The organism is Streptomyces sp. NPDC058579, assembly GCF_042718575.1.
Taxonomy (GTDB): Bacteria; Actinomycetota; Actinomycetes; order Streptomycetales; family Streptomycetaceae; genus Streptomyces.
On the sequence record NZ_JBHXPI010000022.1, the window covers coordinates 55795 to 113465 of the forward strand.

The 57671-nt window shown below is 73.1% G+C and carries 48 protein-coding genes (2 of these 48 only partly in view); 23 read left to right on the forward strand and 25 right to left on the reverse strand.

What is annotated here, in order from left to right; all coding sequences use genetic code 11:
* A protein-coding gene (locus tag ACFWRO_RS23350) for an Ig-like domain-containing protein (protein ID WP_384513036.1) crosses the window boundary here: on the forward strand, positions 1–123 show its 3' end. 1074 nt of this gene lie to the left of the window's left edge; the window shows 123 of its 1197 coding nt (coding positions 1075–1197); its start codon lies beyond the left edge, outside the window; its stop codon occupies positions 121–123.
* Between the two features lie 110 nt (positions 124–233).
* On the opposite strand, the gene ACFWRO_RS23355 is transcribed toward ACFWRO_RS23350, so the two are convergent.
* Positions 234–899 (reverse strand): pirin family protein, encoded by a 666-nt coding sequence (locus ACFWRO_RS23355; protein WP_384512990.1) that lies wholly within the window; start codon positions 897–899, stop codon positions 234–236.
* Between the two features lie 269 nt (positions 900–1168).
* Here ACFWRO_RS23355 and fasR point away from each other — a divergent pair, with 269 nt between their 5' ends.
* The 5 genes from fasR (at position 1169) to fabF (ending at position 6066) form a co-directional block, all read left to right on the forward strand.
* Positions 1169–2350: a fatty acid biosynthesis transcriptional regulator FasR gene (gene fasR / locus ACFWRO_RS23360; protein ID WP_384512991.1), complete on the forward strand. Its 1182-nt coding sequence runs from the start codon at positions 1169–1171 to the stop codon at positions 2348–2350.
* 89 nt (positions 2351–2439) lie between these two features.
* On the forward strand, positions 2440–3369 hold the full coding sequence (locus ACFWRO_RS23365; protein WP_384512992.1) for an ACP S-malonyltransferase: 930 nt from the start codon (positions 2440–2442) through the stop codon (positions 3367–3369).
* Positions 3370–3386: 17 nt separating this feature from the next.
* On the forward strand, positions 3387–4418 hold the full coding sequence (locus ACFWRO_RS23370) for a ketoacyl-ACP synthase III (RefSeq protein WP_384512993.1): 1032 nt from the start codon (positions 3387–3389) through the stop codon (positions 4416–4418).
* A 57-nt stretch (positions 4419–4475) separates the two neighbouring features.
* Positions 4476–4724 carry an acyl carrier protein gene (locus tag ACFWRO_RS23375; protein WP_362015156.1) on the forward strand — a complete coding sequence of 83 codons (249 nt, stop codon included), beginning with the start codon at positions 4476–4478 and terminating at the stop codon, positions 4722–4724.
* Between the two features lie 79 nt (positions 4725–4803).
* The gene (fabF, locus tag ACFWRO_RS23380) at positions 4804–6066 is read left to right on the forward strand and encodes a beta-ketoacyl-ACP synthase II (RefSeq protein WP_384512994.1); all 1263 of its coding nucleotides are present in this window, start codon (positions 4804–4806) and stop codon (positions 6064–6066) included.
* 234 nt (positions 6067–6300) lie between these two features.
* Here the strand turns inward: fabF and ACFWRO_RS23385 are convergent, their stop codons facing one another.
* A complete protein-coding gene (locus tag ACFWRO_RS23385; RefSeq protein WP_384512995.1) occupies positions 6301–7887 on the reverse strand; it encodes a PQQ-binding-like beta-propeller repeat protein in 1587 nt (528 codons plus the stop codon).
* Positions 7888–7959: 72 nt separating this feature from the next.
* Positions 7960–8454, reverse strand: coding sequence for a DUF3145 domain-containing protein (locus ACFWRO_RS23390; protein ID WP_384512996.1), 495 nt, complete (start codon positions 8452–8454; stop codon positions 7960–7962).
* Between the two features lie 279 nt (positions 8455–8733).
* Between ACFWRO_RS23390 and ACFWRO_RS23395 the strand changes: the two genes are divergently transcribed.
* The gene (locus ACFWRO_RS23395) at positions 8734–9630 is read left to right on the forward strand and encodes an SGNH/GDSL hydrolase family protein (protein ID WP_384513037.1); all 897 of its coding nucleotides are present in this window, start codon (positions 8734–8736) and stop codon (positions 9628–9630) included.
* Between the two features lie 11 nt (positions 9631–9641).
* Positions 9642–10574 (forward strand): aldose epimerase family protein, encoded by a 933-nt coding sequence (locus ACFWRO_RS23400; protein WP_384512997.1) that lies wholly within the window; start codon positions 9642–9644, stop codon positions 10572–10574.
* A 68-nt stretch (positions 10575–10642) separates the two neighbouring features.
* Here ACFWRO_RS23400 and ACFWRO_RS23405 read toward each other — a convergent pair whose 3' ends face one another.
* Positions 10643–13078, reverse strand: coding sequence for a glycoside hydrolase family 3 protein (locus ACFWRO_RS23405; protein WP_384512998.1), 2436 nt, complete (start codon positions 13076–13078; stop codon positions 10643–10645).
* A gap of 169 nt (positions 13079–13247) precedes the next feature.
* Between ACFWRO_RS23405 and ACFWRO_RS23410 the strand changes: the two genes are divergently transcribed.
* The 3 genes from ACFWRO_RS23410 (at position 13248) to ACFWRO_RS23420 (ending at position 15991) form a co-directional block, all read left to right on the forward strand.
* Positions 13248–13856: a TetR/AcrR family transcriptional regulator gene (locus tag ACFWRO_RS23410; protein ID WP_384512999.1), complete on the forward strand. Its 609-nt coding sequence runs from the start codon at positions 13248–13250 to the stop codon at positions 13854–13856.
* A gap of 114 nt (positions 13857–13970) precedes the next feature.
* A complete protein-coding gene (locus ACFWRO_RS23415; protein ID WP_384513038.1) occupies positions 13971–15185 on the forward strand; it encodes a pyroglutamyl peptidase in 1215 nt (404 codons plus the stop codon).
* A gap of 92 nt (positions 15186–15277) precedes the next feature.
* Positions 15278–15991: a carbon-nitrogen hydrolase family protein gene (locus ACFWRO_RS23420; RefSeq protein WP_384513000.1), complete on the forward strand. Its 714-nt coding sequence runs from the start codon at positions 15278–15280 to the stop codon at positions 15989–15991.
* 9 nt (positions 15992–16000) lie between these two features.
* Here the strand turns inward: ACFWRO_RS23420 and ACFWRO_RS23425 are convergent, their stop codons facing one another.
* The 3 genes from ACFWRO_RS23425 to ACFWRO_RS23435 all read right to left on the reverse strand — a co-directional run bounded on the left by ACFWRO_RS23425 (position 16001) and on the right by ACFWRO_RS23435 (position 18419).
* Positions 16001–16819, reverse strand: a complete 819-nt coding sequence (locus ACFWRO_RS23425) for an EI24 domain-containing protein (protein ID WP_384513001.1) — start codon at positions 16817–16819, stop codon at positions 16001–16003.
* A 94-nt stretch (positions 16820–16913) separates the two neighbouring features.
* Positions 16914–17336 (reverse strand): organic hydroperoxide resistance protein, encoded by a 423-nt coding sequence (locus ACFWRO_RS23430; RefSeq protein WP_384513002.1) that lies wholly within the window; start codon positions 17334–17336, stop codon positions 16914–16916.
* A gap of 63 nt (positions 17337–17399) precedes the next feature.
* The gene (locus tag ACFWRO_RS23435; RefSeq protein ID WP_384513003.1) at positions 17400–18419 is read right to left on the reverse strand and encodes an NADP-dependent oxidoreductase; all 1020 of its coding nucleotides are present in this window, start codon (positions 18417–18419) and stop codon (positions 17400–17402) included.
* Positions 18420–18516: 97 nt separating this feature from the next.
* Between ACFWRO_RS23435 and ACFWRO_RS23440 the strand changes: the two genes are divergently transcribed.
* A complete protein-coding gene (locus ACFWRO_RS23440; protein ID WP_384513004.1) occupies positions 18517–18951 on the forward strand; it encodes a MarR family winged helix-turn-helix transcriptional regulator in 435 nt (144 codons plus the stop codon).
* Between the two features lie 26 nt (positions 18952–18977).
* On the opposite strand, the gene ACFWRO_RS23445 is transcribed toward ACFWRO_RS23440, so the two are convergent.
* The gene (locus ACFWRO_RS23445; protein WP_384513005.1) at positions 18978–19778 is read right to left on the reverse strand and encodes a hypothetical protein; all 801 of its coding nucleotides are present in this window, start codon (positions 19776–19778) and stop codon (positions 18978–18980) included.
* Between the two features lie 122 nt (positions 19779–19900).
* Here ACFWRO_RS23445 and ACFWRO_RS23450 point away from each other — a divergent pair, with 122 nt between their 5' ends.
* From ACFWRO_RS23450 to ACFWRO_RS23475, 6 genes are all read left to right on the forward strand, one after another.
* Positions 19901–20467 (forward strand): hypothetical protein, encoded by a 567-nt coding sequence (locus ACFWRO_RS23450; RefSeq protein WP_384513006.1) that lies wholly within the window; start codon positions 19901–19903, stop codon positions 20465–20467.
* Between the two features lie 139 nt (positions 20468–20606).
* A complete protein-coding gene (locus ACFWRO_RS23455) occupies positions 20607–21650 on the forward strand; it encodes a rod shape-determining protein (RefSeq protein WP_384513007.1) in 1044 nt (347 codons plus the stop codon).
* A gap of 36 nt (positions 21651–21686) precedes the next feature.
* On the forward strand, positions 21687–23270 hold the full coding sequence (locus tag ACFWRO_RS23460) for a GAF domain-containing protein (RefSeq protein ID WP_384513008.1): 1584 nt from the start codon (positions 21687–21689) through the stop codon (positions 23268–23270).
* 121 nt (positions 23271–23391) lie between these two features.
* On the forward strand, positions 23392–24579 hold the full coding sequence (locus ACFWRO_RS23465; protein ID WP_384513039.1) for an MFS transporter: 1188 nt from the start codon (positions 23392–23394) through the stop codon (positions 24577–24579).
* Between the two features lie 50 nt (positions 24580–24629).
* Positions 24630–26102: an acyl-CoA synthetase gene (locus ACFWRO_RS23470; RefSeq protein WP_384513009.1), complete on the forward strand. Its 1473-nt coding sequence runs from the start codon at positions 24630–24632 to the stop codon at positions 26100–26102.
* Entirely contained in the window at positions 26095–27447 is a 1353-nt protein-coding gene (locus tag ACFWRO_RS23475) for a carboxyl transferase domain-containing protein (RefSeq protein WP_384513010.1), read from the forward strand. Before ACFWRO_RS23470 ends, ACFWRO_RS23475 begins: the two co-directional genes overlap by 8 nt.
* Positions 27448–27577: 130 nt before the next feature.
* Here ACFWRO_RS23475 and ACFWRO_RS23480 read toward each other — a convergent pair whose 3' ends face one another.
* The 4 genes from ACFWRO_RS23480 to ACFWRO_RS23495 all read right to left on the reverse strand — a co-directional run bounded on the left by ACFWRO_RS23480 (position 27578) and on the right by ACFWRO_RS23495 (position 37094).
* Entirely contained in the window at positions 27578–31246 is a 3669-nt protein-coding gene (locus ACFWRO_RS23480; protein WP_384513011.1) for a S8 family serine peptidase, read from the reverse strand.
* Between the two features lie 149 nt (positions 31247–31395).
* The gene (locus ACFWRO_RS23485; RefSeq protein ID WP_384513012.1) at positions 31396–32673 is read right to left on the reverse strand and encodes an MFS transporter; all 1278 of its coding nucleotides are present in this window, start codon (positions 32671–32673) and stop codon (positions 31396–31398) included.
* On the reverse strand, positions 32670–33113 hold the full coding sequence (locus ACFWRO_RS23490; protein WP_384513013.1) for a GNAT family N-acetyltransferase: 444 nt from the start codon (positions 33111–33113) through the stop codon (positions 32670–32672). The genes ACFWRO_RS23485 and ACFWRO_RS23490 overlap by 4 nt, the downstream gene beginning before the upstream one ends.
* A gap of 648 nt (positions 33114–33761) precedes the next feature.
* Positions 33762–37094: a BTAD domain-containing putative transcriptional regulator gene (locus ACFWRO_RS23495; RefSeq protein ID WP_384513014.1), complete on the reverse strand. Its 3333-nt coding sequence runs from the start codon at positions 37092–37094 to the stop codon at positions 33762–33764.
* Between the two features lie 151 nt (positions 37095–37245).
* On the opposite strand from ACFWRO_RS23495, the gene ACFWRO_RS23500 reads away from it, so the two are divergent.
* The 3 genes from ACFWRO_RS23500 to ACFWRO_RS23510 are packed head-to-tail and all read left to right on the forward strand — an operon-like array spanning position 37246 to position 40161.
* Positions 37246–38019, forward strand: a complete 774-nt coding sequence (locus ACFWRO_RS23500) for an SDR family oxidoreductase (protein ID WP_384513015.1) — start codon at positions 37246–37248, stop codon at positions 38017–38019.
* A 40-nt stretch (positions 38020–38059) separates the two neighbouring features.
* Positions 38060–38671 carry an NAD(P)H oxidoreductase gene (locus ACFWRO_RS23505; protein ID WP_384513016.1) on the forward strand — a complete coding sequence of 204 codons (612 nt, stop codon included), beginning with the start codon at positions 38060–38062 and terminating at the stop codon, positions 38669–38671.
* Positions 38668–40161, forward strand: a complete 1494-nt coding sequence (locus ACFWRO_RS23510) for an MFS transporter (RefSeq protein WP_384513017.1) — start codon at positions 38668–38670, stop codon at positions 40159–40161. The genes ACFWRO_RS23505 and ACFWRO_RS23510 overlap by 4 nt, the downstream gene beginning before the upstream one ends.
* 74 nt (positions 40162–40235) lie before the next feature.
* Here the strand turns inward: ACFWRO_RS23510 and ACFWRO_RS23515 are convergent, their stop codons facing one another.
* The 3 genes from ACFWRO_RS23515 to ACFWRO_RS23525 form a co-directional block, all read right to left on the reverse strand.
* Positions 40236–40706 carry a hypothetical protein gene (locus tag ACFWRO_RS23515; protein ID WP_384513018.1) on the reverse strand — a complete coding sequence of 157 codons (471 nt, stop codon included), beginning with the start codon at positions 40704–40706 and terminating at the stop codon, positions 40236–40238.
* A gap of 254 nt (positions 40707–40960) precedes the next feature.
* Entirely contained in the window at positions 40961–41809 is an 849-nt protein-coding gene (locus ACFWRO_RS23520; RefSeq protein ID WP_384513019.1) for an aldo/keto reductase, read from the reverse strand.
* 134 nt (positions 41810–41943) lie between these two features.
* The gene (locus tag ACFWRO_RS23525; RefSeq protein WP_384513020.1) at positions 41944–42441 is read right to left on the reverse strand and encodes a MarR family winged helix-turn-helix transcriptional regulator; all 498 of its coding nucleotides are present in this window, start codon (positions 42439–42441) and stop codon (positions 41944–41946) included.
* 116 nt (positions 42442–42557) lie between these two features.
* Between ACFWRO_RS23525 and ACFWRO_RS23530 the strand changes: the two genes are divergently transcribed.
* Positions 42558–42974 (forward strand): organic hydroperoxide resistance protein, encoded by a 417-nt coding sequence (locus ACFWRO_RS23530; protein ID WP_362015100.1) that lies wholly within the window; start codon positions 42558–42560, stop codon positions 42972–42974.
* A gap of 94 nt (positions 42975–43068) precedes the next feature.
* On the opposite strand, the gene ACFWRO_RS23535 is transcribed toward ACFWRO_RS23530, so the two are convergent.
* From ACFWRO_RS23535 to ACFWRO_RS23580, 10 genes are all read right to left on the reverse strand, one after another.
* Complete coding sequence (locus ACFWRO_RS23535) at positions 43069–43845, reverse strand: phosphate ABC transporter ATP-binding protein (RefSeq protein ID WP_384513021.1); 777 nt, start codon at positions 43843–43845, stop codon at positions 43069–43071.
* 8 nt (positions 43846–43853) lie between these two features.
* Entirely contained in the window at positions 43854–44777 is a 924-nt protein-coding gene (locus ACFWRO_RS23540; RefSeq protein WP_384513022.1) for a sortase domain-bontaining protein, read from the reverse strand.
* Between the two features lie 41 nt (positions 44778–44818).
* On the reverse strand, positions 44819–46762 hold the full coding sequence (locus tag ACFWRO_RS23545) for a WxL protein peptidoglycan domain-containing protein (RefSeq protein WP_384513023.1): 1944 nt from the start codon (positions 46760–46762) through the stop codon (positions 44819–44821).
* A gap of 109 nt (positions 46763–46871) precedes the next feature.
* The gene (locus ACFWRO_RS23550; protein ID WP_384513024.1) at positions 46872–48446 is read right to left on the reverse strand and encodes an Ig-like domain repeat protein; all 1575 of its coding nucleotides are present in this window, start codon (positions 48444–48446) and stop codon (positions 46872–46874) included.
* A gap of 13 nt (positions 48447–48459) precedes the next feature.
* Positions 48460–49455, reverse strand: a complete 996-nt coding sequence (locus ACFWRO_RS23555; protein WP_384513025.1) for a hypothetical protein — start codon at positions 49453–49455, stop codon at positions 48460–48462.
* A 95-nt stretch (positions 49456–49550) separates the two neighbouring features.
* Positions 49551–52142, reverse strand: a complete 2592-nt coding sequence (locus ACFWRO_RS23560; RefSeq protein WP_384513026.1) for a hypothetical protein — start codon at positions 52140–52142, stop codon at positions 49551–49553.
* Positions 52139–53875: a phosphate ABC transporter substrate-binding protein PstS gene (gene pstS, locus ACFWRO_RS23565; RefSeq protein ID WP_384513027.1), complete on the reverse strand. Its 1737-nt coding sequence runs from the start codon at positions 53873–53875 to the stop codon at positions 52139–52141. Before pstS ends, ACFWRO_RS23560 begins: the two co-directional genes overlap by 4 nt.
* A 51-nt stretch (positions 53876–53926) precedes the next feature.
* A complete protein-coding gene (gene pstA, locus ACFWRO_RS23570) occupies positions 53927–55237 on the reverse strand; it encodes a phosphate ABC transporter permease PstA (protein WP_384513028.1) in 1311 nt (436 codons plus the stop codon).
* Positions 55234–56247, reverse strand: coding sequence for a phosphate ABC transporter permease subunit PstC (gene pstC, locus ACFWRO_RS23575; protein ID WP_384513029.1), 1014 nt, complete (start codon positions 56245–56247; stop codon positions 55234–55236). Before pstC ends, pstA begins: the two co-directional genes overlap by 4 nt.
* Complete coding sequence (locus ACFWRO_RS23580; protein WP_384513030.1) at positions 56244–56660, reverse strand: hypothetical protein; 417 nt, start codon at positions 56658–56660, stop codon at positions 56244–56246. Before ACFWRO_RS23580 ends, pstC begins: the two co-directional genes overlap by 4 nt.
* Before the next feature lie 870 nt (positions 56661–57530).
* Here ACFWRO_RS23580 and ACFWRO_RS23585 point away from each other — a divergent pair.
* Positions 57531–57671, forward strand: the beginning of a protein-coding gene (locus ACFWRO_RS23585; protein ID WP_384513031.1) for an AAA family ATPase. It continues 2721 nt past the right edge of the window; only the first 141 of its 2862 coding nucleotides appear in the window; the start codon lies at positions 57531–57533; its stop codon lies beyond the right edge, outside the window.

Here is a 57671-nt window from a genome sequence, read left to right on the forward strand (position 1 = left end):
CCGGGCGACCCGTTCGAGATCAAGGGCGCGGACACGAAGGGCACGGTGGCGGAGGGCAACGGGTACGGGGCGTGGAACGTGAGCTGGGAGGGATGGCGCACGAAGAGCGCGACGGCTCGCTGACGCGAGCGGGGTGGGGGGTTAGGCGTGGGTGCGCGGTCCCGGCCGCGCCCGCCCTGCGGGGCCGGCGCGGTGCCTCCGCGCCGGAGCCTTTTGCCCCGGTGCGGGTCGGCTCAGGCCGCTGCGCGCATCTCCCAGAAGAGGACCTCCGCGTCCGAGGTCGCCAGGACGGCGAGGTCTCGGGCGGCGGTGACGCGGGCCGCGTCGCCGGGGGTGAGTTCCTCGCCGTCGAGGCGGACCGTGCCTCGCACCACGTGCGCGTAGACGAGGTCCGCGTCAGGGACGGCCGTGCGCTCGCCCTGTTCCAGGCGCCGGACGTGGAGCATCGCGGCGGCCTCCGGGAGGGCGTACGGGGTGGAGTCGGCGATGCCCCGGACGATCTCGTACGCGGGGTCGCCGCCCGGCTCCAGCGGGGCGAGCCACATCTGGACGAAGACCAGCGGCACGTCGGCGTCGTTGCGCTCCTCGTGCCGTACGCCCCCGGCGGAGCTGAGCCGCTGGACGTCCCCGGGGCGGACGACGGTGGTGTGTCCTGCGGCCGTGTCGTGGTGGGTCAGCTCGCCCTCGACGACCCAGGTGACGATCTCGGTGTGCCGGTGCGGGTGCTCGGCGAAACCGGCCCCGGGCGCGAGCCGCTCCTCGTTGCAGGCGAGCACGGCGCCGAAGCGGAGGTTGTCGGGGTCGTAGTGCGGCCCGAAGGAGAACGCGTGCCGCGTCTCGATCCCGGCCACCTCGTCACCCCCGGGGTAACGGTCACCGGCCCGCTGAATACGAATCACGCCCCCACGGTAGCCCGCCACACTCTCGCCAACCGGCCCGCCGGATCCCCGCCCACGAAGGGCGTACGGCAGCCACGGCAGCGAGCCGGTGGGCCCGCTGGCCCGCCCGCCCGGCCCCGCGGAGGCCCACCCGGGCAGGCCCGCCCCGCGGAGGCCCGCCCGACAGAAACCCCCGCGGGCCCGTCCCGCGCCACGCCCCCGACGGGTCCGGCGCAAGGAAACGGCCCCGACCCCGCACCTGGGCGTCCCGATAAGGCAGTCTTGTCCACGTGCCTGAACCCACGAACGCCGCTCATCCGCATTCCGCGACCCTGAAGCGCCTCGAACAGTCCTCCGGGCGGCTCGCCGCCAACGCCATTGCCCGTATGGACGAGACGCTGCCGTGGTACCGGGCGATGCCTCCCGAGAACCGGTCGTGGATCGGGCTGGTCGCGCAGGCGGGCATCGCCGCGTTCACCGAGTGGTTCCGGCACCCGGAGACCCCGCAGGCCATCTCCACCGACGTCTTCGGCACCGCGCCCCGCGAGCTGACCCGCGCGATCACGCTGCGGCAGACCGTCGAGATGGTCCGCACCACCATCGAGGTCATGGAGACGGCGATCGAGGAGGTCGCCGCCCCCGGCGACGAGTCCATCCTCCGCGAGGCCCTCCTCGTCTACGCCCGCGAGATCGCCTTCGCGACCGCCCAGGTCTACGCCCAGGCCGCCGAGGCCCGCGGTGCCTGGGACGCGCGTCTGGAGTCCCTCGTCGTCAACGCGGTCCTCTCCGGCGAGGCCGACGAGGGCGCCGTCTCGCGGGCCGCCGCCCTCGGCTGGAACTCGCCGGACCACGTCTGCGTCGTCCTCGGCACCGCCCCCGACGGCGACAGCGAGCTGACCGTCGAGGCGATCCGCCGCGCCGCCCGGCACGCCAAGCTCCAGGTCCTCACCGGCGTCCTCGGCGACCGGCTCGTCGTCATCGCCGGGGGGAACGACAATCCGCTCGCCGTCGCGAAGGCGTTGATCGGGCCGTATGCGGCGGGGCCGGTTGTCGCCGGGCCCGTCGTTCCCGACCTGCTCGCCGCCACCCGGTCCGCGCAGGCCGCCGCCGCCGGGCTCAAGGCCTGCTCGGCCTGGCAGGACGCCCCGCGACCGGTCCTCGCGGACGATCTCCTGCCGGAGCGCGCGATCGCCTCCGACCCTTCTGCGCGGGACCAGTTGGTGGAGGAGATCTACAGACCACTCGAAGAAGCGGGATCGGCGCTGCTGGAAACTCTGAGTGTCTACTTGGAGCAGGCGAGCAGCCTGGAAGGCGCGGCGAGGATGCTCTTCGTGCACCCGAACACCGTGCGCTACCGGCTTCGACGTGTGACAGATGTCACCGGCTGGTCACCCTCCGATGTCCGGTCGGCCTTCACGCTGCGGATCGCCCTCATTCTGGGGCGCTTGGCCGACGGAGATTCGCAGTCCTAGACTTTTGTCGAACACCAACAATTCCCCCGACGGTTCTTCGTCCTAGTCCCCACGGGCGCTCGGAGCCGTCCCCAAGAGAGAGTGTGAGGGTGCTCGTACTCGTCGCTCCCGGCCAAGGCGCTCAGACGCCCGGCTTCCTGACTCCCTGGCTCGAACTCCCCGGCGTCGCCGACCGTGTGGCGGCCTGGTCCGAGGCCATCGGACTGGACCTCGTCCACTACGGCACGAACGCCGACGCGGACGAGATCCGTGACACCGCAGTGGCCCAGCCGCTGCTCGTCGCCGCCGGTCTGCTGTCCGCCGGCGCGCTCCGCGAGGCCGTTCCCGGCATCGCCCCCGGCGCCGTCGCGGGCCACAGCGTCGGCGAGATCACCGCCGCCGCGTTCGCCGGTGTCCTCGACGAGGTCTCCGCGCTGCGTCTCGTACGGGCCCGTGGGCTCGCGATGGCCGAGGCCGCCGCGATCACCGAGACCGGCATGGCCGCGCTGCTCGGCGGCGAGCCCGACGTCGTCTTCCCGCACCTGGAGAAGCTCGGCCTGACCCCGGCCAACGTCAACGGCGCCGGCCAGGTCGTCGCCGCGGGCACGCTGGAGCAGCTGGCCGCGCTGGCCGAGGACAAGCCCGAGGGCGTCCGCCGCGTCGTCCCGCTGAAGGTCGCCGGCGCGTTCCACACGGAGCACATGGCCCCGGCCGTGACGAAGCTGGAGGCCGCCGCGAAGGAGCTGACCGTTTCCGCTCCGACCGTGCGCTACGTCTCCAACCGGGACGGCGCCGTCGTCACCGAGGGCGGCGACGTCATCCGCCGCCTCGTCGGCCAGGTCGCCAACCCGGTCCGCTGGGACCTGTGCATGGACACCTTCAAGGAGCTGGGCGTGACCGGGCTGATCGAGGTGTGCCCCGGCGGCACCCTGACCGGTCTCGCCAAGCGCGCGCTCCCGGGCGTGGCGACCGTCGCCCTGAAGACCCCCGACGACCTCGACGCGGCCCGCACGCTCGTCGCCGAGCACACTGCAGCCTGAGTAAGGAGCCGTAGAGCATGTCGAAGATCAAGCCCAGCAAGGGCGCCCCGTACGCACGGATCATGGGTGTCGGCGGCTACCGCCCCACCCGGGTCGTGCCGAACGAGGTGATCCTCGAGAAGATCGACTCGTCCGACGAGTGGATCCGCTCGCGCTCCGGCATCTCCACCCGTCACTGGGCCTCCCCCGAGGAGACCGTGACCGCGATGTCCGTGGAGGCCTCCGGGAAGGCCATCGCCGACGCCGGGATCGCCCCTGAGCAGATCGGCGCCGTCATCGTCTCGACGGTCTCGCACTTCAAGCAGACCCCGGCCGTCGCCACCGAGATCGCCGACAAGATCGGCGCGGGCAAGCCGGCCGCGTTCGACATCTCCGCCGGCTGCGCGGGCTTCGGCTACGGCCTGACCCTCGCCAAGGGCATGATCGTCGAGGGTTCGGCAGAGTACGTACTTGTCATCGGCGTCGAGCGGCTGAGCGACCTGACCGACCTGGAGGACCGCGCGACGGCCTTCCTGTTCGGCGACGGCGCCGGCGCGGTCGTGGTCGGCCCCTCCGACGAGCCGCACATCGGCCCCACGGTCTGGGGTTCGGAGGGCGACAAGTCCGAGACGATCAAGCAGACCGTCCCGTGGAACGAGTTCCACAGCGGCGACGACACGAACCTCCCGCTCAACGAGCAGGGCGAGATCAAGTTCCCCGCCATCACGCAGGAGGGTCAGGCGGTCTTCCGCTGGGCCGTCTTCGAGATGGCGAAGGTCGCCCAGCAGGCGCTGGACGCCGCCGGAATCTCGGCGGACGACCTGGATGTCTTCATTCCGCACCAGGCGAACATGCGGATCATCGACTCGATGGTGAAGACTCTGAAGCTGCCGGAGCACGTCACGGTCGCGCGTGACGTCGAGACCACCGGCAACACCTCGGCCGCGTCGATTCCGCTCGCGATGGAGCGGCTCCTTGCGACCGGCAAGGCGAAGAGCGGCGACACGGCTCTCATCATCGGCTTCGGGGCGGGTCTCGTCTTCGCCGCGTCGGTCGTTACTCTCCCCTAGGCACCTCCGGATCTTCCGGAAGCCGTTTATCAAAGCAATCACAGAAGGAGCGCCACAATGGCCGCCACCCAGGAAGAGATCGTCAAGGGTCTCGCCGAGATCGTCAACGAGATCGCCGGCATCCCGACCGAGGACGTCCAGCTGGACAAGTCCTTCACGGACGACCTTGACGTCGACTCCCTGTCCATGGTCGAGGTCGTCGTCGCCGCCGAAGAGCGCTTCGACGTCAAGATCCCGGACGAGGACGTCAAGAACCTGAAGACGGTCGGCGACGCGACCGACTACATCCTGAAGAACCAGGGCTGATTCGGCCCTTGCTGACTCGGTAAGCCACCCGGCGGTGGCGCCGTATTTCGACCATCACACACGTGGAGAAAGAATTCCTGTGAGCTCGACCAATCGCACCGTGGTCGTCACCGGTATCGGCGCAACCACACCGCTGGGTGGCGACTCCGCATCGACCTGGGAAGGTCTGATCGCGGGGCGCTCCGGCGTCAAGCCCCTCGAGGGCGAACGATTCGCCGAACTGCCCGTAAAGATCGCGGCGCTCGCCGCGGTCGACCCGGGTGACGTTCTGCCCCGCCCGCTCGCCCGCAAGCTGGACCGCTCGGCGCAGTTCGCGCTGATCGCGGCCCGTGAGGCGTGGGCCGACGCGGGCTACACCGCCCCGGCCGGCGAGGACGGGAGCATCGCGCCCGAGCGGCTCGGCTCCGTCATCGCGTCCGGCATCGGCGGTGTAACGACTCTGCTGGACCAGTACGACGTGCTGAAGGACAAGGGCGTCCGCCGTGTGTCCCCGCACACCGTGCCGATGCTGATGCCGAACAGCCCCTCCGCCAACGTCGGCCTGGAGGTGAACGCCCGGGCGGGCGTCCACACCCCGGTCTCGGCGTGCGCGTCGGGTGCCGAGGCGATCGGCTACGCCGTCGAGATGATCCGTACCGGCCGGGCCGACGTGGTCGTGGCCGGCGGCACCGAGGCGGCGATCCACCCGCTGCCGATCGCGGCCTTCGCCAACATGATGGCGATGTCCAAGAACAACGACGAGCCGACGAAGGCCTCGCGTCCGTACGACACGGGCCGTGACGGCTTCGTGCTCGGCGAGGGCGCGGGCGTGGTGATCCTCGAGTCCGAGGAGCACGCGAAGGCCCGTGGCGCGCGGATCTACTGCGAGGTGCTCGGCCAGGGCCTGTCGGCCGACAGCCACCACATCGCGCAGCCCGAGCCGACCGGCCGGGGCATCGCGGCCGCGATGCAGAACCTGCTGGACGCGACGGACCTCAAGCCCTCCGAGGTCGTCCACCTCAACGCGCACGCGACGTCGACGCCGCAGGGTGACGTCGCCGAGATCAAGGCGCTGCGCAAGGTGCTCGGCGACGACCTGGACCACGTCGCGATCTCCGCGACGAAGTCGATGACGGGTCACCTGCTGGGCGGCGCGGGCGGCATCGAGACCGTCGCGACGGTCCTGGCGCTCCACCACCGCCTGGCCCCGCCGACGATCAACATCGACGAGCTGGACCCGGCGGTCGAGGCGGACATCGTCCGCGACGAGCCCCGCGAACTCCCGCAGGGCACGATCGCCGCGATCAACAACAGCTTCGGCTTCGGCGGCCACAACGTGGTGCTGGCGTTCCGCACGGTGTGACCGAAAGCAATGTGTGAGGCCCACTCCGTGCGCGGGGTGGGCCTCAGCCACGTCCGCCGGACGGAGTCCGGCACAGCGTTCCGAAGCCCGCGAAGCGGCGCGAGGGGCGCACGGGGGAGGGGCCAACAGCTTCGGCTTCGGCGGCCACAACGTGGTGCCGGCATTCCGCACGGTGTGACCTGAAGCGATCTACGGCAGAGGCCCATCCCTTGCGGGGTGGGCCTCTGCCGTATGTCAGCGGAGGGCGAAGACGGCCGATTGTGGGGGCGAGGCTACGCGGTTGACGACCACGTGGCCGCCGGTGGCGGGGAGCAGTTCGGGGCGGATCGCGACGGCGGCAGCCGTGTCGTTCGTGGCGATCCCTCCGCGTACGGCTCCGGTGGCGGCGTCGAGCAGGACGATCTCCGACGCGCCCGCTCCCACGACGAGGACCCCGAGACGGCCGTCGGGTCCCAGGGCGATCGCTTCGAACCTCAACCGGTCGGACCTGTGCTCCCACACCGTGCGGCCGTCCTTCAGGGAGAGGGCGACCACCTTGTCCTCGCCGGCCGAGCCGCTGGCCGCGAGCGTGATCAGCAGCTCACCGGCGACGACAGGACGGACCCAGTCCCCGGTCCTCGACACCTGCTCGGGGACGCCGAGCGTCCCGGCAGGGCCGGTGATCGGCACGGTCAGCGTGGGCGTGCCGCCGTCGTCGTAGGCGAGCAGCGCGTGCGTGCCGCGCGTGTCCTCCTCGTCCACCGCGACGACCACCGGCGTCACCGAGAGCACCGCCGCCGCGATCTCCGACTCGACGGGCAGCGCCCGGGCCCACTGCTCCTTGCCGGTACGGGTCTCCAGGGCGACCAGCCGGGCGCCGCTGCCGCACTGCTCCACGAGGAGCGCGCGTGCCGCGTCGGCGTCCAGCGCCCGGACCGCGCATCCCTTGTCCAGGGGCCGCTGCCAGCGCTGTTCCCCGGTCTCGGCGGAGCGGCCCCGCACCACCCGGTCCTCCGCCGCGACGGCCGTGGACCCGCCGACGGCGAGACCGTACGGGGCGAGCCCCGCGCCCTTGACGGGCTGCCGCCACAGCACCTTGCCGGTCGACGTGTGGACGGCCGCGAGCGTCGCGCAGGGCTTCTCGTGCCGCCCGAACGCCACCACCCCGACGTTCCCCGCGACTTCAGGGCCCATCGCGCACACGGCCTCGCGCGCGGGCGCCGGCACGCTCCAGCGGACGGCCCCGTCGCGGACGTCGTACGCCGAAAGGCCGTCGAGCCTGACCTGGACGGCGACGTCCCCGAGCCCCCAGGCGCCGGGCCCCGTGTCGTACGGGCCTCCGACGGGCGGGACCTTCCAGGCGACGGCCGCGCTGCCAGACGCTCCCGAAGCCGAGGCCGAAGGCGCGGCCGACGGCGGACCGGAGGCCTCGGCTTCCGGGCGTGTCGCGGTCGAGGGCCGCAGCGCCTCATAGCCCCCGATCCCGAGGACCCCTCCGGCGACGAGGCCGAGCACCCCGAGGACGAGGACGAGGGCGTGGAACCCGTCGCCCTTGCTCGCGCCCTCGGCCGGCTCCGCCGTACGCGCGGACTCCGCCTCCTGCCCGTCCTTGGGCTCCCCCGCTTCCGCCTTGCCGTCCTCCTCGTCCGGCCGCATCTCGCCGAAGAGGGCGAACAGCCCCAGGGCGACCACCACCAGAAGGACGGCCCACCCGATCAGAGCGTCGACCTCCTCGCCGTTCACGGCCTGGTACACGAAGCCCGCGAGCAGCACCAGTGCCGAGCCGAGCGCGGTCGCGCTCAGCACCGCGGCGATCGCCGCGACCACACCGCGCAGACGCATGAAGTCCCCCACCCCCGCGCGCCCCCTGCGCGCCCCGGGCGGAATGTACCCCTGCCGGGTTACGGGGAGGGGTCAGACGACCTGGTGCAACCAGCGGACCGGGGCGCCCTCGCCGGCGTAACGGAAGGGCTCCAGTTCGTCGTCCCAGGGCTTGCCGAGGAGCTTGGCGATCTCCGCCTCCAGCTCCGTCTCGCCGCGCACGGAGCGGGCCAGGGCGGCCCGCAGGCGGTCCTCCGGGATCAGGATGTCGCCGTGCATGCCGGTGACGGCGTGGAAGATGCCCAGCTCGGGGGTGGCGCTGTAGCGCTCGCCCTCTGCGGTCGGGCAGGGTTCCGCGGTGACCTCGAAGCGGAGCATCTGCCAGCCGCGCAGCGCGGAGGCGAGCTTGGAGGCCGTACCGGTCTCGCCCTTCCAGGAGAACTCGGCTCTCCACGTGCCGGGCGACGCCGGCTGACGGATCCAGTCGAGCTGGACCCTCGCACCGAGGACACCCGCGACCGCCCATTCGACGTGTGGGCACAGCGCGCGCGGTGCGGAGTGTACGTACAGGACTCCACGTGTCGTCACCGGGACCTCCAGTGTGGGACGAGGTTCGCCTTTCCCAGCGGCCTCAGTAAACAGCATCGGGAGTAAACTCCGTAAACCCCCGAAAAGGGGACAGCATGTGACGTGATGTAATTTACCGGAGCCGATTGGCAAAGGTGCCTCTGGTTCGACGGGGGAAAAGCTACCGTGCCGCACTGCCCTTGGGGTGACGTACGGTCGGTCAGGGGGCCGGCGGACACGAAGCTTTCACTCGCCAGGACGCCGACCGGGCGGGAAAAGAGGGGCCAGGGGATGCGCCGAATGATGCGCGGCACACGACGATTCCGGACCGGCCTCACCGCAGCGGGGGCCGTCGCGCTGCTGTGCGTCGGCTCCCTGACGGGGTGTGAGGTCGCGAAGCCCGAAGCCTCCGCCTCCCCCAGGCCGACCCCGACCCCCACCCCCGTCTGGGACCGCACCCCCGCCTCCGTCGCCGCCGTGGGCGACTCCATCACCCGCGCCTTCGACGCCTGTACGGTCCTGGCGGACTGCCCCGAGGCGTCCTGGGCGACCGGCACTGACACCCTGGTCAACAGCCTGGCCCTGCGGCTCCTCGGTCCCGAGCGCGTCGCCGAGCGCAGCTGGAACCTGGCGAAGACGGGCGCGCGGATGGCGGAGCTGCCCGAGCAGATGGCCCGGGCGGGCGCCCGGAAGCCGGAGTTGGTGACGGTGATGATGGGCTCCAACGACGCCTGCCGGGCCCGGGCCGAACTGATGACGCCGGTCGCGGAGTTCCGCGCGGACTTCGAGGCGTCCCTCGCGAGCCTGCGCAGGGCCGCGCCGAAGGCGCAGGTGTACGTGTCGAGCGTGCCGGATCTGAAGCGGCTCTGGTCGTCCGGCAAGGACAGCGCCCTGAGCCGGCAGATCTGGAAGCTGGGGATCTGCGGCTCGATGCTGGCCGACGCGGAGGACCTGAGCGCTCCGGCCGAGAAGCGCCGGACGGCCGTACGGGACCGGGTGGTCGCGTACAACACGGTCCTGGAGGAGGTCTGCGCGAAGGACCGGCGCTGCCGGTACGACGGCGGCGCGGTGTTCGGCTTCCCCTTCGACGGCGAGCAGCTGAGCCGCTGGGACTGGTTCCACCCCAGCAAGAACGGGCAGGCGCGGCTCGCGGAGCTGGCGCATCGGCAGGTGACGGCGCCGGAGGGGCCCGCGTAGGGTTTCGGATCATGAGGATCACGGGTGAGCCCTTCGGTTCGGTCGACGGTACGGACGTCACGCGCTGGACCCTCCAGCGGGACGCCGTACGGGTGCGGGTGCTGACGTACGGCGGCATCGTCCAGTCGGTCGTCGTACCGGACCGGGACGGCGTGCCGGACGAGGTGGTGCTCGGCTTCCCGGATCTGACGGGCTATCTGAAGCATCCCGAGCCGTACTTCGGCGCCCTGGTGGGGCGGTACGCCAACCGGATCGCGGGCGGCTCCTTCACCCTGGACGGCACGACGTACCGCCTCGCCCGCAACGGTGGGCCGAACTCCCTGCACGGCGGGGAGCGCGGCTTCGACAAGCGGGTGTGGGACGCGGAGGAGGTCGACGGCGGGGTACGGCTCTCCCGGGTCAGCCCGGACGGCGAGGAGGGCTTCCCCGGCCGGCTCGCGGTCTGGGTGACGTACACGCTCGACGCCGACGGGGCGCTGCGGATCGGGTATCGGGCAGTGACCGACGCGCCGACGGTGGTGGCGCTGACGAACCACACGTACTGGAAGCCGGGCGGCGGGGCGCACGAGCTGCGGGTCGCCGCAGGGCGGTACACGCCGACGGACCCGACGGGCATCCCGACCGGGGAGTTCGCCGAGGTGACGGGCACGGAGCTGGACTTCCGCGCCGGCGGGCCGCTGTCGGTCCCGCTGGACCACAACTTCGTCCTCGACGGGTACGGTTCGCCGGCGGCCGAGCTGTACGCGCCCGACACCGGGCGGACGGTGACCGTGGAGACCACCGAACCGGGGCTGCAGGTGTACGGGAACCCGGACCTCGGCGGGGTCGCCCTGGAGACGCAGGCCTTCCCGGATTCGCCGAACCGGCCGGAGTTCCCGTCGACCGTGCTGCGGCCGGGTGAGGTGTACGCCTCGGAGACCGTGTTCCGCTTCGGCACGCGCTGAGGAAGGTGGGGAAGCCCCGGGGCGGTTGTCAGGTTCCGCCCCGGGGCCGGTCAGGGGAGCGCGGGACCTCAGATGTCCAGCGTCGCGGTGAGGCGCGTGTCGGCGAGCGAGTGCGCGGCGCGGACCTCGTACGTACCCGAGATGTGCGCCCAGTCGTTCCGCTCCTCGTCCCAGATCTCGAAGGCGCGGGCGGGCAGCGGGATCTCGGTCTCGACGCTCTCGCCGGGGCCGGCCTCGACGCTCGCGAAGGCGGCCAGCCAGCGGGCCGGGCGCTCGACAGCGTCCGCCGTGGGCGCCAGGTAGATCTGGACGACCTCGCGGCCGGTGCGGGTGCCGGTGTTGGTGATCCGGACCTTCGCCGCGGTCGGGGTGACTTCGAGGGAGTCGTAGGCCCACGTGGTGTAGCCGAGGCCGTGACCGAAGGCGTACGCGGGGGTGGCGCCGGCCTTGTCCCAGGCGCGGTAGCCGACGAACACGCCCTCGGTGTAGTCGAGTTGACCGTCGGTGGGGGTGACCTCGGTGACCGGAACGTCGGCTAGGGCGACGGGCCAGGTGGTGGGGAGCCGGCCGCCGGGCTCCTCGGCGCCGGTGAGGACGTCGGCGAGCGCGGCGCCGCCCTCCTGGCCGGGGAACCAGCTGAGCAGGATCGCGGCGACCTCCTCGCGCCAGGGCATCTCGACCGGGGAGCCGGCGTTGACGACGACGAGGGTGTTCGGGTTGGCGGCGGCCACGGCCCGGACCAGCTCGTCCTGGCGGCCCGGCAGGGCGAGGTCCTTGCGGTCGAAGCCCTCGGACTCGACGCGCTCGGTGGTGGCGACGACCACGACGGCGGTGTCGGCGGCGCGGGCGGCCTCGACGGCTTCGGCGATCAGTTCGTCGGGGTCCCGCTGCGGCCCGAGGTGGACGAAGGAGAACATCACTGCGGGCAGCGGGGCCGCGAACTCCTTGTCCAGCGGGTGGAGCAGGGAGACCTCGACGCTCTCGCCCGCGGTGAGGGCGACCTTGGCGCGCTCGACGGGTGAGCCGAAGAACGCCTCGAAGGGGTCGCTCTCGGGGCCCATCGCCTGGAGCCCGTCGAAGACGGTCTTCCCCGCGATGCTGAGGGTGAAGGCGCCGAGGCCGCGGGTCCCGAAGGAGTGCTCGCCGGACTCGCGCGGGGTGAAGGTGCCGGTGACCTCGATGGAGGCGAGGGCCTCGTGGGTGACGCCGGCCGGGAGGTCGTCGCCGATCCACTGGACCTGGCCGTTGGGCAGGGAGCCCTCGCCGAGGACGGTGCCGTCGGCGTCGCGGCAGACGGCCCGGAGGGTGAAGCCCTGGTCGGCGGGGGTGAGTTCGTCGCTCGGGTCCGCGCCGATGGTGAAGGTGAGGGCGCCGTCGGCGAGCGCGGCGGTGAGGCCGTCGAGCGGGGAGACCGTGTGGTCGGGGAAGACCTGGGCGGAGCCGCCGCCGAGGACCCGGGCGTCGCGGGCGGCGGCGCCGGAGAGGGCGACCGTGCCGTTCTTGAGGGGCAGCGCGCCGTTCTCGTTGCGGACGAGGACGACTCCGCGCCGGGCGACCTCGCGGGCGAGCGCGTCGCCGTCGATCGTGGCCGGGGGCTCGGTGACGACCGCCGGGGCGCCTTCGAGGGCGCCGACGCGGGCGGCGAGCCGCAGCACGTTCCGTACGGCCGCGTCGACCAGCGACTCCTCGACCTCGCCGGCCCGGACCGCGGCGGCGAGCGCCTCGCCGTAGACGGTCTGGGGGCCGGGCATGGCGACGTCGAGGCCGCCTTCGATGTCGCCCTTGGTGGAGCGGGCGGCCATCCAGTCGGAGACGTTGGCGCCGTCGAAGCCCCACTCGCCGCGCAGGACCTCGTTGACGAGCTCGTGGTGCTCGCTCATGGTCACGCCGTTGACCTGGTTGTAGGCGGTCATGATGCCCCAGGGGTGGGCGTTCTTGACGATGGCCTCGAAGGGCGCGAGGTAGAGCTCCCGCAGCGGGCGCGGGGCGATGACGCTGTCGACGGTGAAGCGGTCGGTCTCGGCGTCGTTGCCGACGTAGTGCTTGACCGTGGTGCCGACGCCGCCGTCCTGGACGCCCTGGACGTAGCCGGTGCCGATGACGCCGGTGAGGTACGGGTCCTCGCTGTAGGCCTCGAAGTGGCGGCCGCCGAGCGGGGAGCGGTGCAGGTTGACGGTGGGGGCGAGGAGGACGTGGACGCCCTTGCGGCGGGCCTCCTGGGCGAGCAGGCGGCCGGTGCGGCGGGCGAGGGCCGGGTCCCAGGAGGCGGCGAGGGCCGTCGGGGAGGGCAGGGCGACGGACGGGTCGTCGGCGGTCCAGCGGACGCCCCGGACGCCGATCGGGCCGTCGGACATCACGATCGACCGCAGGCCGATCTCCGGCACGGCGGGCAGGGACCACATGTCCTGGCCGCCGAGCAGCCGGGTCTTGGTGTCCAGGTCGAGCTTGCCGAGCGCCGTCTCGACGGCCTGCTCACGAACGGTCTCCGCGCTGTGCTCCGCCATGGCCATGTCTCCTCGCTGAAGGTCGTGTGCGGCCCATGGTGGACCCGATACCTGTAGATCGGTAGGTTACGTTACTGTTTCGTAATCATGTCATGCCGTACGGTCCTGGGAACGAGGGATCTTCGAGGGACCTTCGGCGGACGGACGGCAGGGAAAGGGGGCCACGGCGATGGTGCGGGCCAGGAGCGAGGAGCGGCGCTCGGACATCGTGCGCGCGGCCCTGGAGGTGATCGCCGAGCGCGGCTACCGGGGCGCGTCGCTCGGCGCGGTCGCGGAGCGGGTCGGCCTGACGCAGCAGGGGCTGCTGCACTACTTCCCCACGAAGGAGGCCCTGCTCGTCGCGGTGCTCGCGGAGCGCGACAAGTGGGACACGAGCGGCGCGGGTTCGCGCGAGGGCTGGCGGCTCGACCTGATCGACTCGCTCGTCGAGTACAACGCGATGCGGCCGGGGATCGTGCAGACCTTCTCGGCGCTGCTCGGCGAGAGCGTGACCGAGGACCACCCGGCACGCCGGTTCTTCACCGAGCGCTACACCCAGGTCCGTACGGAGATGGCGACCGTGCTGCGCCTGGAGTTCGGCGAGCGCCTGCCGAGCGGCCTTACACCCGAGCGGGCGGCGCCGATCCTGACGGCCGTGATGGACGGGCTTCAATACCAGTGGCTGCTGGACCCGTCGGCGGTGGACATGCCGGCGGCGTTCCGGGACTTCCTGCGGCTGCTGAACGGCGGAGAAGACGCGAAGGGTACGGAGGGCGTGGAGGACGCGGGCGGCAAGTGAGGGCACCGTAGCGGGAGTTGCGGGTGAGCCGGGATACTGCGCGGGCCGGTTTCCGACGCGACGGAGGTCCCGCCCGTGCTGTCCCGCTTACGTCCCGCAGCGCTCGGTCTCGCGCTGATCACCGCCACCCTGACGCTCGGCGCACCGCCCGCCACGGCCGCGGGTTCCGTGACCGCGGCGACCGTGGAGGAGGCCCGGCTCGACCGGGCCGTGCCCCAGGAGATCCTGCGGCGCGGCGGATTCGCCTCCGTGGCACCGGAGTTCGCCCGGGCGCTGGCCGGGGCGGAGTCGTACGGGGAGGCCGAACGGGCGGTCGTACGGCACGGGGAACGGCTCTGGCGCGACGCCGTCGACCGGGCGCAGGGACGCCGGGTGCGCGGGGACCTGAGCAAGGACGACGACCGCCCGCTGTACTGGGCGCGGCTTGCGATGACCCGCGAACTGCGGGGCTGGCAGCCGGGGTTCGTGCTCGGGGAGGAGCGCAGGGCCCGGCTGATGGACCGCCTTGAGCGCTCGTCGCGCGGCCAGGACTCGATCCGGTTTCAGGGCGGCGGGCCTCGCGGCACGTGCGTGAAGCGGATCCTGCTGACCGGCTTCGACCCGTTCACGCTCGACCGGGACGTCCGCATCAGCAACCCCTCGGGGGCCACCGCGCTGGCCCTGGACGGGTCGCTGATCCGGACCGCCGACGGTGACCTCGCCCGGATCGAGACAGCCGTCTTCCCCGTGCGCTGGCAGGACTTCGCCGACGGCACCGTCGAGCGGACGCTGCGCGGGCACCTGCCGGAGGTGGACCTCTTCACCACCGTCAGCCAGGGCCGGATCGGCCGCTTCGACATCGAGCGGTTCAACGGGGCCTGGCGGGGCGGCTTCCCCGACAACGAGAACCTCTCCCGGACGGAGACCGTCCCGGTGGCCGACCCGGCCACGCAGCCCCAGTGGACGGCGACGACCCTGCCGTACACCTCGATCGTGGCGGCGGACACCGGGCGGTTCCCGGTACGGGACAACACGGCGGTGACCGAGATCCCGGCGGGCGCGACCGGGCCCGTGGACCGCGCGGACGGACCGACGGCGGGCTCCACGGCCCGCGCGGGCGGCGGCGGGAACTACCTCTCCAACGAGATCGCCTACCGCGCGACCCTGCTGCGCGACCGACTCGGCCTCCCGGAGCTGCCCGGCGGCCATGTCCACACCCCGGTCCTGCAGTTCGGCGCCGGCAACACGGACCCGACGACGGGCACGATCACGGACCCGGAGTTCGTCACCAACCGGCTCGCCATCATCGCCCAGGTCCGGGCGATCGTCGCGGTGGCCGCGAGCTCCTAGGGGCTGTCCGGCGGATCAGGGTCGCGACCCCGGCCATGATCCGCCGGGCAGCCCCTGGCGCCCGGCGGCGGATGGGCGGGATGATGGCGGTCATGATCGTCGCAGCAGCGCAGTTCGCCCCGGTCGCCGGGGATGTCGAGGCCAACGTCCTTACCGTGGCCGGCCTGATCCGCGGGGCCGCCGCCGAGGGGGCCCGCGTGGTCGTGCTTCCCGAGCTGGCCCTCACCGGCTACGAGCCGGCCCTCATCGGCGCCACCCCTGCCCTCCACCTCGCCGAGGACGACCCACGCCTCGATCCGGTACGGGAGGCCTGCCGCGCGGCGGGCGTGGCGGCGGTCGTCAACGGGCCGGTGCGCACAGCGGGCGGCCTGCCCGGCATCACGTCCCTGGTGTTCGGCCCGGACGGCGAGCTGCTCACCCGCTACGACAAGGCACATCTGCACGGCATCGAGAACGAGGTCTTCGCCCCGGGCACGGCCGACGGCCGCTTCACCCTCGACGGGGTCCGGTTCGCGCTCGCCACCTGCTACGACAACCGCTTCCCCGACATCGCGGAGCGGGCCGCCGCCGACGGCTGCACGGTCTATCTGGCGAGCTCCGCGCTGGACGCCGAGAACGACTCGTTCGAGAAGGTGTATCCGGTACGGGCCCGGGACTTCGGGCTGTTCGTGGTCCTCGCCAACCTCGTCGGCACGTGCGAGGCGGGCCCCTGCGTCGGTCTCAGCGGCGGCTGGGGCCCCGACGGCGAGCGCGTCGCCGACGCGGGTCCCGAGCGCGCGGGCTTCGCCCTCGCGGAAGTGGGCTGAGGCCCGGCGTCAGGCGTACGGGTGCGGCTGCGGGGTGCCCGTCCGGGCGGGCGGCGCGGGGGTCTTGTCCCCGCCCTCGCCCGTCCCGGCCGTCTCGCCGTTCAGCTCGCGGGCCATCAGGGTCGCGCCCGCGACGGCGCCCGGCATCAGGAAGACGGCGACCAACGGGACCAGGAACGAGAGGACCAGCGGGACGCCGAAGCCCAGGGTGAGCGTCCGGCGGCCACGGAGCATCCGGAGGCGGTCCTTCAGCTCGACGCCCCGGCGCTGGAGGGCGACGGAGGTCAGTTCGTGGGCGAGGAAGAAGCCCGAGACGCAGAAGCCGATCACCGGGACGACGGTCTGGCCGACGACCGGGATGAAGCCGCAGGCGAAGAGCAGGATGCCGTACAGGGCGACCCGGGCGAGCACGCGCAGGCTGTCGCGCGCGGAGATCCACAGCTCGCGCCAGAGCGGCAGGCCCGACTCGGGGACGTCGCCGCCCTCGGTGCGGTCGACCTGCTCGGAGAGCGATTCGTAGAACGGCTGGCCGACCAGCAGGGTCACGGCGGTGAAGGTGATGACCGCGAGGAAGAGCCCGAAGACGAAGACCAGGCCGGTGAGGAAGCCCCGGAAGAGCCCCTGCCAGGGGGAGGTCCAGTCGTCGGCGAACGGTGTCGCCCAGCTGGTCAGGTCGTCGGCTCCGTAGCCGAGACCGATGAGCGCGCCCACGTAGAGCACGAGGGTCACGAGCCCCGGGAGCAGCCCGAAGCCGAACCACCGGCCGTGCTGGGCCACCCACTTCTGCCCCTGTACCAGATATCCGAACCCGGCCCCGAAATCGCGCATGTCGATCACCCTATCGGGCGCCCCGGGCGGGCCGGTACGAAGAGGGCCGCACCCCGGTCGGTCGAGGTGCGGCCCACTTCAGACTACGCGTAACTCAGACGGCCAGCTCGACCGTGATGTTCCCGCGGGTCGCCTTGGAGTACGGGCAGACCTGGTGGGCCTTCTCGATCAGGCTCTTCGCGGTCTCGGCGTCCACGTTCGGGATGGTCGCCGAGATCTTGACGATGATGCCGAAGCCGTCGTCGTTCTTGCCGATGCCGACCTCGGCGGTGACCGACGAGCCCGCGATGTCGGCGTTCTCGTTGCGCGCCACGACGCCCAGCGCGCCCTGGAAGCAGGCGCTGTAACCGGCGGCGAAGAGCTGCTCGGGGTTGGTGCCCGCGCCCGAGCCGCCCATGGCCTTCGGCGGGTTCACGACGACGTCGAGCTGGCCGTCGTCCGTCGCGACCCGGCCGTCACGCCCGTTCTCGGCGGTGGCGACGGCGGTGTACAGGACGTCGGACTGCTGGATGGACATCTGATGCTTCCTTCTGCTGGTTCGCCGCGACTCGCGCCCACGATCGCGACGGCTGAGGGAAGACTAACGGGTCGCGGAAACGATCATCTTTCCGGTGTTCTCCCCGCGGAGCAGGCCGAGGAAGGCCTCCACGCCGTTCTCGATGCCCTCGACGACGGTCTCGTCGTACTTCAGCTCGCCGGAGCGCAGCCAGCCGCCGACCTCCTGGACGAACTGCGGCTGCAGGCCGTAGTGGTCGCCGACGAGGACGCCCTGGAGGCGCAGCCGCTTGCCGATGATCATGGCCATGTTGCGCGGGCCCGCGACCGGCTCGGTCTCGTTGTACTGCGCGATCATGCCGCAGATGGTGGCGCGGCCGTGCACGTTGAGCGAGGAGATCGCGGCTTCGAGGTGGTCCCCGCCGACGTTGTCGAAGTAGACGTCGATGCCGTCCGGAGCGGCCTCGCGGAGCTGGTCCTTGACCGGGCCGTTCTTGTAGTTGAACGCGGCGTCGAAGCCGTACTCCTCGACGAGCAGCTTGACCTTCTCGTCGGAGCCGGCCGAGCCGATGACCCGGGAGGCGCCCTTGAGCTTCGCCATCTGGCCGACCTGGCTGCCGACGGCGCCGGCCGCGCCGGAGACGAAGACCACGTCGCCCTCCTTGAAGGAGGCGACCTCGAAGAGGCCGGCGTAGGCCGTCAGGCCCGTCATGCCGAGCACGCCGAGGTAGTAGGAGAGGGGGGCGAGGGAGGCGTCGACCTTGACGGCGTGCTGCGCGTCCACGTCGGCGTACTCGCGCCAGCCGAGGCGGTGCAGGACGTGGTCGCCGACGGCGAAGCCCTCCGCGTTCGACGCGACGACCTCGCCGACGGCGCCGCCGTCCATGGGGTGGTCCAGCTTGAAGGGCGGGGTGTACGACTTCACGTCGTTCATCCGGCCCCGCATGTACGGGTCGACCGAGAAGTGCAGGTTCTTGACCAGGATCCGGCCCTCGGCGGGCGCGGTGACGGGGGTCTCACGGAGCGCGAAGTCCGCGGGGGTCGGCCAGCCGTGCGGACGGGCGACGAGGTGCCACTCACGGCTGGACGCGGGAAGTACGGACATCGGCTCTGCCTCCTGGAACGGAAAATTACTTCACTACCTGAAACAACCATGCGCTTGGATATTTCATGTTGTCAAGTATCTGGGTACGATGGTGCCCATGGCCACCCCACGCACAGACCCCCTGACCGTCGAAGTCGTCGACCTGATCGGCACGGTCGTGGCGCGGTACCACGAGGAGTACGAGCAGGCGGCCTCGGAGCACGCGCTCACCGGCGCGCAGGCCCGGGTCCTCGGGCTGCTGTCGCTCGAGCCGGTGGCCATGCGGAAGATCGCCGAGAAGCTGAAGTGCGAGCCGTCGAACGTGACGGGGATCGTCGACCGCCTCGAAGCGCGCGGCCTGGCGGAGCGCCGCCCCGACCCGGCCGACCGCCGCGTCAAGCTGGCCGCGCCCACGCCGGAGGGCCTGGAAACCGCCCGCCGGCTGCGGGACTCGCTCGACTTCGCGCGCGAGCCGCTCGGGCAGCTCACGGAGGTCGAGCGCACGCTGCTGCGGGACCTGCTGAAGCGGATGCTGGGCGAGGACGTGGCGTAACAGGACGTGGCCTCCCACGACGGCCGCTACCAGCAGATGAAGAGCCAGCAGGTGGGGCTCGGCGCGGGCGCCGGAGTGGTCGGCGGCGGCGAACCGGGCGGCGTCGCTGTCGGGCTGCCGCTGCCCGGAGCCGTCGGCGTGGTGCCGGGCTGCGACGCGGACGGTGAACCCGTCGGCGGAGCGCTCGACGGGTCTCCCTGACCGCCGTCCGAGCCCTGCCCGCTCCCGCCCACGCTCCCCGAGCCGTTCCCGCCGCCCGAGCCGTTCCCGCCACCCGAACCGGATCCGCCGCCGGAGCCCCCGCCGGGTATGCCCGTGTGCCCCTGGGCGGGCGTGCGCGTGCCCACCGGGGAGGCCGAGGTCGACACCCGGACCGGACCACGGGTCGCAGTCGGCCGTACGGACTCCGAATGCACCGGTGGCAGCGAGGTCTCGACGACCTCCTCCTCCTGGACCGCGGTGGCGGCGCCGCCCTCCTCCGGAGGGTCCAGGGCCGCCTTCGTCAGGCTCAGCGCGCCGGCCGCCAGGAGCAGCCCGAGGGAGCCCACCAGAACGTTTCGCCCCTTGCGGCTGCGGGCCCGGCGCCCCTTGCGCGAGGCCGCCCGTCCCGACGCGGCAGGCCCCGCCGGGGCACGCCTGGAGGCGCGCCTGCCTCCCGAGGCGGGGCGCGGAGGCTCGACGACGTCCAGTTCGTAGACGTGCTCGGTCTCGGCCGCGTACTCGGTCGCGCGGGGGGTCTCGTACCGCAGCTCCTCCACCGGCGTACCGCACCCCGCACAGGCGAGGGCGCCGTTGAGATGCCGTCGGCACTGATGGCAGTAGTCCATGGCTGCCGCAGAGTATGTGTCGGCGGGTCCCCACAGGTAGGCGGGAAAGTGAGGATCCTGTGAGGAAACCCCAGGTCGACGGCGTGTCGTCGCGATTCTCCCGCTTCGGGCAGGATGGTCGCATGACCTCGTCCGAGCCTTTCGGGCCCACCGAGTTCCAGCTCGTCCTGCTCCGCCGGATGGCCGACCACCAGCCGGAACTCGTCGAGGAAGCCGTCCGCGCGCTCGGCGCGACCCGGACCGCGATGCGCGAGGCCAACCGGCGCTGGCAGGCCTGGGCGCACGCCCGCCGGGGCCCTGGCGAGCTCGCCCGCTACCGGTCGGCGCTCGGGGAGCCCGTGGCACGCCGCCGGGTGGAGCGGTACGACTCCGAGCTCCTCCAGTGGGAGCTGCCGCTCTGGCCCGAGCTGCGCTGGGAGGTCCTGGTGGGCCCGCTCGGCCGCCGGACCGCGCCGGACGTCTGGGGCAGCGGCCTGGTCCGCGCGCCCGGGGCCCCCGCCCCCGAGCTGCGCACCGAGGCGGATCTACGGCCCTGGGGCTGCACCCTCGCCGAGGTCGGCAACGCCTTCCCGCCGGCCCGGGCGCGCGACGGCAGCGCGCCGACCAGGCTGCGCCTGGACTTCACCCTCCCGGGCGGCGGCACGGGTGCGGCCGAGTTCACCTGGGGGCTGTTCCAGCGTCTGCTCTGAACCGGACGTCACCCACCTCCCACCCCCAGGCGGCGCATCCCAGCGCGCGCCGCGCCGGAGCCGGTCGCACGATGCGAACAGGACGCCGAAACGCACCACGCCTCGCCCCGCGCCAGCACCGCACTCCGGAGGATCCGCCGTGACCGTCAGCCTTGAGCAGCTGCGCCGTTGCCATGTCGCCGTCGACCTGGGCGCCGCCCGGACCCGGGTCTTCGTCAAGGGCGCCGGGCTCGTCGTCGACGAGCCCAGTGTCGCCGCCGTGAACACCCGTACCGGCGCGCTGATCGCCGTGGGCGCGCTTGCGGAGAAGATGACCGGCCGCACCCCCGACTACATCCGCGTCGTCCGGCCCGTCTCCGGCGGCACCGTCGTCGACATCGAGATGGCCCAGCGGATGCTCCGTCACCTGCTCGGCGAGAAGCTCCGCCGCCAGCTGCGCCGCAAGCCCCGGCTGCGCGCCGCCGCCTGCACCCCGCACGACAGCGACCCGCTCGCGCAGCGCGCGGCCGTGGAGACCCTCGTCGGGCTCGGCGCCCGCCGGGTCGAGCTGGTCGACACCCTGATCGCGGCGGCCGTGGGCTGCGGACTCCCCGTCGAGCAGCCCACCGCCACCATGATCATGGTCTGCGGGGCGGCCACCACCCAGGTCGCCGTGCTGTCCCTCGGGTCGATCGTGACCGCCGAGCGGATCCCGGTGGGCGGTGACGCGATCGACCACGCGGTCATCCAGCACCTGCGCCACCAGCACGAGCTGATGCTGCCCAGCCAGTCCGTCCGGCCGCTTCAAGTCGCTCTCAGCGGCAACGGCCTGACCCTCCAGGGCCCGAGCTACACCGAGATCCACGGCCGGGACGTCGCCACCGGCCTCGCCCGCTCGGTGACCGTCGACACCGCCGCCGTGCGCCAGGCGATCCACACCCCGCTGACCGCCGTCCTCGACGGCATCGGCAAGATCCTGCGCGACTGCCCGCCGGACCTGGTGGCCGACCTCGCCGAGCGCGGCATCATGATGGTCGGCGGCAGCGCCCTGCTCCCCGGGCTCGACCAGATGCTGCGCGAGGCGACCGGGATGCCGGTGACCATCGCCGAACGGCCCGACGTGTGCGCGATCCTGGGGCTCGGCTCGATGCTGGAGGGCAAGATCCAGCCGATGATCCTCGACCCGCTGGCCGAGGCGGAATGATCGTCCCGATCGCCCGTTTCGCCTGACAATGCTCCCATGGCACTGACGGACCAGCACGACGAACCGGACGACGAACCGGACTCGGCACCGCGCCTGCCGATGCTGCTCCAGGCGGTCCTGAGCGTCGGCACCGACCTCGAACTGCGGGCCACCCTCCAGCACATCGTGGAGTCCGCGGCCGAACTGATCGGGGCGCGCTACGGGGCGCTCGGGGTCGTGGACCCCGAGCGCGGCCGGCTCACCGAGCTGTTCACCGCCGGCATGACGGACGCCGAGCGGGAGCGGATCCCCCGCCTCCCCGACGGACACAGCGGGCTCCTCGGGGTCCTCATCGAGGACCCGCAGCCGCTGCGCCTCGACGACCTGACCGCCGATCCGCGCTCCGGCGGCGTGCCCGAGGGCCACCCCGTCATGCACTCGTTCCTCGGGGTCCCGATCCGGGTCCACACCGAGGTGTTCGGCAACCTCTACCTCACCGAGAAGCGGGGCGGACCGTTCACCGAGCGGGACCTGTCGATGCTGCGGGTCCTCGCCTCGCAGGCCGGGATCGCGATCGGCAACGCCCGGCTCTACGAGACCGTCCGGCAGCGCGAGCGCTGGATCGAGGGCGCGGCGGCGGTGACGACGGCGCTGCTCTCCGGGGAGCCCGCGGCGAACGCGCTGATGACCGTCGCCGAGCGGGCGCGGCTGCTCGCGGACGCCTCGGCCGGGGTCGTCCTGCAGCCCACCGAGGAGGGCGGGATGGAGATCGTGGCGGCCTCGACCGTGGACGACCCGGGCGACCTGGTGGGGACGACGATCGCGCCGGGATCGCCGGTCCTGGAGCAACTGCTCGGCGGGGAACCGGTGTTCGTCGAGAACTCGGCGACCGACCCGCGGATGACGACACACGTACGGTCGCGGTTCGGGCCCTCGATGATGCTGCCGCTGCAGAGCGGCGGCCGGCTCATCGGCACGCTCGCGCTGCCCCGGCGGATCGGCGGACGCCCGTACACGGCGGTGGAGCGGCTGCTCGCCTCGCAGTTCGCCTCCCAGGCGGCGCTCGCGCTCGTCCTCGCGGACGCGCAGCACAACCGGAAGCAACTGGCGGTGTACGAGGACCGCGACCGGATCGCCCGCGACCTGCACGACCTCGTCGTCCAGCGGCTCTTCGCGACGGAGATGATGCTGGAGTCGACGCGCCGCCGCGCGGCCGGCGAGAAAGCGGGCGACCCCGACCCCGACTCCGACCCCGACTCCCCCGAGGACACCGCGCTGCTCGGGCGGGCGGTGGACGAGCTGGACTCCACCATCCAGGAGGTACGGACGGCCATCTTCGCCCTCCAGCAGCCGCCCGCCGACGCGCCGACGACCTTCCGGGGCCGGGTCCTGCGCGAGACGGGCGGCGCCGGGGTGCTCCTCGGCTTCCAGCCCTCCGTGCACTTCACCGGCGCCGTCGACACGCTCGTCGACCCGGCCGACGCCGACCCGCTGCTCGCCGCCCTGCGCAAGGCCCTCGCGGCCGCGCACCGCCGGCCGGGCGTCTCGGCCATCCTGGTGGAGGTGGCGGCGACGCCGGACGGCCCGCGCCTGACGGTGACGGACGACGGCCGCCCGCCGACCACGGCGCACTGGCCGTAGCCGCCGCGAAGCCGCGCCCCCGTACGGCCCAATCCGGCGCGCCCGGGCCCGCCGGCCGCACTTGACTGATCGCGTGGACACCCTCGCGAAGCCCTCCGGCACCGCCTACCGGAACCTGGTCATGGCCACGATCGGGTTCGCGCTCACCTTCTGGGCGTGGGACCTGATCGCGCCGCTGGCCAGTTGGTACGGGGACCGGCTGGACCTCAGCTCCTTCCAGCAGTCGCTGCTCGTCGCCGTCCCCGTCCTGGTCGGCTCGCTGGGGCGGATCCCGGCCGGTGCGCTCACCGACCGCTACGGCGCCAAGGTGATGTTCCCGCTGGTGTCGGCGCTGACGATCGTGCCCGTCCTCCTCCTGATCCCGGCGAAGAACTCCTACGGCGCGATGCTCGCCGTCGGCTTCCTCCTCGGCCTGGGCGGCACGACCTTCGCGATCGGCATCCCCCTGGTCAACTCCTGGTTCCCGCCCGCCAAGCGGGGCCTGGCGCTCGGCGTCTTCGGCATGGGCATGGGCGGTGTGGCGCTCTCCGGCTACTTCACCCCGCGCATCGCCAAGCACGGCGAGAACCTGCCGTTCGTCGTGGTCGCCGTCGCCCTCGCCGCGTACGCCGTCCTCGCCCTGCTCCTCATCAAGGACCGCCCCGACCGGCCGGTGCCCACCGCCTCCCTCGCGACCCGGCTCGGCAAGGCGGGGCGGCTGCGGGTGACGTGGGAGCTGTCGGCGCTGTACGCGATCGGCTTCGGCGGCATCGTCGCCTTCGGGGTGTACCTGCCGACGTACCTGAAGACCTGGTACGAACTCGACCCGACCGACGCCGGTACGAAGGCCGCCGGATTCGCCCTGGTCACCGTCGTCTTCCGGCCCATCGGCGGCTGGCTCTCGGACCGGGTCCACCCCGCCGTCGTCACGGCCGGCGCGCTCGGCTTCGTCGCCCTGTTCGCGATCGTCCAGGCCTTCGACCCGCCGCTGAACCCGGGCGGCACGATCGCCCTGCTCTGCATGGCCGCCGGGCTCGGCACGGCGAGCGGCTCGGTCTTCGCGCTGGTCTCGCAGGTCACCCCGCAGCCGCAGGTCGGCAGCGTCACCGGCATCGTCGGGGCGATGGGCGGACTCGGCGGCTTCGTGCCGCCGCTGGTGATGGGCGCGATCTACAGCGCCAAGGACTCGTACTCGATCGGTTTCATGCTCCTCTCCGACCTCGCGCTCGCGGGCTGTGTGTACGCGTACGGGCGGATGCGGACGATCAGGCCGACCGCGGAGGGCGGCGGGGCTCCGGAGGTGAGCAAGGTCGCAGCACCTCGCCCCTGAGACGCGGGCAGAATGCCTCTCGGCATCCCGCTACGCGAGGAGGACGACCCGTGACCGCGCTGTTCCCGGCCCTTCAGGCCCGTTCGGACCGGCCCGCACTGCGCTTCGGCGCCGAGACGCTCACGTACGAGGAACTGGGCCGGGCGGCAGGTGCCTTGGCGGCGCGGATCGAGGGCGCGGGGCGGGTCGCCGTCTGGGCGACGCCGACCGCCCCGACGGCGGTCGCCGTGGTGGCCGCGCTGCTGGCCGGCGTACCGGCGATCCCGCTCAACCCGCGTACGGGCGAACGGGAGTTGGCGCACATCCTCGGCGACAGCACCCCGGGCGTCGTCCTCGCGGGCGCGGGCGACGTGCTCCCGGCGGGGCTCGCGGAGCTGCCCCGGATCGACGTGGACGTGCGCGGGGAGGGGCCCGCGGTCGGGGAACCCGGCACGCCCGAGGACCTCGAGTCCCCCGCCCTGATCGTCTACACCTCCGGCACCACGGGGCCGCCGAAGGGCGTCGTCCTCTCCCACCGGGCGATCGCCGCCTCGCTGGACGCGCTCGAGGAGGCCTGGGCGTGGACGGCGGACGACGTGCTCGTGCACGCGCTGCCGCTCTTCCACGTGCACGGACTGATCCTGGGGATCCTCGGGCCGCTGCGGCGCGGCGGCTCCGTGCGCCACCTCGGCGCGTTCTCCGTCGAGGGCGTGGCCCGGGAGCTGGGCGCGGGCGGCGGCACGATGCTGTTCGGCGTACCGACGATGTACCACCGGCTCGCGGACGCCCTCGACGGCGATCCGGCGCTGGTCCGGGCGCTGTCGGAGGCGCGGCTGCTGGTCTCGGGCTCGGCGGCGCTGCCGGTCCACGACCACGAGCGGATCTCGGCGGCGACGGGCCGGACGGTGGTCGAGCGGTACGGCATGACCGAGACCCTGATGAACACCGCCGTCCCCGTGGGCACCCCGCCGCGCCCCGGGTCCGTAGGGCTGCCGCTGCGGGGCGTGGGGCTGCGGCTCGTGGAGGAGGACGGGTCGGAGCTCCCGGCGTACGACGGGGAGAGCGTCGGCGAGATCCAGGTGAAGGGCCCGAACCTGTTCAGCGCGTATCTGAACCGGCCGGACGCGACCGCCGCCGCCTTCGACGGGGAGTGGTTCCGGACCGGGGACATGGCGGTCCGTGAACCCGACGGGTACGTACGGATCGTGGGCCGCAAGGCGACGGACCTGATCAAGAGCGGTGGGTACAAGATCGGCGCGGGCGAGATCGAGAACGCCCTCCTGGACCACCCGGCGGTGCGGGAGGCCGCCGTGACCGGGGAGCCGGACGCCGATCTCGGGGAGCGGATCGTGGCCTGGGTGGTGGCCGAGGACGCGGAGAAGCCGCCGACGGCCGAGGAGTTGGCGGACCATGTCGCCGGTCTCCTCGCTCCGCACAAGCGCCCGCGCACGGTGCACTTCCTCGGCGCGCTGCCCCGCAACGACATGGGCAAGCTCCTGAAGAAGGCGCTGCCGGACGCCCTCGCGGAGTCCGGCCGTGGCTGAGCGGCGCACGGCCCGCGAGGTCGTCGCGCTGGTGACGGACGACTTCGCGGCGCTGCCCGCTCCGGCTCCGGCCGCCGCGGACGGGCCCGCGCGCCCGGACGGGCCGATCGGCTGGGCCGGGTACGACGCGGCACGCGCGCGTGCGGCGTCGAGGACCGGTGAGGAGGAGTCCGTCCTGTACGGCAGGGCGACGGTCGGCGGGCGTCAGGTGGTCCTGGTCGCCTTCGAGTTCGGCTTCCTCGGCGGCTCGCTCGGGCGGGCGGCCGGTGACCGGCTCGTCGCCGCGTACGACACCGCCGTCGCCGACCGGGTCCCGCTGGTGTCGCTCGTGGCGACGGGCGGCAGCCGGATGCAGGAGGGCATGATCGCCCTGACCCAGCTCCAGCGGGTGGCCGAGGCGACGGTACGGCTGCGGGGCGCGGGCGTCCCCCACGTCACCGTCCTGCGCGACCCGTCGACCGGCGGCGGCTGGGCGACGGTCGGCGCGGGCGCGGACGTCGTCCTGGCCCTCCGCTCGGCCCAGGTGGCTTTCGCGGGCTCCCGGGTCCGGCCACCGGACGCCGACCCGGCCGCGTACACGGCGGAGGGGCAGTACGCGCACGGGCACGTGGACGCGCTCGTCGACCCGGCCGCCCTGCGGGCGACGCTCGACAGGTGGCTGCGGCTCCTGACGGGCGCCGGCGAGGAGCCGCCCGTGGCCGCTCCCCCGCCCCGCGCCCTCACCGAGACCACCCCACCCGGCACCGGGTGGGAGGCCGTCGTCCGGGCCCGGGCCGCCGGGCGGCCGCGCGCCGGGGCCTATCTGGACGCCTACTTCAGCCTGCGGGAGGCCGTCCGGGGCGACCGGGCCGGTGGCGTGGACGACGGTGTGGAGTGCGGGTTCGGCCTGCACGAGGGCCGGACGGTCGCGTACGCGGCGCAGGTCGGGACCGCGACCCGCCCGGCCGGATTCCGCACCGCCGCCCGGCTGATCCGGCTCGCGGACCGGCTCGGGATCCCGGTGCTCACCCTGATCGACACCCCGGGCGCCGCCAACGACGCGGCGGCGGAGCGGGCCGGGGCGGGCCCGGCGATCGCGGAGGCGTTCACCGCGGTCGCCGAGGCGCGGGTCCCGGTGACCTCGCTCCTGGTCGGCGAGGGCGGTTCGGGCGGGGCCCTGGCGCTGGCCGCGCACGGCAACACCTGGACCACGCCCGACGGTTACTTCTCCGTCATCGCGCCCGAACTCGCCTCGGCCATCCTCAAACGCTCCCCCGACCAGGCCCCGCTCACCGCCGACCAGCTCCGGCTGCGGCCTCAGGACCTGGTGGAGCTGGGCGTGGTGCGCGGGATCGTGGGGCGGTAGGGACAGCCCGAAGCCCCCTCTGTGAAGCGGGCGGCAACGCCGAATGACGAGTGCCCGGCACGGCGGGAAGCCGTGCCGGGCACCATGTCCCGCATTCCGGACGGTGGGTCACTTCGTGGCTACTGCATGGCTACTTCACGCCGAGCGCCCGGATGATCTCCTGCCGCACCGCGCCGCCCCGGTCGTCGGAGGCGCCCGCGCGGAGCGAGACGTACTCGGCGCCGCGCGGCACCCGCAGCTCGCCCGTCCAGGACGTGCCGTGCCAGGACTTCTTGAGCGTGACCTTCTGCCAGGTCTTGCCGTCGTCGTACGAGACGTCCAGCGCGCCGCCGCCGATGCGGCCGGTGCCGGTCGCGCCCACGACGTACTCCGCCGAGATCCCGACGTCCACCCGGCCGCCGCCCCTGACATCGCCGTTGAGGTCGGTGTCGACGTCGAAGCCGAGGTTGATCAGCGGGAGGAAGGTCTCGCGGTCGGTGGGGGTCTCCTTGGAGCGGAAGGTCCACTCGGCGTGGCCCTTGGTCGAGAGCCGCCAGCGCGCCGGGTCGAGGGTGGTGTCGGTGACGACCTTGTAGGTCGCCTCCTCCGCCGGGGAGTCCCAGGCGTAGGCGCCGGAGCTCATTTTGCGGTCGACCCGGGTCCCGTTCACGTACACCTCGGTGAACTGGGTCATCGAGTCGTCGTTCCACACGTTGCCGAAGCCGGTGTGGTCGGGGCCCGAGTCGCCCCAGCCGGGGGTGTTGAACTTGAGGTCGTTGCCGACGCGCTGCTGGCCCCAGCCGAGCCCGGTGCCGAGCCAGGGGTGCCAGACCGGCTTGAACCACTCGCGGTGGGTGGTGCTGTCGCCGCGGTAGGCGAAGATCCCGCCGCGCTGTTCGAGCGAGTCCGCCAGGTCGACCGACTCGTGCCAGCCCTGACCGCGCGTGGTGGAGACGTACTCGGTGCGCTCGGCCGGGAAGGCGATGTACTCCTTGAAGCCGAAGCCGATCGGGAACGTGTCGGTGATCGAGTAGCGGAACTCGCCGCCGAGCTCCTTGCGGCCCGTGGGCATGTGGAACGTGGAGCGCACGGTGGCGAGTTCGTCCTCGTCGGGCCGGAAGACCAGGTCGGACGGGATCGCGCCGGGGTGCCCCTCGGAGAGGTCGTAGACGTACGGGGTGAAGCGCGTGCCGGTCAGGTCGACCGTCTTCTTGCGCGCCGCGGTCTCCGCGAGCCGGGCTCCGTCGGCCGCGTTGACGGTCGCGACGGCCAGCGGCCGGGTCTCGAACTCGGCCGTGCCGAACCAGGTGTTGAGGCGGCCGGGGGCGTTGTCCGTGACGAAGAGGAGGGCGACGCCCGCGTCCTGGGCGATCTGGGCGATCTCGACGGGCGTGAGCGCTCCGGCGCGGACCAGGACGGCCTTGCCCTTCACGTCCTTGCCGGCGTACTCGGCGGCCGTGCCGGTGCCGACGTCGACGAGCCCGAGGCGCTTGGCGCCCTCCAGCATGGTCGTGCCGGGCTGGACGGTGGCGCCGGAGAGCCGGTCGCCGTTCGCGCTCGCCTCCAGGAGCGGCTTGCCCAGGCGCCAGACGGTCCGGTACTCGAAGGTGCCGGTGGCGGGCTTGCGGGTGGGCGCGGCGAAGATCGAGTCGTACTTCACCGGGAGCTGGACGGCGCCGCCGTACGAGGCCCCGTTCGCGTCCCGGTCGAACTCCATCAGGAGCTGCCGGGTCTCGGTCCGCTTCTCGACCTCGGCGCGGATCTCCTTGAGCTGCCGTCCGTCGAGGGTGATCTCGCGGTCGCGGTCGAGGACGATCTCGGGGTCGGTGAGGAAGCCGAGGCCGAGCGAGTCCTTGCCCTTGGAGCCGCGGACGTCGAGGAACGACGAGACGGTGTACGTGCCCGGCTTCAGGCGCAGTTCGAGGGTGCCGGACTCGCCGACGGCCGCCGGGAACGGGTCGTAGCCCGGGGCGAGCCGCTTGACGCCCAGGTTGGCCGCGGTCGGGGCGCCGTCACGGTCCTTGACGTGGACGGTGAGGTTGTAGCGCTCCTCCTCCTTCACCAGGCCGAGCGCGGTGTGCGCGACGGGGACGCCGGCGGCGGAGGCGACGACCCGGCCGGAGGCGTTGCCGACCGGGGCCTTGGCGCCGTCACCGGTGACCGTGGTCTGCGCGGTGCCGTGCGCGGGAACGGTGAGCGTGGAGTCGGCGAGGGTCGCGACACCGGCGGGCATCCCCTCGACGGCGAGGTTCAACTCGACGGCCGCGTCGGAGTGGTTGGTGTACGTGACCGTCTTCGTGACCGGCGTGTTCGCCTCGTACGGCCAGGAGAAGAAGCCCAGGTCGGCGGAGCCGGTGGCGGTGACGTTCGCGGTGATGGCGGCGGCCACGTCGACCCGGCCCGCGCCGAGCGCGTACGAGGAGTCGGTGAGCGTCTTCGACGAGGACATCAGCGCGTTCTTGAGCTGCGCGCCGGTCCAGTCGGGGTGCTGCTCGGCGAGGAGCGCGGCGACACCGGCGACGTGCGGGGTCGCCATCGACGTACCGCTCATCGAGGTGTACAGGCCGGTTCCGGTGACCAGTTGGGAGCGGGCGGCGAGGATGGAGACGCCGGGCGCGGACAGGTCCGGCTTGAGGGCCTGGTCGCCGAAGCGGGGACCCTCGCTGGTGAAGTACGCGGGCCGGTCGGCGGAGTCGACGGCGCCGATGGTCAGGGCCGAGTCGGCGGCGCCGGGCGAACCGATCGAGCCGGGGGCGCCGTTGTTGCCCGCGGCGATGACGAAGAGGGCGCCGGTCTCGGCGGTGAGGGTGTTGACGGCCTGGGCCATCGGGTCGGTGCCGTCGCTGGGCTCGCGCGAACCGAGGCTCATCGAGACGATCTTGGCGTCGATGTCCTTGGCGGCCCACTCCATGCCCGCGATGATCTCGGACTCGCTGCCGAAGCCCTCGTCGCTGAGGACCTTGCCGACGGCGAGGCTCGCGCCGGGCGCGACACCCTTCTCCGCGTTGCCCTCGGAACCGGCGCCGCTGCCGCCGACGGTGGAGGCGACGTGCGTGCCGTGGCCGTTGCGGTCGGCGACCTCCTCGCCCGCGATGAACGACTTGGACTCGCTCACCCGGTCCTTGAGGTCGGGGTGGCCGAGGTCGGCGCCGGTGTCGAGGACGGCGACCTTCACACCCTTGCCGGTGAGCCCGGCCTCCCAGGCCTTCGGGGTGCCGATCTGCGCGTTGGACTCGGCCATCGCGGCCTCGACCCGGCCGTCCAGCCACACCTTGCCGCCCGCCGAGCGGGTCGCGGGCGACGTGAAGGAGCGCCAGAACGCGGCCGGGTCGGTCGCCTCCACCGCCGCGCCGCCGATGCTGGGCAGCGCGCGGACGGTCTCGGTGCCGCGGGGCGCGGCGGCGCGGGCGCCCTTGCCGTGGGTGACGATCAGCGGCAGGTCGTCGGTGATGCCCTGCTCGATGAGGCCGCTGACGTCGAAGAGCCGCTCGTCCAGGGCGCCCGAGGCCAGGTAGGGGCGGGCCTCGTCGGGGACGACGGTGACGCGGCCGTCGGCCATCTCGCTGCGTACGGCTCCGGTGGCGCCGGCCGCGCGGTCGACGGTGACGGTCTTCTTGCCGCCGCCGAGTTCGGTGACGGTGACCCGGTCGCCGGTGACGAGCGTGACGGTGGCGCTCTGCGCGGCGGCGTTCTTGAACGTGTCGGGCACGGCGGGGGCGGCGGCTCCTCCGGCGGCGGCGGTCTGCCCCGCGGTGAGCAGCACCAGGGAGATGCCGGCGGCGAGCAGCCCGGCCCTTCCTCCTGCGGAAGGTCTGATCATCGACGCACTCCTCGACACCCGGGGGAAGGGGTGGCTCCGGGTGCCGCGAGGAGTCTGTTCCGGTGGACGGCCGTTGAACACGGCGTGGACTGGCGGCTATGTGCCGTGGCGGCCAACCGCCACTTCAGGCAGTCGGGTCGAGGGCCCGTTCAGGCAGTCGGCTCTAGGGCGTCGTAACGGCGGAAACCGCGCCCGTACAGGGCAAGCACCCCGATCGCGAGCACACAGGCGATACCGCCCCCGGTGATGGCGACGGCCGGGGAGGTCAGATCGGCGACGGAACCGGCGAGGAAGTCGCCGAGCCTGGGCCCGCCCGCGACGACCACGATGAAGACGCCCTGGAGCCTGCCGCGCATCTCGTCGGGGGCCGCGACCTGCATCATCGTGTTGCGGAAGATCATGGAGACGGTGTCGGAGTACCCGGCCAGCGCGAGCAGGAGCAGCCCGAGCCAGAGCTCGCGGGTGAGCCCGAAGACGGCGATGGCGGTGCCCCAGCAGGCGACGGCGAGAAGGATCGCCTGCCCGTGGTGGCGGATGCGCCCCTGCCAGCCGCTGAGGACCCCGCCGAGGAGCGCCCCGGCGGCGGGCGCGGCGGCGAGAAGGCCGGTGGTGGTGGCGTCGCCGTCGTACCAGAGGACGGCGACGACGGGGAACAGGGCGCGGGGGTGGGCCAGGATCATGGCGCAGAAGTCGGAGAAGAACGTCATGCGCAGATTGGGCCGGGTGGCGAGGAAGCGCAGCCCGTCGAGGACGGAGGCCCGCTTGGTGCCGGTCCGCTCGGGGAGCATGGACGGCAGCCGCCACATCGCGTAGAGCGCGGCGGAGAAGGCGATGGCGTCGATCAGGTACGCGATCTGGAAGCCGCCGACGCCGACGAGGAGGCCGCCGAGGCTCGGCCCGACGAGCGTGCCGAAGGTCATCGTCATCGAGTTGAGCGCGTTGGCGGCGCGCAGCTGCTCGGCGGGGAGCAGGCGCGGGATCATCGCGGTCCTGGCGGGCGAGTTGAGCGCCGCGCAGACCGACTGCAGGGCCACGATCGCGTACAGGAACCAGACGTGGTGGAAGCCCGCGAAGGCGGCCGTGGCGAGGGCGACGGAGAGCACGGCGGAGCCGGTGGCGCTGGCGAGGCCGAGCTTGCGGCGGTCGACGGTGTCGGCGATCGCGCCGCCGTAAAGCCCGAAGACGACCAGCGGCACGAGCGAGAACAGGCCGACGAGCCCGACGGAGAACGGCGAGCGGGTGATCTCGTACACCTGGAGCGAGACCGCGAGCGCGGTCATGCCCTGGCCGACCCAGGAGACGGTGTTGCCGAACCAGAGACGGCGGTAGTGCGCGGAGGTACGGAGCGGGGTGAGGTCGGCGAAGACCCGGCGGCGCTCGGGCCGTTCGGCCTCCTGGGGCTCCTGCGCCTTGTCGGTGGCGCTCACGCGACGTCGTACCGGAGCTCGGGGCGGGCCCAGTGGATCCGCCCGGCGGGCTCGACGGTGCCGGTGCGGCGGGCTCCGGTACGGAGGTAGAACTCCTCGGCGGGCGGATGGGAGACGACCCGTATGGACTCGAGTCCGGCGGCCCGCGCCTGCTCCCGCATGTGGTCCATGAGCAGCCGCCCGACGCCCTGCCCCTGCGCGGCGTCGGCGACGAAGGCGAGATCGAGCTCGGCCTCGTCCAGGAGGAGGGCGTAGAACCCGAGGACCTTGTCGTGCGCGTCGACGGCGACGAAGACCGGGTGGTGCTCGATGTAGGTCCCTCCGACGGTGTAGCCGTCGACCATGTAGGCGTAGTCGCCGCGGTAGGCGGCGGACTTCCGCACGAGCTGGGTGAGACGACGCGCGTCGGCGGCGGTGGCCCGCCGGATGGAGAGGGACATGGGGCGAGTATAGGGGCGGGGGTGGGATCAGGCCCTTACAGTCGTAGAACGGGGCCTTGGCGTTGGTGGTGCGCGGCAGCTCGTTCTGCGTGTACGGGCGCACCTTGCCGACCGCGGCGGTGAGGTCCTCGGGGAAGTAGATCTGCCCGGTGTGCACGGTGACGCCGTCGGCGTACGCCTGGTTCGGGAAGACGCCCTTGGTGTGCACCTTGACGTGGATGTGCACGGTCCGCCCGGTGTACCAGCCCGGGAAGACGGTCCGGAACCGCACCCAGCCGTCGCGGTCGGTCAGCTGGAACCCGCGCAGGAACGTCGTCCTGCTGTCCGGCGGCAGCTTCGGGATCGGGCCCTCGAAGGAACCCGGGGAGCGGGCCGGGATGGGCTGGTTCACGCCGATGACGTGCACGTTCGTGAACGGCGGCTGCCCGTTTGGCCGCCGGGCGTCCGCCGTACGCGGGACGCCGGGAGCCCCGCCCACCCCGTTGTGGGCAATCGTTCCGCACCCGTTGTGGGCAATCGATCCGCAGGGCCGTGGGCACAAGGGCGTTCCCCGCCAGTTGTGGGCAATCGTTCCGCAGGGCGGTGGGGGTCCCCCCCAGGGCGAAGCCCTAGGGGGAGGGTGGGCACAACCCACGACGAGCGGTGCGTTTACAGGGCCGGCTCCCCCAAGAGCCCGCGCGCCGCGCGCACGGCTGCCTCCGGGGCGAGGGTGGCGCCCCGGGCGCGGGCCACCTCGAAGGCCTCGTCGCCGACCGCCCCCCGGGCCGCCGCGCTCACCCGGTCCACGTCCCCTCGCTCAGCCGCAGGCAACGGCGCCCCGGTGGACGCCCGCAGCGCGCCCGCAGCGCCGAGGAGGAGGCCCGCCCCCTCGCCCCGCCCGGCCAGGGCCACCGCGCCCGCGAGGCCCTCCAACGCCAGGGCCACCGCCCGAGGATCCCCGGTCGTGACGGCCGTCGCGTACCCCTCCTCGTGGAGCGCGAGCGCCCCCGCGCCGTCGCCCCGCAGCTCCGCGACGAAGCCAAGTTCCGCGAGGATCAGCGCGTTGGCGCCGTCGAGCCCGACCAGCCGGTGCCAGTCGAGGACCTCGCGCAGGTGCTCCTCGGCCTCCGCGTGCAGGCCCTCCCGGCGCGCGCCGAGCCCGAGGCCGAGGACCGCGTTGATCTCGCCCGCCCGGAAGCCGACCTCGATCGCCTTCTCCCGCGCCTCCCGGTGGTACGTGCGGGCCTGCGCCAGGTCCCCCGTGAGCAGCGCGGTCCGGCCGAGCCCCGACAGCAGGTCGGGCACCTCGGTCGTGATCCCGAAGCTCCGGGCGGTCTCGAGGCCGGCCCGCTTGAGCCGCACCGCCTGCTCGTACGCGCCGCGCACCTCGGCGACCGTGGCGAGCGGGTAGACGGACCAGAGCCCCCCGCACGCGTCGCCGAGCCGCCCGAACAGTTCGGCCGCCGAGGCCGCGTCCGTCTCCGCGCCGGCCAGGTCGCCCCTGAGGAGTCGCTGCACGGACCGGTCCGCCTGCGCGGCGGCCTCGCCCCAGCGGTCGCCCTCGGCCCGGAAGCCGTCGAGGGCCTCCCCGGTGAGCGCCTCGCCCGCGCCCTGGTCGCCGGTCCCGCACAGCGCGTGGGCCAGGAACCAGCGCGGCCAGGGGGCGTGGCCGCCGGGGCCCGTCACGGCGTCGTACCGCGCGAGTGCGGCCTCGATCCGCCGCCTGCGGTCCGTACCGTTGCCGCCCATGACCGTGAGGCCGGTCCGCCAGACCTCGACCCGGGCGCGGAGCAGCGCGTCGCCCCCGGCCGTCCCCAGCGCGGCCGTCGCCGAGCGGATCGCCTCGCCGAGCCGCCCGCGCAGGCCCCAGTACCAGGCCAGCGCGTCCACGAGGCCGAGCGCCTCCCGCGCCGCGCCGCACTCGACCGCCCGGTCCAGGGCGGCGCGCAGGTTGGCGCTCTCGGCATCGAGGCGGGCAAGCCACTCCCGCTGTCCGTGCCCGCGCAGTTCGGGTTCGGCGGTGCGGGCGAGGCGCGTGTAGTGGGCGAGGTGCCGTTCCCGTACGGCGTCGGTCTCACCGGCCTCCGCCATCCGCTCCAGGCAGTACGCGGCCACGGATTCGAGCAGCCGGTAACGCGGGCCGTCCTTGCCGTCGACGGCGACGACGAGGGAGCGGTCGACGAGCCGCGCGAGCAGGTCGAGTACGTCCTCGACCTCGATCTCCTCGCCCCCGCAGACCTCCTCGGCCGCGTCCAGGGTGCAGCCCTCGGCGTGGACGGCGAGCCGCCGCAGGACGGTCCGTTCGGGTTCGGGCAGCAGCTCCCAGCTCCAGTCGATGACAGCGCGCAGGGTCTGCTGGCGGGCGGGCGCGCCCCGCTGTCCGGCGTTGAGCAGCCGGAACCGGTCGTCGAGCCGTTCGAGCAGCCGGTGGATCCCGAGGGCGCGGACCCGGGTGGCCGCGAGTTCGAGGGCGAGCGGGATGCCGTCGAGGCGGCGGCAGACGGCCTCCACGGCGGCGCGGCCGTCGGCGTCGAGGACGAGGCCGGGCGCGGCGGCCAGTGCGCGGGCGGTGAACAGTTCGACGGCGCTGTCGGGGGTGAGCGGCGGTACCGCCCACAGGGTCTCGCCCGCGAGGGCCAGGGGTTCCTGGCTGGTCGTCAGGACGACGAGCCCGGGCGCCGTTCGCAGGAGGAGTTCGGTCAGCTCGGCGGCCTCGTCGATCACCTGCTCGCAGTTGTCGAGGACGAGCAGGAGCCGCTTGCCGCGCAGGACGCCCGCGAGGCGCTGGGCGCCGCCGCCGGGGCCTTCGGGCTTGGGCCCCCAGCCGTCGTCGCGCAGCTCAAGGGCCGCGGCCACGACTTCGGCCAATTCACCTCGGGTACCGGCGAGTTCGACGAGCCACGCGCCGTCGGGGAAGCGCCCGCGCGCCTGCCGCGCCGCCGCCACCGCGAGCCGCGTCTTCCCGACGCCGCCGGGCCCTGTGAGCGTGACGAGCCGCCGCGCCCCGAGCAGCCCGTCGACTTCGCCGACGGCCTCCTCCCGCCCCACGAGTCCGATGAGCGGCACGGGCAGATTCCCGCGCCCTTCGGACGGCGCCACCTCGGCCACGACACCCGCGCCGTCCCCGGCCGCGGATCCGGGCCGGGGCGCGGGTACGGGCCCGGCGCCAGGCCCGGGCGCGGGCCAGGGCGTGGGTACGGACGCGGTGCCAGCTCCGGGCGCCCGCTCCGCCACGGCCCCTGACGCCGGCGCCTCCAGCGCCGGGTCCTGCTGGAGCATCGCCCGTTGGAGGGCGGCCAGTTCGGGGCTCGGGTCCAGGCCCAGGTCCTCGGCGAGGCGGGTGCGGAGGGACTCGTAGCCCGCCAGGGCCTCGCTCTGGCGGCCCGAGCGGTAGAGGGCGCGCAGATGGGCGGCGCGCAACCGTTCCCGTAGCGGATGCAGCTCGACGAGTCCGGCCAACTCTCCCACCAGCAGCGCGTGTTCCCCGGTCTCCAGACGGGCCTCGGCGGCCTCCTCGCGTACGACGAGCCGCTCCTCCTCCAGCCGGGTCACGGCGGCCCGGGCGAAGGGTTCGTCGGCGAAGTCCGCGAACGCGGGCCCGCGCCACAGCTCCAGCGCCTCGGCGAAGAGCGCGGCCCGGCGCGCGGGCCGGGCCTCGGCACGCGCGCGTGCGGCCAGCGCACTGAACCGGTCCGCGTCCAACGTGCCATCGGGCAGGACCAGTTGGTAGCCGGGTGCGCGGGAGACGACGAGCTCGCGACCGCCGGGCTCGGCCTCCTCCAGGACGCGGCGGAGCTGGGAGACCTTGGCCTGGAGGGCGCGCACCGGGTTGCCGGGCGGCTCCTCGCCCCACAGGTCGTCCACGAGCCGGTGCGTGGCCACGGGCCGCCCCGGGTCGACGAGCAACGAGGCCAACAGCGCCCGCACCTTCAGCTCCGGAACCCGGACGACCCGCCCGTCCTCGGTCCGCACGGCCGTCTCCCCCAGCACCCCGAATCGCATGCCAACACCGTAACCGCCCGCCTGACCTGGGCCGTAACGCCGTCCGAACCGCATCCGAACCAGACCCGAACCGCACCCGAGCGGAACCCGAACCGCCGCCCCGCAGAGTCGTCCCCGTCACCAGCCGACACCCCCTCCCGAGGAGCACCCCATGTCCACCACCTCCACCACCTCCCGCACCTCCCTCGCCGGCAAGACCGCCCTCGTCACCGGCGGCAGCCGGGGCATCGGGCGGGCGATCGCGCTAAGGCTCGGCGCCGACGGGGCCCGCCTCGGGGTCCACTACGCGAGCAACGAGGCCGCCGCGAAGGAGACCGTCGCCGCGATCGAGCGGGCCGGCGGCTCCGCCTTCGCCCTGCGTACCGAACTCGGTGTCCCCGGTGATGCCGAGGCCCTCTGGGCGGCCTTCGACGCGCACGCCGACGGCGTCGACATCCTGGTCAACAACGCCGGGATCGCCGGGCCCGGCACCATCGACGAGGTCGAGGAGGCCGACTACGACCGGGTGTTCGCGGTCAACGCCAAGGCGCCCTTCTTCATCGTCAAGCACGGCCTCGGCCGGCTCCGCGACGGCGGCCGGATCATCAACATCTCCTCAGGCGTCACCAAGGTCGCCTTCCCCGGCATGACCTCGTACGCCGCCTCCAAGGGCGCCGTCGAGGTGCTGACCCTGACCCTCGCCCAGACCCTCGGCTCCCGTGGCATCACCGTCAACGCGGTCTCCCCCGGCACGATCGAGACCGACATCCACCCCTGGATGGCCGACCCCGCTGCCAAGGCGCACGCCGCCGGGTTCTCGGTCTTCGACCGGGTCGGGCAGCCGGGTGACGTGGCCGACGTCGTCGGCTTCCTCGCCTCCGACGACGCCCGCTGGGTGACCGGCCAGAACATCGACGCGAGCGGCGGCTCCGGCCTCGGCCTCTGATCCCCTCGCCCCACACCCCACACCCCACCAAGGAGCCGTCATGTCCCGCGCCCGCCACACCCTCCTCGTTCACGCCCACCCCCGCCCCGACTCGCTCACCGCCCAGTTCGCCGCGCTCGTCCATGGCCGCCTGACGGGCGCGGGCGGCACCGTCGACGTACTCGACCTGTACGCCGAGGAGTTCGACCCGGTCCTGCGCCCGGCCGACGAACCGGACTGGGAGGACCGGGAGAAGACGTACACCCCCGAGGTCCACGCCCACATGGACCGCGTCCTGGCCGCCGACGACCTCATCGTCGTCTTCCCGGTCTGGTGGATGGCGCCGCCCGCCGTCCTGAAGGGCTGGATCGACCGGGTGTGGAACTACGGCTTCGCCTACGGCCGCAGCAAGCCGCGCCTGGCGGAGAAGCGGATGGTGTGGCTGGCGCTGATGGGCAACCCGCTGGAGGAGATCGAGAAGCTGGGCCTGGACACCGTCCTGGACACCCAACTGCGCGTCGCGGTCTCCGAGTACTGCGGGATCAGGGACGCCTCGGTCCGGATCGTGTACGGCACCGAACTGTCCGGCATACCAAAGGAGTTGCGCCCGGAGCGGGTGCGGGAGCTGCTCGCGGAGGCCGGCGCGGCGCTGGACGGAGGGTCGGCGCGATGAGCACGAGCACCGAGACCAGCGTCGAAGTGACCGCCAAGGCCGGTGCCCGTCAGTGGCTCGGGCTCGCCGTCCTCCTTCTCCCCGTCACCCTGATGACGGCCGACCTCGGCGTGCTGTGGCTCGCCACCCCGTACCTGGCGGCCGATCTGCGGCCCAGCAGCGCCCAGTTGCTGTGGATCACCGACATCTACGGCTTCCTCACCGCCGCCACGCTCGTCATCATGGGCACGCTCGGCGACCGGCTCGGCAGACGGCGGCTGCTGATGGCGGGTTCGGCCGGCTTCCTGCTCGCCTCGCTGCTCGCCGCGTACGCCCCGAACGCCGGGACGCTGATCGTGGCCCGCGCCCTGCTCGGCGTGGCGGGGGCTGCCGTGCTGCCCTCGACGCTCGCGCTCATCAGCCACATGTTCGCGGACGCCCGGCAGCGCGCCACGGCGATCGCGATGTGGGTGACCGCGCTCTCCGTCGGCCTGGCGATCGGCCCGATCGTCGGGGGTGTGCTGCTCGCGTCCTGGTGGTGGGGGTCGGTGTTCCTGATCGGGCTCCCGGTCATGCTGATCGCCCTGGTCACGGCGCCCGTCCTGCTCCCCGAGTACCGCGATCCGCGCCCCGGCCGGCTCGACCTGGCGAGCGTCGCGCTCTTCCTGCTCGCGGTGCTGCCGCTGGTGTACGGGGTGAAGGCGCTGGCCGCGCACGGCCCGACGGCCGAGGCGGGCGCGGCCTTCGCCGCCGGCGCCGGCTTCACGCTCGCCTTCGTCCGGCGGCAGAACCGGCTCGCCACCCCGCTGCTCGACCTCCGGCTCTTCCGCAGCCGTGCGTTCACCGGGGCGCTGCTCACGCTGCTGCTCGGGATGACCGCGCTCAACGGGGTGGAGTACCTGGTTCCGCAGTACCTCCAGGCGGTCGCCGGGCTCTCGCCGCTGGCGGCCGGGCTGTGGCTGCTGCCGGGCGCGGCGGGGCTGATCGCCGGTTCGCAGCTGACCCCGCCGCTCGCCCGCCGCTTCCGGCCGGCGTACGTGCTGGTCGGCGGGGTGCTTGTCTCGCTGACCGGGTACGCGGCCGTGGCCCTGGGCACCGGGGTGACGGTGGCCGCCCTGGGGCTCGCGGTGATCATGTTCGGGGCGGCCCCGATCAGCGTCCTCGGGACCGCCCTGGCGGTCGGCGCGGCCCCGCCGGAGAAGGCGGGCGCGGCGGCGGCGACCGGCCAGACGGCGTACGACCTGGGCCTGGCCCTGGGGATCGCGGTGACCGGCAGCGTGGCGGTCGCGGTCTACCGCTCGGGCATCCCGTCGGACGCCCCGGCCGCGGCGCGGGAGTCGCTGGGCGCGGCGGGGGCGCTCGGCGACGAGGCGCTCCTGGCGACGGCCAGGGAGTCGTTCACGACGGCCCTCCAGTCGGCGTCGGCGCTGAGCGCGGGGTTCGCCCTGCTGACGGCGGTCCTTGTACTGGCCCTGCTGCGGGGTGTCCCGCGGATCGCCTCGGGCGACTAGTCCGACTCGGGTCCGTCCGTGCGGCGTAGCCCCGGTTCCCCGCGTGCCGACACGGGGAACCGGGGCCTCCGGGGTCAGGCCGTCGCGTCCTGGAGACCGTCGATGAGGAACGTCGTCAGGTGCACCTGGTACCAGGTGACGTTGGTGGTGCCGTCCTCGAAGGTCTGGGTCAGGACGACCTTCTCGTGCCCGTTGCTCTCGCCGGCGGTCGCCCAGTCGGCCGACTTCGGGATTTCCTGGCTGCGGAAGACCGGATCCTTCTGGTTCGCGGAGCCCCACTCCGTGAGTGCTTCGTCGAGCTCGGGGGTGAGGAACTCCTTCCGGATGGTGAGGGCGTCCTTGCCCTCGCTGTGCACTGCATTGGTCGCGTCAACGTACTGCCCCCAGAAGTCGGCGACCTGCAGCTCCGCGCGGGTCGACCGGGCGGCGCTGATGGACTGCGCCTCCTGCGCCTGCGCGGGCAGGGTGATGAGGCCGGAGCCGGCGAGCAGAGCCGCTGTGCAGGCTCCGATGACCAGGCTGCGCAGGTTCGTGCGGTAGGACACGGGAACTCCCTTGGGGAGGTGGGGACAGGAACGGACGCGGCCCACCCAAGCGGCTCCGCCCGCCCGCGACTGCCGACCGTCCGGGTGACCCCGTCGCAGGTGGCCCGACCCGGAGACGGCTCGGCCCCGCCCCGCGTGGAGGCGAAAGGTTTGCTCGCCTCCGGTCCCCGACCCCGCCGAATTCCGGGACTCCACCCGCTCGGCCGGTGGTACCCGCAGACGCGCCCCCGCTGCCGCCGCCCGCGCGCCTCGGCTCAGTCCAGCCGGACCGTGCCGAGGCGGGCCACGGCGGCCGGGTCGCGGTGGTCGAAGAAGAGCGAGCGGTCGGTGTCGAGGCCGGCGATGGCCGCCATCTGGTCGTCGGCGAGCTCGAAGTCGAAGACGGCGAAGTTCTCCGCCATGCGCTCGGCGCGGACCGACTTGGGGATCGTGACGACCCCGCGCTGGATCAGCCAGCGGAGGACCACCTGGGCCACGGACTTGCCGTGCTCGGCGCCGATCCGGCTGAGCAGCGGCTGGCTGAACAGGTCGTTCCGGCCCTCGGCGAACCCGCCCCACGACTCGATCTGCACCCCGTGCTCGCGCATGAGCGCCTGGTCGGCGGCGCGCTGGAAGAAGGGGTGGGTCTCGATCTGGTTGACGGCGGGGGCGATCTCGTTGTTGAGGAGGAGGTCGAGGAGCCGGTCGGGGTAGAAGTTGGCCACGCCGATCGCCCGGGCCCGGCCCTCGCGGTTCGCCTGCTCCATGGCCCGCCACTGGCCGTACACGTCACCGTAGGGCTGGTGCATCAGGTAGAGGTCGACCTCGTCCAGGCCGAGCCTGGACAGGGAGGCCTCGAAGGCGCGCTCGGCGTTCTCCCGCGCGGGCGCGTCCTGGACCCAGAGCTTGGTGGTGACGAACAGCTCCTCGCGCGGGATGCCGCTGGCGCGGATGGCGCGGCCGACGGCTTCCTCGTTGCCGTAGGCGGCGGCCGTGTCGAGCAGCCGGTAGCCGACGGCGAGGGCGTCGGTGACGGCGCGCTCGGTCTGCTCGGGCGGGATCTGGTAGACGCCGAAGCCGAGGATCGGCATCCGGACGCCGTTGTTCAGGGTGACGTACTCCATCGGGCTTCCGTTCGGTGGCACGGGCGGTGGTCCGGGCGATGGTCCGGACGGTGGCCGTCCGGGCGGTCGGGCTCCCCAGCCACGCTCCCGTACACCGACGGCCCCCGCACCCCGGAGACTCCCGCCGTCCCCGTCTACCCCAGCCCGCCCAGGGCCTCCGGGTCGGCGGCGTCGAGGCGGGCGGCGAGGGCGTTGAGCTGGGTGCGCAGGGCGCTGATCTCCGCCAGGTCGAGGCCGGTCGCGGCGGCGATCCGCTTCGGTACGCCGAGGGCCTTCTCCCGCAGCGCGGTCCCGGCCTCGGTGGGGCGCGCGGTCACCGAGCGCTCGTCCTCCGGGCTGCGCCTGCGCTCGACGTAACCGGCCGCCTCCAGCCGCTTGAGCAGCGGCGACAGCGTCCCGGAGTCGAGGCGCAGGTGCTCGCCGATGCGCTTGACCGGCAGCTCGTCGTGCTCCCAGAGCACGAGCATGACCAGGTACTGGGGGTAGGTGAGCCCGAGCTCCTTGAGCGCGGCGCGGTAGACGCCGTTGAAGGCGCGGGTCGCGGCGTGCAGCGAGAAGCAGATCTGGTGGTCGAGCCTCAGGAAGTCCGCGTGGCCCGTGTCCGTGCCGGGGGTGGTGTCGAGCGTCGCCATGGCTCCAGGGTACGGGACCGCACATCGCGAGCCATTGAGTTGTGCACAACTGAATTGCACGCTACGGTTTACCCCAGACGCCGACCGAGACCCCGGAACGGAAAACGAGGACCCCCATGAACGCGATCTACACCGCCGTCGCCACCGCCAACGGCCGCGAAGGCCGTGCCGTCAGCTCCGACGGCCACATCGACCTCCCCCTCGCCCACCCCCAGGCGCTCGGCGGCAACGGTCAGGGCACCAACCCCGAGCAGCTCTTCGCCGCCGGGTACGCGGCCTGCTTCGCCAGCGCGATGGCCCTCGTGGCCCGCCAGGAGAAGATCGACATCGCGGACGCCTCGATCACCGCCGAGGTCTCGATCGGCAAGGACGAGTCGGACGGCGGCTTCGGCCTCGCGGTCGTCATGCGCGCCGAGTTCCCCGACCACCTGCAGGGCGAGCCGGGCCACGCGCTCCTGGAGAAGACCCACGCGTTCTGCCCGTACTCCAAGGCCACCCGCGGCAACATCCAGGTCGAGCTCGTCGTCGAGTAGTCACGACCGCTCCCCGTACGGCCGAGGGCCCGTACGCGTCCCCCGACGCGTACGGGCCCTCGGCCTGTTCCTGTGCCCCTGTGCCCCTGTGCCCTCAGCCGAAGCGGCCCTCCACGTAGTCCGCCGTGCGCGGGTCGCGGGGGCTGCCGAACATGGCCTCCGTCGGCCCGTGCTCGACGATCATGCCGGGGGTGGACTGCTCGGCCAGGAAGAAGGCGCACTGGTCGGAGACGCGGGCCGCCTGCTGCATGTTGTGCGTGACGATGACGATCGTGACCTCGTCCGCGAGGTCGCGGATGGTCTCCTCGACGCGGCGCGTCGAGGTCGGGTCGAGCGCCGAGCACGGCTCGTCCATCAGCAGGATGCGCGGCCGGACCGCCAGCGAGCGGGCGATGCACAGCCGCTGCTGCTGGCCGCCGGAGAGCGCGCCGCCGGGCTGCCGCAGCCGGTCGCGGACCTCCTTCCACAGGCCGGCCTTGGTCAGGCACTCCTCGACCAGGTCGTCCCGGTCGGCCGCCGCGACCCGGGTGCCGGTCAGCTTCAGACCGGCGGTGACGTTGTCGTACACCGACATCGCGGGGAACGGGTTCGGCTTCTGGAAGACCATGCCGATCCGGTGCCGGGCCTCGGTGAGCCGGCGGCCGCGCCCGTAGATGTCGTCGCCGTCCAGGAGCACCTCGCCGGCGAGTTCGGCGCCGGGGATCAGCTCGTGCATCCGGTTCAGGATGCGCAGGAACGTCGACTTGCCGCAGCCCGAGGGGCCGATGAGCGCGGTGACCCGGCCCGCGGGCATGGTCAGGGAGACGCGGTTGAGGACCTTGTGGGTACCGAACCAGGCGGAGATGGAACGTGCGTCCAGGTGGGAGGCCACGACTGTCCTTACAGGAGGTTGGGAAGGAGGAGCGCCGCCTCGTCGCCCGCCGCGAGGGCGAGCGCGACCAGGACGGGGAAGCCGACCAGCCAGACGTGCGCGCGCGGCACGCGGGAGCGCGCCCAGACCAGGGCGGCGGCGGCGAGCAGCAGGGCCTGCGACCAGAGGATGAGCGGGAGCCACGACGAGGGCTGCCCGGCGAGCGGGAGTTCGTCGGCGGGGACCCGGCCGAAGCGGAAGGCGGGGGCCACGCCCGGCTGGGGCGCCGAGATCAGGTCGGCGTCGACCTGGACGACCCCGGTCGGCCGGTACGCGTCGCCGGTGGCGGTCATCAGTGTGAGCCGGCCGGTCCCGGGCTGCAGGGCGGGCGGCTGCGGGTCGCCCTCGCGCCGGACGCCGCTGACCCGGTAGGTGTGGTCGCCCTGACCGGTGGTGACCTTGAAGGTCTCGCCCGGCTGGAGCCCGGCGAGGTGCCGGAACGGACCCCCGTACCCCGCCTTGCGGCCCATGAGGATGCTGTTGCCGGCCTGGCCGGGCAGCACGGTGTCGCGCCGGTGGCCGGGGCCGGAGGCCAGCACCTCCGACGAGGTGCCCTCGCGGACGACCTCCTTCAGGCCGAGCTGGGGGATCGTCAGGAGCGCCATGGGCGTGCCCGGTTCGGTGGTCGCGCCGATGGGCGTGGTGGCGTTGGCGAGCGAGCCGCGGACCTCGGCGTAGCCGACGCGGCGGTCCCGCTCGTGCCGGAGGTGGCCGAGCGGGCCGACCTCGGCGACGAAGCCGAGGAGCAGCGCGCCGAGGATGGCCAGGGCGCCGCCGACGGCCCACAGCGGGCTGGTGCGGGGGGCGTGCCCGGCCCGGGCCGGGGAAGCGCTCGGCTTCTCCGGCCCGGCGGGGGCGGGACGCACGTCCACCACGGTGGAGGTGGCTGTCATGGCGTGTGCTCCGTACGTCGGTTGTCTCGTCGGTCGTTACGTCAGTTGCTGCCGAAGGTGATCAGTCCGCGCCTGCGGGCCCACCGGACGGCGAGGGCGCCGGTGACCACGAGGAGGGCGCTGAGCAGACCGAGTACGACGGGGTCGGTGCCGGTGTCGGCGAGGCCGCCACCGCCGTCGCCGCCGCCCGAGCCGCCGTTCGCGGACGAACCGCCGGAGGACGCGGGCTCGGTGGTCGTCGGCGCCGCCGTGCTCGGCGGGATGCTCGTGGAGACGCCGACCGTGTCACCGCCGGTCTCCGTCTCGGTCGGCGAGGGCGAGCCGGTGTCGGTCGGGGTGGGCGTCCCCGTGGTCGACGGAGTGCCGGACGGGGTCCCGGAGGGCGTGCCCGACGGCGTACCGGACGGGGTGCCCGTGGGGTTCGTGCCGCCCGGGTCGGTGTCCTGGTAGACCGTGTTGGAGGTGAACCAGAGGGACCCCGTGAACTCGCCGAAGGTCTCCGACCCGAACGCCTTGCGGCACACGATCGTCAGGTCGTACCGCCCCTCCAGGGTGGTGAACCCGGCCTCGTTGGCGTAGTCCCGCATCGTCATGGTCAGCGGCACGATGAAGCCCGCGCCGTTGGGGTCCTTGGGGTAGGTGGTGAGCGGCGAGTTGCCGACCACGTTCTTGCCCTCGGCCGGGAAGCCCTTGCCGGCCACCTTCACCAGGACGTTGGTGGCGGGCGCCGGGCAGGCGGCCGAGGTGGTCAGGTCGATGCTGGTGTCGTCGGTGCCCGTGGCCGGGTTGACCTTCGCCGTGCCCAGCGGGGCGGCCGAGGCCGTCGGCACCGTGAGGACGCCGACACCGGCGAGGACCACCGCCGCGGCGGCGGCCGCACCGGCCGCGGTACGCCGGGTGAGGAGGCGGGTGAACTGCACGATGAGCTCCTTGTCGGGGGTGTCGGGGGTCTCGGAGGTGCTCTTCCGGGCGCGTACCGCATCTGCCACGTCCACGCGCCGGTCCGTACGCCGACGGCGGCGCCGCCACAGGAAGCCCGCGACGAGGAGCAGCAGCAGGGCGAGCAGCGTCCAGGGCACCGCCCAGACCGAGACCGTGCGGGTCAGCGAGGGCAGCCGGGGGTCGACGCCCTCTCGGGTCGCGACGGGCTGTACGGAGACGACGGCCGAGGCGTGCACGAGCGGCGCCACGCCTTCGGCCTCCGCGGTGACCGTCAGGGCGTTGCCGGGAAGCAGCTCGCCGAGGTCGCGGACGCCCTTGGCGGTGACCGAGGAGCCGAAGACGCCGTTGACGCGGACGGCCTGGCGGGCGCCGAGCCGGACGTTGCCGCTGTTGCGGACGGTGTACGTCACCGTGGCCGAGCCCGTACCGAAGGGGTTGAGGGTGCCGTGGTACTCGGCGCGGACGTTCTCCACGGTGAGCTCGGGCTTGATGGCACCGGCCACCCGGAGGTAGACGCGGGCGCCGACGCGCTGGTCGAGCCGCACCTGGTTGCCCTTGGCGTCCTTGCCGGTGCCGGAGAGCGAGGCGACGATGCCTCCGGTGTGGTCGCCGGGGGTGACCTTGGCCGGCACGGTGAGGGTGAAGGGGACGATGACGTGGCTCTTGGGCTTCACCGTCACCTTGTTCGTCGCCAGCTTGATCCAACTGCCGGTGTCCGTCGGCTTCTTGTCGGCGGCGAGCAGGTCGAAGCCGCCGTCGACGGTGTTGACGGCGTCGCTCGCGTAGACGGCGAGGGTCAGCGGCTCGGAGCCGTAGTTCCAGAGCGCGATCTGGTCGCGGACGGCGGCGCCACCGGTGACCCCGTACGAGAAGTGGGGCCGCTGGTCGGGCTTCTTGGGCCCGGCGGGCTGGACGCCGAAGACGGCCTTCTTCTCCTTGGGGCCTTCGGCGGCGGCGGCCGGACCGGCCGGCAGCAGTGCGAGGACGAGGAACAGCAACAGGCCGAGGGCGCCGGCCGGCCGGAGGTGGCGGTGAGCGGTCATGACGGGTTCTCCAGAGGTCAGGGGCGGGGCGGAACCCCGGGCGCGCGGCGGGTGGTTCGGGTTGTGCGGCCGTGCGCGGCGCGGCTCCGCCCCGGAACTCACGCCTGGATCAGATGGCGGTGAGGGTGAGCGTGGCGGTGTACGTGCCGGCCGTCGTGGACGTCGGGACGTTCAGGGCCAGGTCGGCGCCGATGTGCGCGGTGCCGAGGCCGGTGCCGTTGGCGAGGGTGCGGGCGGCCTTCAGGCCGGCCGTGCCCGTGTCGCCGGGGGCCGCGCCGGACGCGGCCGGGACGGTGGAGCCGGCGGTGACGGTCTGCGCGGGCGCCTTGTCGACGACCTTCGGGGACCAGCCGAGGTTCTGGCCGTTGATGGTGTGCGTGGCGCCGTCGGAGAAGTCGGCGACCTGGCCGCTGACGGTCCAACCGGGGTTGCCGGCGCGGGTGTCGGTCAGCGTCACCGGGCTGAGGGCACCGGCGGTGGTGAGCAGGTCACCGTCGTTGTTCAGGACCGGCGAGGGCAGGGTGACCTGCGGGTTGTCGACGCTGATGACGAGCGCGCCGGCGTTGACGGTGGTGGTGATGGTCTCCGAGGCGGTCACGCCGGCGAACGCGCCGATCGTGTACGGGATCGCGGCGGAGTCCGAGCCGGTGTACCGGGCCGGGTCGGCCGGGACGAAGACGGCGGTGAAGGAGTGCGGTCCGGCCGGCAGGCTGGAGGTGGTCAGGACGGCGGTGCCGCCCACGACCGGGACCGTGCCGAGCGGGGTGGTGGTGCCACCGACGGTGTCGGTGAACCTGATCGAGCCCGCCGCGCCGGCCGGGGAGACCGTGCCGGTGAGGGTGACCGGGCTGTACTGCGGGGTGCTCGCCGCCGGGGAGACCGCGAGGGCCGTGGTGGTCTGCGTGGCCGCGGCCGGCGTCACCACGTAGGAGACGGCCGTCGAGGTGGAGCCGTTGTACGAGGCGTTGGACGGCGTGAACACGGCCGTCAGCGCGTGCGTACCGGCGGTGAGGTTGCTCGTGGTCAGCGCCGCGACGCCGCCGGTCACGGTGACCGGGGTGCCGAGGTCGGCGGAGCCGTCCTTGAACTGCACGGTGCCGGGGGCGCCGGACGGGGTGACCGTGGCGGTCAGCGTGACGGCGGTGCCGACCTGCGCCGGTCCTGCCGGGGTGACCGCGAGCGAGGTGCTGGTGTCCGTCTTCACGGCCGGGTCGTTGGCCTGGTACGTCGTGTTGGACGTGAACCAGATGGCGCCGGTGAAGTCACCGAGGCTGGTGCCGTTGAACGCGGTCCGGCAGATGACGGTGAAGTCGTACTTGCCCTGGAGGGTGGTGAAGCCCGCCTGGGAGGCGTAGTCGCGCATGGTGGACGTCAGCGGGATGACCATGCCGCCGTTGCCCGCCGTGGGGTAGGTGGTGATCGGCGAGTTGCCGACCACGTTCAGGCCGCCGGCCGGGAAGCCCGAACCGTCCACCTTCACCAGGACGTTGGTGGCGCCCGCCGGGCAGGCGCCCGAGGTGGTGAACGCGATGCCGCTGGTGTCCGCGCCGGTGGCGGGGGCGATGTCGAGGGTGCCGATCGGGGCGGCGTACGCCGCGCCCGCGGTCGCCAGGCCCGCCGCGAAGGCGGTGGTGACGGCGGCGACACCGAGGGCCAGGGCCCGGGAGATTCTGTTCTTCAGCACGTCAGGCTCCTGATCAGGGGGTCTGCTTGGTGGTGTCGCCACAGTTCGGGTTGGTCGCGAAGCCGTACGTGTTGATCACGGCGGGCTGCTTGCAGATGCCGGAGTTCGGGCCGACGAAGACGTCGCTCCACGGCGAGGTGCCGACCTTGCTGGTCGGGATGACGTTGTAGACGTCGCGCTTCACGCCGAAACCGCTGTTCAGGACCGTCGGCGACAGGCCGTCGACGGTGCCGAGGATGGCCCGGCCGCGCAGGTCCGCGATGGTCTGCGAGGACTGCGACTGGTATTGCGCGATGGAGAACGGCACGATCGACTTGTCGTCGAGGACGCGGCCGTCGTGCTCCTGGACCGGGGCGGTGCCCTTCTTGTCCTTGATGCAGGGGTAGACGCCCGCGACCACGTCGGCCTCGGTGATGCCCATCTGCGACTGCCAGAAGGAGCGCGTGCCGGAACCGGCCTGCGGCAGGTAGACCGTCATGTCGAAGTTCGGCCCGGCGCCCACGTAGGCGGGGTCGCAGTGGTAGATGGCCTTGAGGTCCGTCAGCGTCAGCTTGCGCGGGATCGACGAGCCGGGCGTGATGGCGTAGGAGACGCCGTCGATCGCGAACGGCACGTACGTCAGACCCGGGTTGGCCGCGCCCAGGCTCAGCGAGGAGGAGCGGGCGAAGTCGAGGCAGCCGTTGACGGCCTGGAGCGAGGTCAGGAGCGCGGAACGACCGGCACCGGAGCCGTTGGGGCGCGGGATGGTGCAGTTCGGGTTCGTCGCCGGGTTCTTGGTGGTGATGTTCGCGGAGCCCGTGGCGTCGTACGAACCGATGACCTTCTGGCCGTTCACCGTGACCACGTCGGCCAGGCCGTTCATGACGTCCTGGGTGGTGTCGGAGCCGACACCGGAGAGCACGCGGTGCTGCGGGGGGCCGGCCGGGTCGGCGGAGGCGAGGCCACTGCCGACGGTGACCGCCGCGAGCGCCGCCGCGGCGAGCGCGAGGCCGGTCTTCTTCTTGTTCACTGGGGGTTCTCCTCAGCTAGGCTGCGCTCCGGGTGGTGCCCGGGGCGCGTGTGCAGGACTTCCGTTGGCGCGGACGAATCAGACGCTTTCGGGCATCACCTCCTCAATTGAGTGCGTGCGGCCGCCATCAGACGCGGCAGGTACCTCGGCAGCAGCGGGCCCGCGAGGGCCGCGAGGGCGCCGACGATCAGACAGATGAGCAGCGCGTTCCGGACGAAGCCGACGGCCCAGCCGGGGGTCGGCTCGCCGAGCGCGGCGGGCGTTCCCGGGGCGGGCTTCCCGGTGGCCGGCGGCGCGGCGGCCTGGCTGGGGCCCGTGCTCGGGCTCGTGGTGGACTGCGTACCGCCCGCGGCCGCGCCGCCGGACCCCGTACCGTCCCCGCCGCCCGAACCGCCGCTCGTACCGGTGGAGCCGCCCGCACCGGTGTCGCCTGACGTGCCGCCGTCGCCCGCGCCCGGCGGGGGCGTGGTCGTGGTCGTGGTCGTCGTCGAAGGGTTTTTACCCGCCTGCGTCGTGACCTGGTGGGCGGCCTTGCGGGTCTGCGCGCGCAGGGCCTCGGGCAGCGGCGCGTAGCCGTGCGGGAGGGTGCCGGAGGCGACGCCCGGTTTCTGGCCCGCGCCGGCCGCGTAGGTCAGCAGGGTGCCGTAGTCGCGGCCCTCGGCGGCCGTCAGGTCGGCGGGCACGGTGGCGGCGTAGGTGACGACGGTGAGCGGGTAGGCGGCCGGGTTCCTGGAGCCCGGGTCCGGCAGGGTCACCCCGTCGAGGCTGGTCTTGCGGGCGCCCACGGCGGCGGTCAGGGACGCGGTGTCGGGGGCGGTGAACCGGCCCGCCGCGTTGAGGAGTTCGGCGCGCAGCAGGCCGTAGCGCTCGGCGGTCGCGGTGTCGGTCACCGCGAGCACGGCGCGCTGACCGGCCGGCTGCGGCGGGTCCTTCTTGTACGCGGGCGGGGTGGCGGTGGGGTCCCAGGAGGTACGGGCCAGGGTGTCGCCGCGCCCGGCCGCGCGCGCGGCGGAGTGCATGTCGGTGGCGTACGGCTTCTTGTCCTGGATGCAGAGCGGGAAGTCGGGCCGGTCGTCGAAGGGCTGGCAGTACGGGTCGCTCTTGGGGAAGGTGTCGAGCGGCGTCGCCAGGTTCTTGTAGTGCGGGTTGACCGTCGTTCCGGCGTTCCCCGGGTTCCCGTGGGTGCCCTGGTTGTCGGGGGTCCCCTTCAGGAACTCGGCGGCGGCCGGGTCCTGGACCACCCACGCCCACAGCTGCCGGGTGGTGTCGGCGAGCGGCTGCGGGACGAGGGCGTCGCCGAGCTTGCCGCCGAAGTCCAGGTCGGCGTACTCCGGGTTGAGGCGGATGAACTCCGGGTCGCGGCCGAGGTTCTCGGGGTTCTTCGCGACGCTCTCGGCGAAGCGGGAGACGCCGTCGCGGTAGGACTCGGTGAGCAGCTTGGCGACCAGGCGCGGGGTCAGCCGGAGGCTCGCCATCCGCGTGCCGTTGCGCTGCTTGACCGCGTCGGGGGCGCGGAAGGACGCCTGGCTCTCGATGAAGTAGCCGATGGTGATGCCGGAGACCGCGACCGGGGCGTAGACAGGGGCGCGGTGGACCTCGCGCGGGGTGGTGATCTCGGCGGCGCGGCCGACGAAGACCAGTCCTGGCTTGCCCGAGAGCAGCTTGACGCGCGCGGTCTCGTCGGGGACCTGGGCGTAGCCGTAGATGGCCTTGGCGCCGGTCCGGCAGAGTGCGGGCTGCCAGCGGGTGACGGCCTCCGCGGCCATCTCGCTGCCGAGCGTGCCGCGTTCCTCGGCGCCGATCGGGCAGTGGCTGCCGATCGGCTCGAAGCCGAGCGGGACGGTGATGCGGTGCTTCCAGTTCGCCGGGGAGAGCGGCGAGGACTGCAGCTGGCCGCTGGACTGGGCGGTGTACGCCGTGCCGTCGACCTCGCTCGTGCCGCGCGGCACGATCACCAGCCAGCAGCCCCGGCCGGTGACCGACCCTTGCGTCTCGGTCGCGTCGCCGCAGCCGAGGCCGGGGGCCTCGACGCCGGTCTGCGCCTCGAAGTAGACCTCGCCCTCGCCGCGCGGGTTGGTGCGGGCGTACGGGATCTCGTTGGTGCTGTTGACGTCGAAGAACTCGTTCCAGTTGCCGGGGCTGACCTCGTCGCCTGTGACCGAGCGGAACGGCGCGTAGGAGATGCCGCTGGGGCTCGGCGGGGGCAGCGGCTGGTTCTCGGAGTCCTTCAGGTTCGCGCCGTAGTTCAGCTGCCGGCTGTTGGTGTAGGCGCCTGCGGCCTGGTTGCCCGCGCCCGCGCCGAGCGCGGAGGAGCCGCCGAACTGGCACTGGTCGGTGCCGGGTCCGCGCTCGTCGCCCCAGCACTGCATGATCTGGAGGTAGTTGGCGGCGTACGCGGTGTCGGAGACGGTGGGCGCGCCACCGGTCCAGGTGACCTTGACGACCTGGTTGACGAGGTTGCGGGTCTGGCTGACGGTGATCTTCAGGTCGGCGAACTCGCCCTTGCCGGACACGGTCGTCCGCGAGTCGTCGCCGGTGGCGGCGTACGCGGGCGGCGCGGCCGGGTCGAGGCCGGTGCCGACGGTGGCGACGACGGGGACCAGGGCGAGGCAGAGGGTGCCCAGGAGGTGCCGCAGCCGGGACCGGGAGCCGGTACGTACAGAAGTACGCGTACGGGTACGGATCATCGGGACCCCTCCCCCGCGCGGCGGGCGGCCAGGCGCCGGTGCAGCAGCGGCGGGCCCACGGTGATGCCGAAGAAGAGCACGGCCCCCAGGACCATCAGCGCGGTCTGGAGCCCGCCGCCCAGGCCTGCGGCCGTGGTCACCGGCACGCCGTACAGGTCGCCGCCCCCGCCGGAGCCGCCCGCGTCGCCGGCCGCGATCGGCTGGCCGGTGTCGGGGTCGAGCGCGCCGCCCGTGGCCGCGCCCGTACCGCCGCCGGTGGCGGCTCCGCCCGCGGCCGCCGTACCGGCCGTCGTGCCGCCGGTCGCACCGCCGGTGGCTCCCCCGGTCGCGCCTCCTCCGGAGGCCGTCCCGCCGGAACCGCCGCCGGTCGTACCGCCGTTGGCGCCGCCGGAACCGCCCGAGCCGCCGCCCGAGGAACCCCCGGTCTTGGTGGGGGTCTTGTTGCCGCCGGTGCCGGTGTCGCACTGCGTGGCGCCCTTGAGGTCACAGGCGGGCGGGTACGGCGCGGACTTGGCGAGGGTGTTGGTGCCGTCGCTGGAGAACGTCGGGTTCTTGCACTTCTTGATGTCGATGGTCTCGGCGGCGACGCCGGGGATGCGGCGGACCTGCGTCAGGCCCGCCTGGACCAGGTTGATGGGCAGCGGCGAGTAGCCGAGCCGGTCCACCGACTGCTGTCCCTGGCAGAGGAAGTAGTACGCGAACGCGCCGAGGGACTTGCCCTTCTGCGGGTTGAAGTTCGACTCCAGGGCGGTCGGGACGATCATGTAGCTGTAGCTGGAGAGCGGGTACGTGCGCGGGTCGGTGCTGTTGTAGACCCCGTCGAGGCGCTGGGTGAGGTCGGCGTTGATGCCCGCCTTGGTGAGCGAGACCGCCACGTTCTGGGCGGTGGGCTCGGTGTAGTAGCCCTTCTCGTTGAGGATCTTGGCCACCGGGAAGCCGGTGGTCGAGACCGCGTACGAGTACTCGACGTAGGTGATCGTGCCCTGGTTGCCGTCCTGGGCGACGTACCCGGAGACGCCGTTGGAGCCGGACTGGCCGACGAAGCCCTTGCCGCCGATGACGGGGTAGTTGGAGGTGGGGCCGCAGGGGGTGCGGCGGCCCGCCTTGCCGCAGTACGCGTCCCACAGGCCGGGGTGCTTCTTGCTCAGCCAGGTGGTCAGCTGGGCCGTCGTGCCCGAGCCGTCGGAGCGGACCACGGGGACGATCCGGCGGGCCGGCAGGGCGGCGGCGAGGCCCGGGTTGTCGGCCTTGATCGCCGGGTCGTTCCACATCGTGACGGTGCCGGTGAAGATCTTGGCGACGTTCTCGCCGGAGAGCCGGAGGTTGGTCACCCGGCGGTTGCCGATCTTCAGGTTGTACATGAAGGCCGTGCCGCCCGCGACGATCGGCATGTAGCTGAACTTCCGCGAGGGCGGCGGGTCGGCGACGCCCGAGTCGTTGATGCCGTACGGGATCTCGGAGACGGCGAAGTCGACGGTGCCGTTGCGGAACTGGTTGCGCCCGTCGGAGGAGCCGGTGCCGTTGTAGTTGACCGTCATGCCGTACTGCTTGACGTTGGCCCGCCACTGGTCGAGGGCGTTCTGGCTCCAGGTGGAGCCCGCGCCGGAGACCGGTACGTAGCTCTCGGCGGCGGCGGGCGGCGCGCCGGGCACCACGAGCGCGAGGGCGGTGACGAGCACGGCCAGGCTGCGTCGCAGCACGCGCGCGGGGAATGCCGGTGGACGTCCGGACATCGAGGGTCTCCTGATCGGGGGTGGCGGGTCGAACGAGTGGGCGGCGAGCGGTCAGCCGGCCGGTGGTGGCGGGGACTGCGGGGGCGGTGGGGACTGCGGGGGCGGTGGGGACTGCCGGGGCGGTGGGGACTGCCGGGGCAGCGCGACGGCGGCGGGCGCCGGCGGGCGGGAGCCCATGCGTGCCACGTCCTTCTGCGAGGCGGCGACCCGGCGGCGCTGCTGGCGGCGGCTGAGCTGGCCGGGGCCGCGGCCGCCGATGACGCGGGCGGCCAGGAAGAGCAGCAGGACCAGAGCCATCAGGAGCGCCGCGCAGCCGAAGCCTCGGATGATCATGGTCTTCTCGGGCGAGGCGACCAGGGTGAACGTGGCCAGCGGCAGCGAGGTCTGCGGCCCGTCGAAGGGGTTGAGGTTGAGGCCTGTAGCTGCGCCCGAGGTGAGCAGGACCGGGGAGGTCTCGCCGATGCCGCGCGCCGTGCCGAGGATGACGGCGGTGGTCAGGCCCGAGCGGGCGGTGGGCAGGACCACCGTCCACACGGTGCGCCACTGCCCGGCGCCCAGCGCGTACGAGGCCTCCCGAAGCGAACCGGGCACGAGCCGGATGACCACGTCGGCGGCCCGGATGATGATCGGCAGCATCATCACCGAGAGCGCGAGCGAGGCGGCGAACCCGGACTTGTCCAGGCCGAGGGCGAGGATCGCGGTGGCGTAGATGAACAGACCGGCCACGATCGACGGCAGGGCCGTCATCGCCTCCACGATGGTGCGGACGAACCGGGCGTACCGGCCGGGCACTTCGTTGAGGAAGACCGCGCAGGCGAGCCCCAGCGGCACGGTGATCAGCAGCGAGATGCCGATCTGCTGGAGCGTGCCGACGATGGCGTGCACCATGCCGCCGTCGGTGATCGGTTGGAGCGGTCCGGTGCCGGACATGTCCTCGGTGAAGAAGTTGAGGTGGCCGAGCGCCTCGTACCCGCGCCACAGCGCGTAGCCGACGATGAAGAGCAGCGCCGCGAGCAGCAGCCCCGCGAGGGCGTGCACCAGGGTCTGCGCGAGCCGGGCGCGGACGGTCGCGCCGTTCTCGTCGAGGGAGACGAGGACGGCGTACAGCGCCATGAAGGCGAGGTAGGTGACGACGGTGAAGCCGAGCGGGGCGTTCCAGGGCAGCACCCGGTCGAAGACCACGGCGGTCAGCGCGACGGCGGCGGCGCCCGAGCCGATCAGGGCGAAGACGTCCCGGGCGTGCAGGGCGGAGGTGACCCGGCGGGTCTCGGCGGGCGCGCCGGGGCCGTGCGGGACGACGTCGGGCGTGACCGTGCCGGTCGCCTCGGGTTCGGCGGTGGGCGCGGGAGTGGTCAGGGTCATGCGTCGGCTCCCGTTCCGGACCGGCTGCGCGCGACCACGGAGGACGCGATGAAGTTGACGACGAGGGTCATCAGGAAGAGCGAGAGGCCGGCCGCCATGAGCGCGGACATCCCGAGCGGGCTGGCCGCTCCGTAGCGCAGGGCGATCAGCGCGGAGACGGAGTTGGCGCCGTTCTCCAGGATGTGCGGCTGGAAGAAGAAGACCGGCGAGATGATCATGACGACGGCGATGGTCTCGCCGAGCGCCCGGCCGAGCCCGAGCATGGTCCCGCCGATGATGCCGCCCTTGCCGAAGGGGAGGACGACGGTACGGATGACCCCCCACTGGCTCGCGCCGAGCGCGAAGGCGCCCTCGCGCTCGCCGGGCGGGGCCTGCGCGAACGCCTCGCGCATCACCGAGCAGGCGATCGGGGTGACCATCAGGGCGACGACGATCCCGGCGATGAAGGTGGAGGAGGTGTAGACGGTGGCGGGCGCGAGCGGGTCGCGCGGGTCGGCGCCGTCCACGGCGAAGATCGGGATCCAGCCGAAGTACGTGGAGATCCACCGGGCGAGCCCGGTGATGTGGGGCTGGAGGAAGAAGAACCCCCACAGGCCGTAGACCACGCTGGGCACGGCGGCCATCAGGTCGACGAGGCTGACCAGGGTCCGGCGCAGCCGGCGGGGCGCGTACTCGGTGATGTAGAGCGCGGTGCCGAGCGCGAGCGGCAGGGCGAAGGTGATCGCGGTGGTGCCGATGAGCACGGTGCCGGGCAGGACGGCCGCGATGCCGAAGCGGTGGGAGTCGGGCTCCCAGGCCGAGGTGGTCACGAACGACCAGCCGGCGTCGCCGAGGGCCTCGGCGGCGCGGACGCTCAGGAAGACGCCCACCAGGGTCATGGTGACCAGGACGAGGGCTCCGGCGCCGCGCGCGCCGCCGCGGAAGACCCGGTCGGCGGGGTCGCCGGCCTTGGACCGGGGGCGCGGGGCGTCCGTGTCCGGGGCGACGGCGGGGGTGACGGTGGTGCTCACGAGGCGGTCCCCCGGACGGCGTCGGGCAGCCGCAGCCCGCGCAGTCGTCGTGTGTAGGTGACGCCGGCCGCGAGCTGGCCCTCGGCGGCGGCGGTGAGGAAGAGCTGAAGGCTGTGGCGGCACTCGCGCTGGCGCCTGAAGGTACGGGCGGCGACGGCGACGCACCGCTCGTCCAGCGCGAGTTGCCAGCTCCAGAGGCCGGTGGTGGCGGCCATGGAGACGAGGGGGACCGCGCGGTCGAGCCCGTCGCGCAGCCGCCGGACGGCCGCGCAGCAGGCGGTGTGCCCGCCGTGGAGGTCGGGTCCGCGCCCGAGTTCGTGGTTGTTGGCCCCGACGAGCCGCCAGCTCACGGCCTCCGCGCCGACATCGCCGGGCGTCCACTCGTGCGGTGCCTGACGTCTTTCGACGTCCACCCATGAGACAAACAGAAACCGTGGCCGAGACACCGCACCCGCCCCCTTCGCCCTGACCCCACGCGTGGCCGACAATCGACTACGCGTTCATAGCTGCGCGCATGACAATCACGGCGCTGGGCGCTGGTGGCTACACGGACCGGTGAAGCAGAGACGGAGAAAACATGAACGAGGGGTAGAAGTCCTCGGGAGGTGTCGGCCGGTACCGGAGCCACTCGGTCCGCTCTTGTACGACGCTGGGGGAGTTGCGGCATTCGACGGCGCGCACGGAACCCGACCCGCCAGGGGGCGACTTCAGGCCACCGGGCCGATTAGCGGCGGCGCGGGGCACGTGCCCCTTTTTCCGGCACGAGAGGGTGCCGCGCGTCAAGGGGCGTGATCCGCCCGGGCTTCGGCGGGAAGATCGCCCGGTCCGGCCGCATGGGGTGGTTTGTCGGGAAGTTCGGCCCACTCCGGACGGCAACGTTAAAGTCTGATTTCCGGCCGAAAAAATGCGGTGGGCGCGGCGCCATCCAGCGGGATCGTATAGCCATGAACCAAATCACCGGCACCTCGTGGCCGATCTCCGCACCTCCACTAGGCGAACCCACCCCGGTGGACGCCCCGACAGGCCGCCACGGGCGAATGTGACGCGTCTCACGGAATCCTCCCCGCCGCTCGATATTCCGGCCCGGTGGCCGTGATCCGCCAGGCACGATGGACTCCCTTGTATTCAGCGGCCAATCGGAGCCTCTACCTCCGCCGTGGGCGTTGGTTGCCGTGCTGGGGAGACCGGGTTTTACTGGGCAGAGCTCGCCAGCGGAAGATCCGTACGACACGTCTGGCGCACCCCTTCTCCGATACAGCTGAATACGAAGCGGAGTCGAAAGAATGCCTCCAAGAACAGCGTCGGTCGTTCTGGACGAGCTCACTCCCCCGCCCCATCCCCACCTCATATGCGAGCGTGAGGAACAGTTATCGGACATGCGGCGCCTCCTCGGGGAAGCCATGGGAGGAAACAGCAGGATCGCC

Coding starts and splice junctions, on each gene's coding strand:
- ACFWRO_RS23445 (WP_384513005.1), bottom strand. CDS start 19,778: ATGGACTACTGCCATCAGTGCCGACGGCATCTCAACGGCGCCCTCGCC.
- ACFWRO_RS23435 (WP_384513003.1), bottom strand. CDS start 18,419: ATGTCCGTACTTCCCGCGTCCAGCCGTGAGTGGCACCTCGTCGCCCGT.
- ACFWRO_RS23530 (WP_362015100.1), top strand. CDS start 42,558: ATGAACGCGATCTACACCGCCGTCGCCACCGCCAACGGCCGCGAAGGC.
- ACFWRO_RS23480 (WP_384513011.1), bottom strand. CDS start 31,246: ATGATCAGACCTTCCGCAGGAGGAAGGGCCGGGCTGCTCGCCGCCGGC.
- ACFWRO_RS23465 (WP_384513039.1), top strand. CDS start 23,392: ATGGCCACGATCGGGTTCGCGCTCACCTTCTGGGCGTGGGACCTGATC.
- ACFWRO_RS23540 (WP_384513022.1), bottom strand. CDS start 44,777: ATGACAGCCACCTCCACCGTGGTGGACGTGCGTCCCGCCCCCGCCGGG.
- ACFWRO_RS23490 (WP_384513013.1), bottom strand. CDS start 33,113: ATGTCCCTCTCCATCCGGCGGGCCACCGCCGCCGACGCGCGTCGTCTC.
- ACFWRO_RS23545 (WP_384513023.1), bottom strand. CDS start 46,762: ATGACCGCTCACCGCCACCTCCGGCCGGCCGGCGCCCTCGGCCTGTTG.
- ACFWRO_RS23385 (WP_384512995.1), bottom strand. CDS start 7,887: ATGCGTCTGCGCGGTGTGGTCGCGGCGATCGCCGCGGTGCTGAGCGCG.
- ACFWRO_RS23510 (WP_384513017.1), top strand. CDS start 38,668: ATGAGCACGAGCACCGAGACCAGCGTCGAAGTGACCGCCAAGGCCGGT.
- ACFWRO_RS23375 (WP_362015156.1), top strand. CDS start 4,476: ATGGCCGCCACCCAGGAAGAGATCGTCAAGGGTCTCGCCGAGATCGTC.
- ACFWRO_RS23450 (WP_384513006.1), top strand. CDS start 19,901: ATGACCTCGTCCGAGCCTTTCGGGCCCACCGAGTTCCAGCTCGTCCTG.
- ACFWRO_RS23560 (WP_384513026.1), bottom strand. CDS start 52,142: ATGATCCGTACCCGTACGCGTACTTCTGTACGTACCGGCTCCCGGTCC.
- ACFWRO_RS23500 (WP_384513015.1), top strand. CDS start 37,246: ATGTCCACCACCTCCACCACCTCCCGCACCTCCCTCGCCGGCAAGACC.
- ACFWRO_RS23495 (WP_384513014.1), bottom strand. CDS start 37,094: ATGCGATTCGGGGTGCTGGGGGAGACGGCCGTGCGGACCGAGGACGGG.
- ACFWRO_RS23460 (WP_384513008.1), top strand. CDS start 21,687: ATGGCACTGACGGACCAGCACGACGAACCGGACGACGAACCGGACTCG.
- ACFWRO_RS23520 (WP_384513019.1), bottom strand. CDS start 41,809: ATGGAGTACGTCACCCTGAACAACGGCGTCCGGATGCCGATCCTCGGC.
- ACFWRO_RS23425 (WP_384513001.1), bottom strand. CDS start 16,819: ATGCGCGATTTCGGGGCCGGGTTCGGATATCTGGTACAGGGGCAGAAG.
- ACFWRO_RS23420 (WP_384513000.1), top strand. CDS start 15,278: ATGATCGTCGCAGCAGCGCAGTTCGCCCCGGTCGCCGGGGATGTCGAG.
- ACFWRO_RS23400 (WP_384512997.1), top strand. CDS start 9,642: ATGAGGATCACGGGTGAGCCCTTCGGTTCGGTCGACGGTACGGACGTC.
- ACFWRO_RS23405 (WP_384512998.1), bottom strand. CDS start 13,078: ATGGCGGAGCACAGCGCGGAGACCGTTCGTGAGCAGGCCGTCGAGACG.
- ACFWRO_RS23505 (WP_384513016.1), top strand. CDS start 38,060: ATGTCCCGCGCCCGCCACACCCTCCTCGTTCACGCCCACCCCCGCCCC.
- ACFWRO_RS23370 (WP_384512993.1), top strand. CDS start 3,387: ATGTCGAAGATCAAGCCCAGCAAGGGCGCCCCGTACGCACGGATCATG.
- ACFWRO_RS23410 (WP_384512999.1), top strand. CDS start 13,248: ATGGTGCGGGCCAGGAGCGAGGAGCGGCGCTCGGACATCGTGCGCGCG.
- ACFWRO_RS23430 (WP_384513002.1), bottom strand. CDS start 17,336: ATGTCCATCCAGCAGTCCGACGTCCTGTACACCGCCGTCGCCACCGCC.
- ACFWRO_RS23395 (WP_384513037.1), top strand. CDS start 8,734: ATGATGCGCGGCACACGACGATTCCGGACCGGCCTCACCGCAGCGGGG.
- ACFWRO_RS23440 (WP_384513004.1), top strand. CDS start 18,517: ATGGCCACCCCACGCACAGACCCCCTGACCGTCGAAGTCGTCGACCTG.
- pstA (WP_384513028.1), bottom strand. CDS start 55,237: ATGACCCTGACCACTCCCGCGCCCACCGCCGAACCCGAGGCGACCGGC.
- ACFWRO_RS23525 (WP_384513020.1), bottom strand. CDS start 42,441: ATGGCGACGCTCGACACCACCCCCGGCACGGACACGGGCCACGCGGAC.
- pstS (WP_384513027.1), bottom strand. CDS start 53,875: ATGTCCGGACGTCCACCGGCATTCCCCGCGCGCGTGCTGCGACGCAGC.